The organism is Chryseobacterium sp. UF-81, from assembly GCF_058245105.1.
Genome location: NZ_JBSIBX010000003.1, coordinates 346,030 through 403,128, shown reverse-complemented (window position 1 = coordinate 403,128; position 57,099 = coordinate 346,030). Strand labels below are relative to the sequence as shown.

Below are 57,099 nucleotides of genomic sequence, written 5' to 3'. Positions count from 1 at the left end.
AAACTCTCGTTTTTCAGTGGGGCAAAGATAACAACTTAATAACACGCAAAACAAATCTATTTAACATAAAATTCATAGTTATGTAATGAAAAACTATAAACAGCTGGTAAACAGATAGAAAAATTTTAAACTTACGTTTAATTTTTTACCTGCTTTGGTTATCAGTATTACTTTATTGCTTATTTTGAGTGTATATAAGACTTAAAAACTCTGCATATGATCTTTCTAATCCGATAATATCGCCAGATTTCAAATTTAAGCCGCCTGTTCCGGAAGTATCTGATTTTACTTTGAGCGAAGAAGCCTGAAAGTATAAGTTTTCATTATTTGTTTTAGGCTGAATTTTAATAGTGGATCCTAAAAGTTTCTTAGTTGATATGGTATATACTTCTCCGGGAATGATATCCAAAGTAATATAAGATCTGGGAGGCAGTAAATAGTCCTTTTTATTAATATTAATTTTCTGGTCTTTATCTGAGGACGCAAAAACATATAACTTCCCATTCTGATTCATCAACTTTTCTTTGGGAGTATAATATAAAGCGATCCTGTAGTTGGCAGTATTGAGAGCCTGAGGAGTTCCGTCTATATTTTCAAAGGGCTTGAATGAATAAGTGTTGGCTCCTATTTCCTTTGCCTTCTTATATATTAAGGAAAAAACAGCTGCATCATCTCTTGAGAATCCCTGGACTTCAATTTCTCCTAAATATTCAGCGTCATCCGTAGTGTCTGCTTTTTTATACAGGAATTTATCTGTATTGTCGCTGGTTTTCTCAACTTTTGAAAGGTATACATTCTGCGCATGACCTAGATGGATACAGAATATGGAAATGGCAACTGCCAGGTTCTTGATCATATTATTGTTGTATTAATGTTTTGACAGATTCTTCAAGGCTGTTTTCCCAATGCTTTAGTTCTATTTTATATACTTCTTCTATTTTATCCAGCGACATGGTACTTCTGGCCGGTCTTTTGGCTGGAGTAGGATACTGTTCTGTCGTGAGAGGGTTCAGCTTTACTGAAGAGTTTGAAAATTCAGCAATTTTTTTAGCGAAATCAAACCAAGTGGTTTCAGGATAGTTTGAAAAATGAAAAATACCAAAGGTTTTATTTGGAGTTTCGATAATGCTCATAATTGCTCCCGCAAGATCATTTGCATTGGTAGGCTGTCCAAACTGATCAGCTACAATCCCAAGTTCTTCTTTCTGAGAAAAGAGATTCAACATTGTTTTAACGAAATTCTTATTGAACTCTGAATACAACCAAGAGGTTCTCAAAATAATAGTCTTTGGATTGATTTCCAGAGCCAGCTCCTCGCCTTTTCTTTTTGACTCACCATATATTCCGGTTGGATTGGTAAAATCATCTTCTGAGTATGAAAGATTTGTCTCTCCATCAAATACATAGTCTGTAGAAACATGGATCAGGATACACTTATGATCTGCACAGGCCTGGGCAAGATAGGCTACTCCATCAGCATTTACAGCAAATGCCTTATCTTTTTCCTTTTCGGCCAAATCCACTGCAGTATATGCCGAAGCGTTAATACAGTAGTCTGGTTTGTTATCATAGAAGAAATCGTTAACCTGATCTTCGTTTGTGATATCCAGAGTCTGGGAATCTGTAAATAGGAATTCGTAAGTATTTTCAAAATCAGGGGCAATTTTTCTGATACAGTTACCTAACTGTCCATTGCTTCCTATTACTGCTATTTTTTTCATCTGTAATTTATTATTTTTTAAGGCGTGTTGTAATATCCGATTTACAAAAACAGGCTATTTCCCAGCACAAGTTGATTACGAATTTTTTGCGTTCTGAGATCTTAAGAACTTCACTCTAGGCTGGAAATCTTTCTGCTCCAGATCTACATAGAACTTTCCAAAGGTTTCTTTTATGTCTTGGGGATGAATTTCAGACTTTCTTGTCTTAAGATTGAAATAGATCACGGTAACCCACAGTACAGCATGAACTGTTTTTTCATCCAGGCTTTTCATGAGTATTTCCACTTTAGCCGTTCTGTCCTGCACTTCTATGGTCTTACTGCTGATCACGACCTGGGTATTGTATCTCACTTCTTTTAAATAGGCGATCTCATTTTGAATGGCAATCCATGTGCATCCAGTCTTTTTGGTATATTCTTCGTATGTGAATCCATAAAATGTTTCTACGTGATCTTCTCTGGCATTGAACATGTAGTCTAAATACTTCACATTGTTTAAATGTCCTATCGGATCACAATCGCTGAACCTTACTTTTACGGTCGTTGACACTTCTTTTTCCATAGCGCAAAAATAAAAAAACCGCCTTTAAAAGAGGCGGTTAATTTATAAAACTTTGTTAATTTATTAGTTGATCCCTAATTCTTTCTTAACAGCAGCTGTAGCATCTGCACCAGATTTGTAAACTAATGCTGAAGAGTTTGCATCCATGATAAATTCATATCCACCAGCTTTAGCCACTTTCTCGATTGCATCGTTCAGCTTCTTCTCGATTGGTCCGAAAGCAACATCCTGCTTAGCCTGAAGATCTTTCTGAGCTTTTTCTTGCATTTGAGCAATTTCTTCCTGAATCTTCTGTAATTCTGTTTCTCTAGCTTTGTTTTCTTCAGCAGTTTTTTTAGGAGCTTCCTCACTGTACTGCTTCAGTTTAGCCTGTCCGGCATCAGCTTTTTTCTTAATTTCAGCTTGTTTTGCGTCTAAGAAAGCTTTTATGTCGGTATCTGCTTTTTTCTTTTCAGGCATTGCGTTAAGAACTCCCATTAAATCTACAGTAGCTAATTTCTGAGCTTTTGCCATACTTACCGATACAACCATTATTACCGCGGCAAATAATACACTTAATTTTTTCATAATTGGTAAAATAAATAATTTAATTTGTTTTTAGATTTTAATTTTAAGTAAAAGTTAATTTAAAAATTTACTTTTTACTTTTTGCTGCTTGTTTTTTCTTTCTTATCAGATGCAGCAGATCCTTTTAATAAGATCGTTAATACTTTTTCTGTGTAATCGTATCTTGGCAGAAGGAAAAGGACATTGTTATCCGATTTATCAAGAACCGTGCCCAATCCATTTTTCTCAGCCATTGTTTTGACGGCTGTCCAGATCTGATCCTGAAACGGCACAACCAGATTGGTTCTCAGTTTTGTAATTTCACCGTTGGCTCCAAAACGTAAGCTGGTAGTGGTTTTAATATTCTTCTCAAGATCCATTACTTCTTTTTCTCTTAGCTTCAGCTGGTCTCCTATCAACAATACTTTTTCACTTTCAAATGCTGATTTTTTTCTCTCATACTCCGACTGCAGATTTTGAAGTTCAGACTGCCATGTATCGATCTGTGCATTCAATCTTGCTTCTGCTTCTTTGTATTGAGGTAGTTTATCTAAAATATAGCCTGTATCTACTATTCCAACTTTCTGGGCATTCGAAAGTCCGAAAAGCAGGAACAATACAGATGTGAAAATGATTTTAAAGTTTTTCATATATGTGAATTATAATGATTGGTTCATCAGGAAGTGTGTTTTCCATCCAGATGGCTCTGTTCCGGAAACAGTTTTGTCAAATCCGTAAGCAAAGTCAAATCCGATCAAACCAAAAGCTCCCATATAAACTCTTACACCAACTCCCACAGATCTTTTCAGCTGGAATGGGTTGTATGTACTCCAGGAGTTCCATACGTTACCACCTTCTGCAAAGGTAAGTGCATAGATTTTAGCCGTCTGGTTCATTGAAATCGGGTATCTTAATTCTAATGTAAATCTGTTATAGATTGTACCTCCCCCTCTTTGGGTAATATCATCTATTTCTCCTCCGTATGTTGAAGCATTTTCATATCCTCTCAATGGAATCAATTCACGTCCGTCATATCTACCTCCAAATAAACCTGTACCTCCTACATAGAATCTTTCGAATGGCGGAGCACCCAGTTTTTTGTTATAGCCATCCATGAATCCCATTTCAGCGGAAGATCTCAGTACAAGTTTTCCTGCAACCTCATTATATACATCAGCCTTGAATTTAATTTTGTAAAATTCCATCCACTTATACTTATCAACCGGCGACATGGTAGAGTAATCTTTATTACTGAACAATGAATAAGGTGCGGTTAATTTCGCGGAAACTTCAATATTTGAACCCATTGTCGGGAAGATAGGGTCGATACCGGCTGAGTTTCTGCTTAAACCTAAGTTAAGACTTAAGTTGTTTGCATCTCCATAGTATTCTGTAGTATCTCCGAACTGGAATGGATAGTTACTGAATTTATAATTCTGGAACTGGATTCCTGTGTATAATGAGAAATAGTCATCCGGCCAGTTCAGCAATCTGTTCAGACCTACTGAAGCGGAGAAGATGTTAAGCTTTTGATCAAGCCCGTTACTGTCATTATATTTTACTCTGGAAGTATTCAAACTTACTGACAGTGCAGTTGGTCTTGTTCCGAATAACCATGGCTCTGTAAATGAAATACCATAGTTTTGGAAATACTGTCCTGCCTGAGCCTGAATAGACAACGTCTGTCCGTCTCCCTGAGGTACCGGCTTAAAGTCTTTGAATTTAAGGAAGTTCTTTAAAGAGAAGTTATTGAACGTAAGTCCTAATGTCCCGATAAAGCTGTTCCCTCCATAACCAGCCTGTAACTGCACCTGAGAAGAACCCTTCTCTACCAGTTTCCAGTTGATATCTACCGTGTTATCCTGCTGGTTTGGCTGGATATCCTGTCCTACCTGCTGTGGATCGAAGAAGGACATTCCGGCTAAATCAAAATAGGTTCTTTTAATTTCTGTCTTTTTGAAAAGCTCTCCCGGTTTTGTTCTTAAGGCTCTAAGTATAACATGGTCATGGGTAGTTGTATTTCCCTGCCATGTCACTTTATTCCATGTAGCCTGCTCCCCTTCATTAATTCTGATCTCCAGGTTTACATTGTCTCCGGATACGGATTTTTCAACCGGTGTTACGTTAGAGAAAAGGTAACCGTTATTCATGTACACGGATTTGATATCCGAGTCGTCTTCCTTACCTCCGTCTTCTCCAACTTTTTTATTGAAACCTACAGCATCGTAGATATCTCCTTTTTTGTATCCTAATAATCTCTGTAAATATTCTGTGGAATAAACGGTATTTCCGGTGAATGTAACATCTCCGATATAATACTTTTTACCTTCATTAAGCTTTACATTGATTTCGTAGTTGTTTCTATTGTTTCTCCATACGGAATCTGAAACAATCTTAGCATCTCTATATCCTAAAGAATTATAGTAGCTGATAAGGCTTTGTTTGTCTTCCTGATATTTTTCTTCAATGAATTTTGAAGATTTCAGAATTCCTCCGATACCAAATCTTCTCTGTTTGGTTTCTTTGAAGGCTTTTTTTCTAAGTTTTGCATCTGTAACGCTTGGGTTGCCTTCAAATTCGATATGGTCAATTTTTATTCTTTTGCCCTTTTCTACATTGATGGTCCAGTCTACCATAGACGGATCATTTGCATTCACTTTATCCTGGATGGTAATTTTAGCATCAGCAAAGCCTTTTTTCACGTAATCCTTAGGAACTTTAGTCTTAAGGCTGGAAATCAGGTTTTGGGTGATTTTTGTTCCGGGCTTTAGATTGTTGTCTTTTATTAGTTTTTCGTTTTTAGATTTACCAATCCCTTTACCTGTGAATTTTACTTCTCCAAGTTCTTTAAGATCTTCAAGGTAGAATCTCAAAATTACGGTTTGCCCTTCAATACTCTGAACATAAACTTCAACTTCTGAAAAAGACTGGGTATCCCAAAGCTTTTTCACAGCGTTGCTGATTTTCTGCCCCGGAATATCTACAGCTTCCCCTTTGGTTAAGCCCGTAAATCGTAAGATCTGTGCCGGCGTATATTTTTTTACCCCATCTACAACGATGTCTTTAAGAGTGTAAGTTCCTGCTTCATTTTCTGCGTGTACAGCATTATTAACTTTAGTGCTGTCCTGAGGAGTTACTTGTCCATAAAAATGCGCCGAAGCAGCAAACATTATGATGGGTAATAGTCTAAACTTCATTTTATCGAGTCTTTCTTTTCTTTAATTTATTGGGCATTTATCTGATCGCCGGTTAAGCCGTATCTTCTTTCTTTATTCTGGTAATCAACAATACACTGGAAGAAGATATCTTTTGTAAAATCCGGCCATAGAACATCTAAAAACTGTAGTTCCGCATAAGCAATCTGCCAAAGAAGGAAGTTGCTTATTCTTATTTCCCCGCTGGTTCTGATCAGCAGGTCTACAGGAGGAAAGTCTTTTGTATAAAGGTAATTTTCGAATAGTTTTTCATCAATATTCTCAATATCAACTTTTCCTTCTTTCACATCGGAACTGATGTTTTTTACGGCATCTAATATTTCGTTCTGAGAGCCGTAGCTTATTGCCAGTACTAAATTGCCTTTTGTGTTTTCTTTTGTAAGCTCTACTACACGTTCAAGCTGTTCTCTCACGAGAGTCGGAAGCTTTTGCAGGTTTCCTATAACATGCATTCTGAGTCCTTTGCTAAAGATCTCTTCTGCCTCCAGTAATAAGGTTTCTACCAGCAGATTCATCAGTGTACTTACTTCATCTGCAGGACGGCTCCAGTTTTCAGAAGAAAATGTATACAGTGTTAAATAAGGTATATCAATCTCATTACAGGCATTAATGGCATTCCTTACTGCATTAATGGCATTCTTGTGGCCGAAAGTTCTTTCTTCGCCACGTGTTTTTGCCCATCTTCCATTGCCATCCATAATGATGGCGACGTGTTTCGGTAAATTCTGAGAATTTATTTTATCTTTAATCAACGACATATTAATTAATCACAATAGCATGGAGGTCTTCCAAATGAATAGGTAAGTCCTAAACTAAAAGTATTCATCCAGTCCTTAGACCTTTCATCCCCTATATTTCTTTTGTTAAGAAGTTCTTGTTCTCTTTCTTTAGAGACCGCATAATAGTTTCCTGACTGTAGCAGCGAACCGCCTGTAGCAGGATCCAGAATATCTGCATTAAAGCTGGACGTCAGATCTTTTGAAAGCAATCGGCTATGATCAAGCTGATCCGTCAGTGTATATCTAAATGTGGCTTCTGCAAATATAGCCCAATTATGGTTAAATTTATATTTTAAACCTACCCCAAAAGGGATATGCATTGTTACTTTTTTTCCTAATGTATATTCCGGAGTACTTTTAAAGTCCTGCTCATTAAGAGGAGCCTGCGCCACTCCATCTGCATCTCTTCTAAAATCGTTTACAAGATTGGCTTTAGGGGCATCAAACATCAAAGCACCTATACCTCCGAAGATATAAGGGCTCACCATGCTTACCTGTTCATTATTAACAGGGAAAAGGTTGTATTCAAACATTAAGCTTGCTTCGTATACGTTATTTTTTCCATATGAGTTTCTGTTCACTCTATACTCTTCTTTCGCAGCTTTATCACTAAACTGGATCTGGTTGTACCCTAAATCCAATCTAACAGTTTGATGCGGGTTAAAATTAAATCTATATAATAAACCACCATAAAAAGGGAAACCCCAATCTGACATTCTGTCTAAATCCAACGGCTTTTGTAAAATATAATTGGTCCTTCCTATGTCCCCAACTAGGTTACTCATACCCAGACGAACTCCCAATTCGTTTCTTTGTGCTTTAACACTTACCACTCCAAGGAAGGCAAGAAAGCTAAACAATAATTTTTTATTCATAAAAGAATATGGATTTATGGTTATTTTAAAATTTAATTTTTGCAAATATAAAACATTTTTATATTAATGATATTCTTAATGTATAGTTAAAAATAAACAAAAAAACATAATTTGTTATAAAGTAAACGGCAAAGTGCCAAAAATATTCTTTTTTCCTTAGATTACCAATACTGAACGTATAAAAAAACCCCCATTTGCTGAGGGTTTAAAACGCTATTTTTTATTAAATATTGTTTGGACCTTATTTCGTATTTTTATTAATAACGGTTCTTTATAATTTTTATCTTCATCAAAATAGCCGTAGCCATATCCGTAGCCATAACCGTAACCATATCCGTAGCCCTGTTTCTTATTGTAGTCATTATATATAAGTCCTAAATGATCAACTTCTCCGTTATGATACTTTTCAGTGATCATTTTCAGCATATATTTCTCAGTATATTCGTGACGGACTATATAAATATTAGCATCGGAATATTTCATCAGCTCATAAGAATCTGCCACTAAACCTACCGGAGGCGAATCGATGATGATGAAATCATATTTCTCTTTCAGCTCTTCCAAAAAGCTGATATTTCTATCGCTCATTAAAAGCTCTGAAGGATTGGGAGGAATTGGTCCGGAAGTTACCACATCCAGGTTCGGAATCTTGGTTTTATTGATGATCTGCTCTATTTCTACTTCTCCTGTCAGGTAATTGGAGACACCATACTTATTATCAATTTTAAAATCTCCAAAGATCTTAGGTTTTCTAAGGTCCATCCCAAGCAGGATTGTTTTTTTATCACTTAGCCCTATTACTGAAGCCAGGTTGATGGAAATATAGGTTTTTCCTTCTCCACCGATAGAAGAAGTAACTAAAATGATTTTTCCTTTACCATCTTCTTTGTTGTTTTTCATCAGGAATCTCATGCTTGCCCTGATTCCTCTGAATGCTTCTGATACCGATGATTTAGGCTGCTCCAAAACGGTAAGCATATTTTCGTTGCTGTTGTTGCCGATAACGCCAAGGAGCGGGATCTTTGTTGCACTCAACAGCTCTTTGATATTTCGGATTTTGTTGTCCAGCACTGCTCCTATCAGAATAAATAATAATGGAAGCAACAGTAAACCAAACATAATTGCTGATTTTATTGCTTTTACATTGGGACCAATTGGAAATTGTCCCAAATTCTTCGCAGGGTCAATTACTGTAATATCAGACTGGTTGGTGGCTACTTTCATTTGCGCATCGTTCTGTCTGCTCAGAAGACTGTTATAAGTCGCTTCAATCATATTGTATCCTCTTTCCGCATCCAGATATTTTCTTTCTTTTTCAGGATATGAAGTAAGATCTGAATTGGCTTCTGCTACCTGACGGTCTATCTTATTGATTTCCTCATAATATTTCGTATAATAATTTCTTAAAGATCCTGATGAGCCCATTCTTGCTTCATTAATAAGCCTGTCTATTTCTCTCATTGGCTCAGAGTCCGGCTTATAGATGGTGGCCATTTCTCTTTTCTTCATATATAAAGCTTTGAGCTCTGTTACAGAAGCCGAAAAGAAGCCATCTTCAAAACCGGCAGCATTGGTGCTGATCATTTTATCAAAATCCCGTGCCTGAAGTGTATTTTTAATATTATTCAGTGAGCTGATTTTACTTACAATATCTGCTTTCCTTGCTTCAAGATCTTTTATTTTCTCTAAAGACTTTTCGTCTCTGTCTTTGATATTATAAAGCTTTTCAGTAGTTTTCAGATAATTCAGCACGGCAGCACTTGAATCCAGTTTTTTGCGGATATCATTTATATTACTCTGAAGGTAAATGTCTGTATTCTTGTTAACAATATTTTTGTCTGCCAGTCTTTTCTTCTGAAGTTCAGCTACAGATTTGTTCAGGAAATTCACAGTACTGTTAAGATTAAAACCTTTTTTGGTAATAATCATGATGGTCCCGATTTCTTTGTCAAATTCAACTCCTATTGTAGACACAATATCATTAACACTCTGATTTACAGAGCTAAGTTTTACGATAATGTTTTTAACATTTATTTTAGGAGTTTCTGTATTCTTAAGCAGTCTGAATCTAAGATTCGGGGAATTATACCATTCGTTAACCCTTAGAATCTTGTTGGCAGGTCTGCTATATCCATTTACGGATTGAAATCCTTCTAATTCGTAATTATATAAATTGGTAGATTGACCTTCTTCCGGAAGAACCACTTCATAAGAATCTCCCCCTTTCGGAATAAGAGTAATAGGATAATCAATCTGCTGAAGATGCTTTTTGTCAATCTGCAGAAACACCGGAGAATCTGTTTTGTCAATATAAGTTGACTTAATCAAACCTTTGGTGGAATAGTTCACAAAAAGATCTAATTCTTTCACCAGAAACTCGTTATGAGATCTGGATAGCAACATTTTTTTCAGGTAAACTCCGTCCTGATTCCCGTTCTGTCCCCAGATAAAGTTGATGGACTGGCTTGGGGTAAAATAACTGGAGGTATTATTGGATATGCTCAGAGAAAGGTCTGATGCAAAAATGTTCTGTGCATAATATTTACTGTATACCCATGAAATTAAGTACCCGATAAACAGCATAAATACAAACCAGTACCAGTTTTTGATAATTCTTCTCAGAAAGTGCTCGATATCAAATAATGCAAACGATCCGTACTTTTCCTTCTGGGGTTCGTTCTTCCCTATTTTGGTGTCTTTGTCTGGAATCATGGTTAAAGGTTTTTAAGAAGCAGATAAATTGATAATGCTGTAGTAATCACCGATACCCCAGTTGTTAGAGTCTGTATAGGATCTTTTCCAAATCCGTTCAAGCTTTTTCCTCTTGTATTCAGATAGATCTCGTCACCGTTCTGTACGTAATAGTACGGAGAATTCATAATATCTTCGCGGGTAAGGTCTATTTTTGCCACTTTTATTCCTTCCGGCAATTTTCTGTGAATAACAATATTTGTACGGTCAATAGTTCTGTTCAAACCTCCGTTAATAGCCAAAGCTTCTGTAATAGTCAGCGTATTTTTGTGCACTACTTTTTCTCCGGAAAGACCTGTAGTTTCTACGTCTCCCAGAATATAATAGGTTATCCCGTTTGTATTCAGTCTTACTTCGGCTTTTCCTTCCTGAAAGTTTTCATTTACTTTTTCCTGAAGCTCCTGAGTAACATCTTCCAGTGTTCTTCCTTCTGCTTTCACATATCCTATTCCGAAAACATTGATATCACCTTTAGGATCTACTTTCAGACCGTTAAAATAAAAATTCACATTTCCTCCACTGGTAGAGCCTCCAACACCTGCTATTGCAGAGTTAGTTGCCCCTCCGGCTCCTCCGGAAGAATTCAAGGATGAATAAAATTGCGCAGCATCTCCCTTGGGAGTAGTTACAATATTGAGATTAAGGATGTCATTCTTTGTAATTCTGTAAGTAGGAATATTGTAAGGAATAAGTCCTTCTTCATTGATCACAAGACTCTCACTGGGCTGCATATACCTTACATCTTTCTTGGTGATGCAGGATGTAATCAGAAAGGGTAATAATAAAAATAAATATTTCAAGTTCTTCATCATATTGGGATGTTATTTGCAAAAGTAAAAATTAAATTCTTATTTTCTTATTATTTCGTAAATGATAGATAAGATCCGGAAGATAAGCTCCAAAAAAGCCTAATAAAATAATGATCAGTAAAAGGATGTTTATATTGATGTGTCTTAAATAATAGGCTACAGCTACGATCATCAGATAGTAAACAATTATATAAAATGAGGAGCGTCTATGGGTAAGGTCTAGTTTCAGCAGTTTGTGATGAATGTGGTTTTTATCTGCATCAAAGGGGGATTTTTTATTGCACAATCTTACAATAATTACATTCAGGGTATCCACAATCGGCAGAATAAGAATAGCAACGGCCACCGCCGGTGCAGACTGTAAGTGGTACCTTGGCACATTGGGAAGCTCTCTGTCTATGAAAATATCAATAAAACAGATCGATGTAAATGCCAAAAGGAAACCGAGAAGCATAGATCCCGTATCTCCCATAAATATTTTATTGGTCCTGTAATTAGATAAATTATAGTATAAAAATGCCAGTACTGTACCTATAATTACGACCGATAAGACCACCAACGGAAAATTATATTCTCCCAACCGGTAGTAGCTTATTCCGAAAAGGGCACTGCAGATCACAGAATATCCTCCGGCAAGTCCGTCTATTCCGTCAATAAGATTGAAAGCATTGATGAGAATAATAAAAGTAATGATACTGAACAATACACTTATGAAATAGCTCATTTCATAGATTCCAAATATTCCGAACAAGCTTCTGATTCTAATATCGGATCCTATTACAGCCAATGCAGACACCATAATCTGGGCTACAAGCTTTTTATAAGCTCTCATTACAACAATATCGTCCATCACTCCTATGTACAGAAGGATAATTAACGAAGCAAATAAAAATTTGTAAAGATCAAAAAGCTCGTACGCAAAAATGGATGCGCAGATGCCGATTGAATAAAAGATGGCAATCCCGCCAAGGTTGGGGATTTTTCTGAGATGGGAACTTCTTATGCCCGGCTCATCCATAAGATTCTTTCTTCTGGAGATCTTAATGATGGTAGGAATAGAGAAAAAGGTAATTAAAAAAGAGAATAGAAAACCTAACCCTATTTTCACGTAAAAAATAGAAATTCCTGATTCGCTTAAGAACAATTCAAAATTCTTCATTTTTTTTTATCAAGCACATCATCAACATCTTAATAAAACTCACTAAAACACCCTATAAAGAGTTACCTTTCAACGTTTTATATAATGATCAAAATAATTGTACTTATCATTTGTGTTATAACAATTTTCTTATCAGCTTCTTTTGCCCCGCAAAAAACAACAGATAAAATATCTTTTTTTTCAACGGCAAAGATAAAAGATAATTCTTACCAAAACGATTATAGTTTAATATATCTCGAATTTTTATTTTCCTTTCCTTCATAAAAACCGCCAATTCACCGTCCATTTTATAAAATGTTCCTTTGTCTTTTACAAAAGCAAGATAGGCCAAAAAAGAATATACTCCTTCAAAAATCTGAAAATTCTTAAGCTCTTTTCTTTTGTGGGAATATCCGGATTTTTCAAATGCCCGCTCCACATCCTGTACGGCTTTCAGGATATCCAGTCCTTTTTCTGTGTGGGTTTTTGTAATAGAATCTGTACGCTCAAGATACTGATAGTGAAAATTCTGGGTCTGGGCTAAAGTTTTGCATTCCAGAAGCAGCTGCGGGATCAGCTGAATATCTTCGAAATGGACTCCTTTTTTAAATCTTTTATAGTCAAAGAGTTCTTTTTTAAACAGCTTGTTGCAGGCAAAGTAACTTAGATCTGAAAAAACAGAAAAATGGTCTTCAAGTTCTATTTTTTCGGACATATTGGGAATCTGAGTCAGTTTTTGGGTTATTTTTCCATCCTGATCTACTTTTTGAATGTTGCAGATAACCATTTTAGACTGATGTTTTTCTGCCAGCTGCAGCATTTCTTCAAACATTGTTTCCATGACATAATCGTCACTGTCTACAAAACCTATGTATTCTCCTGAAGCCCTTTCAATGCCAAAGTTTCTGGCATCACTCAGACCTCCGTTCTGTTTGGTGAAAGCTTTTATTTTATCCGGAAATTTCTTTGTATATTCTTTAATAACAAGTTCTGAGCGATCTTTGCTACCATCATTGATGACCAAAATCTCAATATCCTGAAGAGTCTGGTTAACGAGGGAATCCAGACATTTTGCGAGATAATTCTCTACATTATATACGGGAACTATAATTGAGACCTTCATTTTGTGTTTGCTAAATTAATAATTCCTTTTGCTAAAAACTCACTGAATTTCTGGTACCCCTGCTTATTTAAATGAAGCGGATCTGCATACAGACTTCTATCTTTGTCATAATCAGAACTTACTTCATCGAAATTCAAAATGATCACTTTTTTATCCAGTCCGTCATGCTTTAATTCTTTCAGCAGAGCATTTCTGTAATCCTGGATTTTAAATTGGTCGCCCCCATTCAAAACCAATTCAGCACCTCTGTTACTGAGGCTGCTTACGATATTTTTATTTGTAAAATTTTCTTCGATTCCAAATTCCGGGAGGGAAACAATAACCGGCCGAATTTTATAATGCAGAAGCGTTTTAATGATCATCACCATATGATGGGTGTAAAACTCAGGCCCTATATAGGTTGCCGCATCATTGACCCCGGCAATTACGATGCAGTAATCCGGCTTTTTTTCAATTACTTTTTTGGACGAAAATTCTTCGTTATTGTCCTTAAAAAGGTTTTCGTAGATCTTTTTAGTCTTAGCACCAGGACTTCCCGATGAATAGATTTCTGAATGCTGCCCTTTATCCAACAGTTTTTTCTGTAAAAGTGAGTCAAGGTTTTGCCTTACCACCCAACTATCACCAATAATACCGATCTGCAGACCGTTTTCCGGTTTTGTGCTGGAAGAAAAATAATTTTCCTCACCTGCATAAGCGTACTTATTCCAGAAATAAATAAAACTGGCCAGCCCGGTTAACAAAATAATACTTAAAACTATTTTTTTTTTCATCTTTATGCGTCATTAAAAAGTCAGCCTGGGATTAAGCGTTCCTCTTTTTGCTTCTTCAAAGTCTTTTTTGGAACATGGAATACAGTTTTCTATATTTTCGTCTTCCCCAAAATACCATAGATTGCTGAAAGTATCCCGTTTGAAAGCGTATTGGTTATCATCAATCAAAACATAGAACAGCTCATAGTGTCTTTCTTTGGGATGGGACCTCTGAATATTGATTCCTTCGATCAGGTACCAGATCATCTGTGCCAGCAGCTGGTGATTCAGCTGACTTTCAGAATAAATATTGTAATTGAAAATTCCTACAGATTTTAAGTTTTCACTCAGTCCTATTTCTTTCATGTACGCGCAAATCTCTCTCCGGTTCAGCCCGTTGACCTGAGGATTCATGGAAAACGGCTCACTGAAGCTTTCAACAGCATCGCAGTTTAAGGTGACCAAATCTGTTTTTCTGAAGAAAGGCTCTGTTTTTTCAGTGGAATTCATCATTTCGGCAAGACGGATGATATCAAATTCAACATCTTTGATCAGTCTTACTGAATCTGCTTCGTTCAGGTGCTTCTGATAACCGAGATGATGGTAATTTTTGATGGAGAAATTCTTGGAACCTAAAATTTTGCCCAAAAAAGTATGCTCATTGATAGTCTCTCCCTGCTGCAGGGAAATAATATTGCTGATCTGGGTATAGTTTATGTTTTTCTTATGAAAATTCAATGTCGAAAAGAGTGAAAAAGCAAAATCATTGGACCCGCCGATAATCACCGGAAGGGCTCTTTTGTAATGGCATGCCGATAAAACCTCCTGCAGAATATAATGAGAATCCTGGACAGATTTTCCGGAAACCAGATCTCCAAGATCCACAACAGGAACTTCAAAATCCAGCTGCGAAAGTTTATAAAATTCTTTTCTTACCGATGTAAAATCCTGTACTTCAGCATCACCGCCCGCACCTCTGTAATCTGAAACAAAGAGCAGAACAATGCTGTCTTCTTTTATATCTTTTGTAATCCTGCTGCCGATCTGCCAGCTTTCTGCTTTGAAATTTCTTGGTGAAATAATAAAATCTTCAAAATCCATATTTTTATCTGAAAACTTGGGAGTAGGTTAATAGACTAATTCTTTCCTGAACAAACATACAAAAAAACCAGAGCAAGTTCATATCCTGGGGCGTTTTTGTTGATAAAAAAAAAGCCGTCAACACATATTGTTAACGGCTTTGTATAATTATTTTGATATTACTTCTTTTTAGCGGCTGCCTTTTTCACTGCAGTTGTTTTCTTGGCTGCAGGTTTCTTTGCGGCCGGTTTCTTTTTCTCTGCAAAAGCATTTTTATCCTGATCTGTGATCCATTTTTTCACCTCATCCAGGGATACATCCTTCAGCTCTTCTGCTTCATATTTTGTATCGTCTTTTTTCTTCGGAATCTTGAACATGGCTTTTCCGAATTTAACGAATGGTCCCCATCTTCCGTTTTCAATAGAAATTTTTTCTTTTTCCCACTGCTGGATGTAACGGTTGGCTTCTTTTTCCAGCTTGGCATCAATTAATTCATTGATATCACTTTGCGAAAGATTGTCGAAGTTATACTTCTTAGGAACATTCACAAAAATATCTTTGTATTTGATGAACGGTCCGAATCTTCCTGTTCCTTTGGTTACCGGATCTCCTTTATACGTGGCAATGGGCGCATCAGCTTTTTTCTTTTCGTTGATGATTTCTTCTGCACGCGCCTGGCTTACAGAAAGAGGATCTTCACCTTTCGGAATGCTGATAAATGTCTCGCCCCACTTCACATAAGGTCCAAATCGTCCTACACCCACAGAAACTGCCTGACCTTCAAATTCATTCAGTTCAAATGGCAGTTTGAAAAGTTCCAGTGCTTCAGCTAAAGAGATGGTTGCAATATTCTGCCCTGCCATTAATGAAGCAAAAATCGGCTTTTCTTCATCTTCCGTTTCACCGATCTGGATCATCGCACCGAATCTTCCGATTCTTGCATGAACATTTTTGCCGGTCTTAGGATCTACTCCAAGAAGCCTGTCGCCATTGGCTCTGTCTGCATTTTCTTCTACATCTTCAATTCTCGGGTGGAATTTTGAATAGAAGTTGGTCATCATTTCTTTCCACTTCTGATCTCCGTTGGCAATTTCGTCAAAACTTTCTTCTACTCTAGCTGTGAAGCCATAATCCAGTATTTCTTTGAAATTATCCGTCAGGAAATCATTAACAACCTCACCAATATCTGTAGGTACAAATTTATTCTTGTCGCCCCCGAATTTTTCTTCAAGAACTTCTTTTTTGATCTTATCTTTTGTAAGAGACATCTTAACCACTTCCCGGGTTTGAGGATCTATTTCTCTTTTATCTACATATTCCCTGTTCTGAATGGTCTGGATCGTCGGCGCATAAGTAGACGGACGTCCAATTCCCAATTCTTCCAGCTTTTTCACCAGTCCGGCTTCCGTATATCTTGCGCTCGGTCTTGTGAATTTTTCTGAGGCAGTGATCTTTTTATAACTTAAGATTTCGCCTACACTTACCTTTGGCAGAAGCTTTTCATTGTTTTCCTCATCATCGTCTTCTGTCTTTACAATACCATAAGCTTTTAAGAAACCGTCAAAAATAATCACTTCTCCCTGTGCTTCAAAATGCTGAGGCAGTGATGCATTTCCTATTTCGATCACGGTCTTCTCGATTTTAGCATTTGCCATCTGGGAAGCCAGTGTTCTTCTGTATATTAATTGGTATAATCTGTTCAGTTGCGCATCGCTAATACTTTTCACCGCAAAATCAGTCGGGCGGATCGCTTCGTGAGCTTCCTGTGCAGAAGCCGATTTTGTAGTATAATTTCTTGGTGAAGAATATTCAGCTCCGTATTCTGAAGTGATTTGTTTTTTCGCTCCTTCAATCGCTTCCTGGGAAAGATTCACGGAGTCGGTTCTCATATAGGTAATATATCCTTCTTCATATAGTCTCTGTGCAAGACGCATGGTATTGGTTACATTATACCCTAATCTTGAGGAGGCTTCCTGCTGAAGGGTGGAAGTCGTAAATGGAGCAGATGCAGAACGTGTTCCCGGTTTTGTTTCAACATTCAGAACTTTAAATTCTGTAGTTTTTGCTTTTTCAAGGAATTTTTCTGCGTCTTCTTCTTTTTCAAAGTCTTTTTTAAGCTTGGCAGCAATTTCCTGCTCAGCCTTGTTTAAAAAGATCCCGTCCAGTTTGAAGCTTGCTTTCGGGACAAATTCACGGATTTCTTTTTCTCTTTCTACAATTAATCTCACAGCCACAGACTGTACTCTTCCTGCAGAAAGACCCGGTTTTACTTTTTTCCAAAGAACCGGAGACATTTCAAAACCCACAATCCTGTCCAGAACTCTTCTTGCCTGTTGGGCATTCACAAGATTCTGGTCAATATCTCTTGGATTTTCAATAGCTTTTAGAATGGCATTTTTAGTAATCTCGTGGAAAACAATTCTTTTCCTGTTTTCAGGCTTCAGTTTCAATTCGTCCGCCAGGTGCCATGCAATAGCTTCTCCCTCGCGGTCCTCATCGGAAGCCAGCCATACCATTTCGGCTTTCTTTACAGCAGCCTTTAATTCTGTTACCAACTTCTTTTTGTCAGCCGAAACTTCATAATCTGGACTGAAGGTGGCAAGATCTATTCCCATTCCTTTTTTTGGAAGGTCACGGATGTGTCCGAAACTTGATTTTACTTCAAAATCCTTCCCCAAATATTTCTGAATAGTTTTTGCTTTTGCCGGTGACTCTACGATTACTAAATTTTTCGACATTCTAAAAAATTTTTTTGCAAAAGTAAAGCTTTTTTATTATATACTTTTTGTTAAAACAGTTTAATTTAATATTTAGATGTGTTTAACATGCGTTCCTGAGGGGATTTTTAAGGATATCAAGTCCCTTAGGGCGTACGGTTTAGCTCAAAATTCCGTACTTATAAAACAGATATATAGAATTTTTCATCAATGGTGATAGATGCAAAGCATATGGAGAATAAAAAAGCAGAACAGGAATTTCCTGTTCTGCCCTGTAGTCCTTTTTGTAAGTTCTACTGTTTAATAATTTTCACAATTTCTTCAGAATTGTTAATTCTTACCAGATACACTCCTGCATTGAGAGCTGACAAATCTGCTTTCCCGTTTTCAAACTTTCCGGTTTTTACCAGCTGGCCGGAAACGTTATAGATCTGATAGTAATAACCCTTCTCTCCCGGAGCATTAATATAAAGAATATCCTTTACCGGATTTGGAAATACCGATATTCTGTTCTCATTGATCTTTTCCTTCATCTCAGCCGTGTTCAAAACGGAGGCTTCTTTTGCTAAGGGCAAAGCTGTAACCTGCACCCCAGGAATAGGGCCGGCTTCATTTCCCTTAGCATCGTACTTCACTCTTACACATCGGCAGCTTATCCCTAAATAAGGGTCATTATTATCATTAAACGCAATAAACCGGTTGGCTGTAGAAGCTGCATCAAACAAGACATTGACCGATCTTCCAAGGTAGTTTGCGGCCAAAGCTGCTGTCCAGGCACCCGGATACTGAAAATTGACTGTATTGAATGTTCCCAGCGGAGACTGATTGGCTATAACATTTCTGAATCCCCGTGAACCTGAATTCGGGAAATTACCAAGTATATAAGATGAACCTATCAACATATAACCTATGGTAGAGGTTGTGGAAGGGTTTCTGACTCTATATCCTGCATAATCTGTACTGACACTATAAAAGGTTGCTATATTTTTGTCTTTTTTATACCAGGGCGACTGTCCGAAATCCTGATTAGAAATCAATGCCACATTGGTAACGTCCGGGATCCTCCAACCCTCCGGACAAGGATCAAAAGGTGATTTTTTTCCTCCTCTGCCCCATCTGTCAGCAGCAAGATTCGGCTCATTGGCAAGCCAGTCTGTTCCATTGGTATAATTAGGCATTGCACTGTTATAAGGAGCAAAAGAGCTTGGAATCATGTATACCAAAGGGTTCCTCACAGAGTAAGACAGTACTTTTGCGATTTTCTCTGCAGGTTTATCCGTACTCTGAACAGTTGAAGCTGCATAGGTATTATAAGGAACAATATAGTTTCCTGACATATTATTATATGCAGCGAGAGTCAGTGTAGTATAAGCCACTGTTCCGCTACTTGATGCTGTTCCTAAAAACACATTAAAGGAAGCTCTGTTGTCTGCATACTGAAAGGTAGGAATCGGGTCTTTTCTTCCCCACTGATAATGCAGTCCTGTAGAAGCTCTTATTTTTGCAAGTTCCGCCGCTGTTGGCGTCATGATGTTAGCAACTATCGGAAATGCATCTGTTGCTCCCAGGTTCCTGTCCATAAATTCTGTCTGAAGCACAACGTCCGCTTTACTCACATAATTAACATAGTTGACTGCTTCAGCCACAGGAAGCTCTGTATTGTAATTGTAAGATCCCAAAGCAGAATCGGTTATCCAGATATGCCAGCTCCAGTACACCGGAGAGGAAATACTTCCGTTATGCAGTGTCACAACAGCATTTCCACTCTGGTTCGGATTAATCTCTACCGAAATTTTTGAGTCGCTGAGACTCTGAAGTGAAGCCGGGAAAGGATTAATAACTGACACTTTATTAATCAGAGCTGTATTAGTTGTCCAGAGCACGTTTACTTTTAAATTATTGAAATTGGGAGCATCTAATATTTCCTGATTATTCAAAAGCTGGCTTTGTACTGAAAAGGCTTTGCTTACCGGAATCTCTACCGTAAATGATTGTGAGTTTTTAACAGCCTGGTAGGTATTAGGGTTATTGATTCCTTCTCTGTATTCCGTTTTCGGAGCAAGATATTCAGAAGGAAAATTATAATCATTTACGATATAGAGGGGATCCTTGATGCAACGGCATCCATTGGCATCAGAAGTATACATTCCTGACATAGGCATATAAAAATACCTTCCTTTAATATTGGGATAATTAGGATCCGGAATATCCGGCTGTCCTTTATCTGGGACCATAAAAAGCCCTCTGGTAATGACCGCCGGGGAAGTATCAAAATGTCTGGCCATTGTTGCCGTCCATAAGGCCACGTGATGCTGGTCGGTATACTGCCCCTGGTGGGCATTCCTGATCAACTGCCCCGTGCCCGGGAAAATCCCCATATTATTCCCACCGGCATTGGAAAGATCAAAACCAAAGTTAGGATAAACCTTAAATCCTGTCATGAATGACGGAGTTCCCGTATCTGTAGGCTTAATGATATGGTATTTATTTGCTTCAAAAACATTTTTAGCCATATTGGTCCTGACTCCGAAAGGGGAAAAATCCAGCCTGATATCATCTATATAAGACTGTGAAGCTAAATTCGCCACGAGCATGGACGGTATCCTCCATCCATTGGGACAGGGGTCGTAAGGAGATTTATCCCAGTAAGGCTTTGCACTTGCATTATTGTTGTATCCTGTACTGATCATTCCCCGGGAATTATCAGACCAAAGGTTAAGTTCTGAAAGCCTGCTATCCGGAATTCCGGCAGCATTTCCAAACCAGTTAACCGGAAGATTGGGATTGTTATTGTAATAGGCCTGACCGCTGTTGTCATCTTTGTTCACATAGATCAGACTTAATGGATTTTTCACAGAAAGCCTGATGTTATTGGTTACCTCTGCACTTGCAAGCGGGACATATTTTGTGAGGTTATCAATATTTAAAGCACCGGTAAAGTTTTTCGCGCCTCTATGCCTTATCCTACCTATGGATCCTGACACTTCGTAGAAGTCATTTCCTCTAGTTACCAAAGGTGGAATCGGGTCTTTTCTGCCCCATTGGTAGAGCAGCCCCATACTTCTGTTCCAGTCTGAAGAAGTAATAGAGCTGCTTAAAGCACCGAGATTACGGTCCATCCATCCCCAATCTGAATCAGGAATCCGCTCAACGGTTCCATCTCCTCTAACTCTTGTGATACTATCAAAACTTTTGTAAGTTGATCCGTTAGTAGGATCATCAGTCACCCAAACATGCCAGCTCCAATAGATTTCGCCGTTTACTCTTAAGGCAATAACAGCATTCCCTTTTCTTGCTTTATTGATGGGAACTTTTATTTTGGCATTTTCATCGGACCCTAAAATTTCCAGCGAATACCGCTCCCCTGATTTTATCAGGCCATGGGTATCTTCCCATAATACTTCTGCTGTCTGACTACCTGAAGGGATTCCGCCACCTTTAATGTATCCGTCCCCCTGCCACATGGCATAAGCTTTTCTTACCGGAATCAACAAACCTTCGCTGTTTTGGCCGGGATCAAAAATATAACTGTTGGGAGCTTTTGTCCAGTCCGGAATTACTGCCCTACTGTCAGCAGGTTTCGTCAAAGTATCTTTTTCAGATACTATTTTTTCTGTATATCCATACGGAAGATGTTCTTTTAATCCTCTACTATTCTTGGAATAGGTACAAATCGACACTAAGCAAAAAATTGCCACAAAATTTTTAACTGAATTTTTCATATCCTTAGACTTGTGTGCCGTTATACGAAATACAACTTTTAAGCCTTATCAATAATAAACAATTAACAATACGAATAGCAAAATAATACATTGGTTATATTAACAATAAATTATCATTAAAAGATTATAATTACGAAAACGGCACTTTATAGAATACAAAAGTATATTTTTCAAATGAGATATTTTTATGATGGTAATCACCGTTTTTTTTAGAAGAAGATGGCAAAACAAAAAAGACAGCTTCAAAGCTGTCTTTTATAAATATATTCATAAAAATAAATTCTATGGGAGAATGTGATTCTTATAAAGCTCAATCGTAAATCTGCCCACTTTAATATTTAAGAAGGAAGAGAAAACAACAAAGTTAAAAATAACAAGCGCAATGATAAAAGCGTAAATCATTTTTTTCATACCACTTGAGACTACATACATTGTATTGGGGATCATCACATAAGAAAATCCGATAAATGCACCTACAAGCCTGGATGAGAATACCGGGTTGTTCCTGAAAATAAAATAAAAGCATATTCCCACAACGGCATAGCTTCTATGGTATTCATAATATGGATAGAGCTCTTTCATCTTGGTATCAAACGCAAAAAGAAAGAACGTTAAAATCATCATCATGGCTTCGGGAATTCCAAAGCCTCCATTCAGCCTTTCCGAATATTCATTCATATATCCATTTAATCCATTCACTAAAATATTATCCGAGGTCATACCGTCTAAAAAGCTTCCAAAAGCCCTATATACCTCGAATGGCGAAAGAAATATGGAGATAATGATCAGGACCAGCATTATAGTTTTACTTAATGGAATACGGGCCAGCCAGTACATTGGGATAAACAGGTAGCAGACGGTATGTATACCTGATCCCAGAAATATAAAAAAGAGATAATGCCATAATTTCCGCTCTTTAATGTACCGTACGGCAAAATAAACAATAAATGTCCCAAGATTCTGTCTGATCTGTCCGCTTTCCCCAACAAAAAAGTAAGGAATAAACATGAACAGGGTAAATGTAAAGGGGTAAAAGGTATTATCCTCTGTATATTCTATCTTGAAGAAAACAGCACAGATCGCAATAACCAGGGTAAGCATATAAAAGGGAGCATTAAAGACATTCAGTAATATCTTATTAATGAGAGTATACAGCCATTCCACTTCCAGATAATCAGGACCCTCCATGTGGAGCATCTTCATAAAAATACTGTAATAGCTCTTTGTATCAGAATAGATATAAATTGCCTTGTAACTTCCATAGTCCGGGCCTACATTATCCCGGAAGCCAGCCAGTAAAATAAGATAGATCCCCAAGAACCACAACCACTTTTTTTCTACTCTTTTACCAAAAACCTCCTGTACACTAAAGAAAAGCATGTATACAATCGCAACGATGTAATATGGATGTAATAAACTCATGCCCGTTTAATGTTTTTTAATTGGTGCAGTAAGCACAGAGAAGATGCAAACCTATCATAAGATAATGCAGAAGGGAGAAAAGGGAATGCTGCAATCAATGGCAATCCGTTTGTTTTTTCATCATTTTTTTTCAACATATCTAAAACAGATTCTTATTGAGTAATAATATTGGTTTAAAATATATTTAAGAGGGAACTTTTGCAAAAGTAGAATATTTTTTTATTCTGCCTAGAATATTTTGTTGATTTTCAGACAAACTTATAGCCTAAATGTTTTGAACTAATATTGAAAAAATTAAATTTGCAGACTTGATTTCATAATGTAATGCATCGTTTCTTTATATTTTTATATTATCTGATTTCTAAAAACAGGCTTCTTTCAGCAATTCTTGCTTTAGGAATAGCTGTATTATGTGGATTTTTCGCTTCAAAAATTAACTTTGAAGAGGACATCAACCAGATAATTCCTAAAAATGAAAAATCCGATCTTACGGCAAAGGTCCTTAAACAGCTGAATTTTTCAGACAAGATCATTGTGATCATAGAGAACAAGTCCAATGAAGACGACTTCCAGCTTTCTGAAACGGCCGATAATTTTCTTCAAAAGATTGAACCTCTGAAAAAATATATAGGTTCTGTTCAGGGAAAAGTGAACGACAGTGAAATTTCGGAAACATTTGATTTTGTCAACCAGAACCTGCCTCTTTTCCTTACTGAAAATGATTACAGGGAAATTGAACGGAAACTTCAAAAAGACAGCATATCAAAACAGGTAGAGAATAATTATGTTTCTTTGGTTTCACCGACGAGTCTTGTCACAAAGGATTTCATAAAAAAAGATCCGCTGGGAATTACTTATTTGGGAATTAAAAAACTGAATGCTTTAAACATCAGCAAAGATTTTAAGCTCGAAGATAATTACGTCGTCACAAAAGACGGAAAAAACCTTTTGCTTTTTATAGACCCTAAAAATGAAAGCAATGACACTAAAAGCAACGAAGCTTTCATCAATCAGCTCAACCAGATAAAAGACAGCGTTAATAAACAGTTTAAGGGAAAAACAGAACTCAGCTATTTTGGCTCCCCGGTAATTGCCGTGGCAAATGCCCAGCAGATCAAAAAAGATATTCAAAATACGGTCATGATCTCGATGGCGGTGCTCCTGGTTCTGCTGATTTACTATTTCAGGAATTTTTTTACTCCTGTAATTGTATTTCTTCCGACGGTATTTTCAGTATTGCTGGCCCTGCTGATTCTTTATTTTATAAAAGACAGGATCTCAGCTATTTCTTTGAGTGTGGGTGCCATCCTTATCGGAATAACCATAGATTATGCGCTCCATATTCTTACCCATTACAAACACAACAATAATATAGAAGAGCTGTACAAAGAGATCACACAGCCAATTATACTGAGCAGCGCCACAACTGCTGTCTCTTTTTTATGCCTGATATTTGTACGTTCTGAAGCCCTGAAAGATCTCGGTCTCTTTGCAGCTATTACAGTTATCTTCTCTTCCATTACTGCGCTGATCATTGTACCTCAGCTTTATAAGCCTAAACAGGAAGAAGGTAAGCACAGCGCTAATTTTATCGACAGGATCGGCTCTTATCCTTATGAGAAAAACAAACCCCTTATCATAGGCTGCTCCATCATTATTATTGCCTGTCTGTTCGGTTTCCGGCATGTAGGATTCAATGAGGATATTGGTGATCTGAATTATATCCCGAAGGAATTAAAAATAAGTGAGGCGAAGCTTCAGAAACTTTCTGATATCACTTCAAAATCCATTTACACCATTTCTTATGGAGATTCGGAGGAAGAGGCACTGGCAAGAAACTCGCGGCTGAGCAACTTTCTTGAGAAAGAAAAACAACAGGGAAAGATCCTGAGCTATAATTCACTTGGAAACGTTGTGCTTTCTGAAAAAGATCAAAAGAAAAGAATTGAAATCTGGAATAAATTCTGGGATAGGGATAAAAAAAACCGTACTGTTTCTGAACTGGTGAACAGCGGAAATCAATTTGGGTTCAACAGCAATGCTTTTGACAATTTCAATGAAATTTTAAATAAGAACTATACAGCATTAAGCCTCCGGGATTATGAGAAAGTAAAGGCCTTGCAGATTCCGGAATTCCTGAGCAATGAAAACGGATTTTATACGGTCTCCAATGTTGTAAAAGTAGATGAGAAGAAAAGAGACGCTTTCATAAAAGATGTAGAAAAAAACCACAATGCTCTAGCCATTGACCGCCAGCAAATGAACGAAAACTTTTTGGGACTCCTTAAAAGAGATTTCAGTACGCTGATCAACTATTCTCTTCTGGCCATTGTCCTGACCATTATTGTTTTCTTCAGAAATTTTGAGCTTACTGTCCTCACAATGTTTCCTATTATACTGACAGGAATCGTAACCGCGGGGATTCTGTATTTCTTAGGATTAGAATTAAATATTTTCAGTACGGTAGTCTGCACACTGGTTTTTGGAGTTGGAGATGATTTCAGCATTTTCCTGACCCAAGCCATGCAAAAGGAGCATACTACAGGAAAAAATGAGCTTCCAACGTATAGAACTTCTATTATTCTTGCCGTTTTCACGACCATTCTATCAATCGGTTCTTTGATCTTTGCTAAACATCCGGCATTACATTCACTGGCATTGGTCGCCCTTATCGGGATGTTCTCCGTGATCATTATTACTTCCACGCTATATCCTTTCTGGTTCAGGTTATTGATTACAAACAGGGCAAAAAAAGGACTTTCTCCTATTACGTTCAGATTGTTTTTAAGATTCGTTGTATCATTTTTTTATTATGGTTTGGGCGGATTTGTTTTTTCGCTGATCGGAAGTCTATTTATCAAAAGATCAAAGGGAAAAGCTTTAGATACTATTAAATTAATTTTAGCTAAATTTTTAACATCTGTATTGTACACCACTCCATTTGTAAAGAAAAGAGTTATCAAAAACCCGAGAGAAGATTTTAGCAAACCGGCAGTGATTATCGCCAATCATACTTCGTTCCTGGACACCCTTGCTATTGCCATGACAACCTATAAAATCATCTATCTGGTCAATGACTGGGTATATGACTCTCCCGTTTTCGGAAGATTGGTAAGAGCCCTTGGCTTTTATCCGGTTTCTCAGGGAATAGAGAACGGGATGGAAAAGCTGAAAGAAAAAATTGAACAGGGATATTCGCTGGTTGTCTTTCCCGAAGCAGAACGGTCTTATACGAACGATGTGAAAAGGTTCCACAAAGGAGCGTTCTATCTTGCCGAACAGTTCGGACTGGATATTCTCCCGCTGTACATCCACGGAAATTCTGAAGTACTGCCAAAAGGAGATTTCATTATCTACGATGGAAGCATCACGGTAAAAGTAGGTGAAAGAATCAGCAAAGACGATCTGAGTTTCGGAAAAAACTATTCTGAAAGAACGAAAAAAATCAATGCGTACTTCAGACAGGAATTTGCAAAGCTGCGAAACGAGCTGGAGGATGAAAATTATTTCAGGAAAAAATTATTCTTAAGCTATCTCTACAAAGACAATGAAGTGATAAAAGAGGTAAAAGATGATTTTAATGCCCATAAATCTGTTTATTTCGAACTGAACAAACACATTTCGAAAGATGCATCTATTCTGCATATTGCAGATGATTTCGGGCAGAAGGATATCCTGCTTACCCTTTATCAGGCAGAAAGAAAAATTTTCTCATTCATCGAAAATGATGAAAGAAGACAAACGGCAACGCAGACCTATCTGGTTAAAAGAAGAAAACTGAATTATATTAATGACTTTTCGGAAATCAATAAAAATATTGATGTACTGCTGGTTTCAGATCATAATTTTGACATCGGTACACTGAAGGAACTTCCTGAGACCATTATATTCCTGAACACAGCTTCTAAAGAGCTAAGTAATCCAGATTATTCACAGGAATTTAATTCCCAGGCAATAAAAATATTCAAAAAACAGTAAATAAATATGAAAAGCATATTTTTGTAACCGCTAAAGAATATTAATGAAAAAAAACATACTCATCATTTATTATTCGCAAACCGGCCAGCTGGAGGATATTGTGAAGAACATGGCCCAACCTTTTGAAGCCAAAAAGGAAGAATATGACATTACCTATTATAATATACAGCTGAAGGAAGACTTCCCTTTCCCTTGGCCGGGTGACGTTTTTTTCAATACATTTCCCGAATCTTATCTTCAGATTCCCAAAGAGATTTTCCCGCCTTCTGATGAGGTCCTGAATAAGAAATACGACCTTATTTTATTCGGATATCAGGTGTGGTATCTTACACCATCTATTCCCATCATTTCATTCCTAAAAAGTGGTTTTGCAGAAAAGATCATGAAAGATACAGATGTGGTTACAATTTCGGGAACCAGAAATATGTGGATGCTTTCTCAGGAAAAACTTAAAGGATATTTAAAGGATCTTGGCGCAAAGCTGGTAGGAAATATCGCTTTGGTAGACAGGCATGACAATTACACGAGTGTACTGACGATCTTACGATGGCTCACGACAGGACAGAAAGAAAAATCCGGATTGCTTCCCGCGGCCGGAATTTCGGATGAAGAAATTTCAGGTTCTGTAAAGTACGGAAATATTATAGAAAAGCATTTCAGCAGCGGAAACTTATCCGGTCTTCAGCCTGACCTCGTAAAGAACGGCGCTGTAGAAATCCGCCCTTTTTTAGTAAGAGTAGAAAAAGTGGGCAACAAGATCTTCACCGTATGGTCTAATCTCATTATGAAGAAAAAAGAGAAACGTCCATTGTTGATAAAATTCTTTAAGGTATATTTGATGGCTGCGATATGGATTATTTCACCTGTCGTCTTAGTTTTACACCTACTGACAACCCCTATATTTTGGTCTAAAAGACAAAAACAAAAAACATATTTACAAGGAATTAATTTAAAATAGAATGTACGACGTATTTATAACAAAAGCATCAACATATTTACCTAACAATCCGGTATCGAATGATGAAATGGAGACTTATCTTGGTCTGATAAACGGCGCTCCCTCTAAAGCAAAATCATTGATTTTAAGAAATAACAAGATCACAACAAGATACTATGCTTTGGATAAAGAAGGAAATCCTACCCATACCAATGCACAGATTACAGCCAAAGCTGTTGAAGGATTGTTCGATGAAAACTTCAAAAAGGAAGATATGAAGCTTCTGTCCGTTGGAACCACCTCTCCGGACCAGATGCAGCCTTCGCATGCCTCTATGGTTCATGGCGAACTGAATATCGGAAAATCTATTGAAATTAATACCGCTACAGGACTCTGCAACTCGGGGATGAATGCCCTGAACTATGGATTCCTCTCTGTAAAGGCAGGGGTACAAGACAGCGCTGTTTGTGCCGGTTCAGAAAGAATGTCCGCCTGGATGACTGCAGACAAATTCAATCATGAAGCGGAAAACTTAAAACTTCTGGAAGAAAGACCTATCATTGCCTTCAAGAGAGAATTCCTGAGATGGATGCTTTCTGACGGTGCGGGTGCATTCCTTCTGGAGAATAAGCCCAGGGAAAACGGAATCAATTTAAAAATAGAATTCATTGATTTTTATTCTTACGCTCACGAAATCGAAGCCTGTATGTATGCAGGATGTGATAAGCAGGAAGACGGAAGCCTTAAATCATGGGCAGACTACCCGTCTGATGAATGGCTTAAAGAATCAATCTTTGCGATTAAGCAGGACACGAAAATCCTGGATAAATATATTCTTGTAAAGGGTGCAGAAAGCTTAAGATCTTCTTTTGATAAGCATAACCTGGATCCGGAAAAGATAGACCATGTTCTGGCGCATATTTCTTCAGGCTATTTTAAAGATGGCCTAAAAGACGAATTTGCTAAAAAAGGCATGGATTTTCCTGCAGAAAAATGGTTCTATAACCTTTCTGAAGTAGGAAACATCGGAGCCGGCTCTATTTTTATCGCACTGGAAGAATTAATGAATTCCGGAACGCTGAAAAAAGGTGAGAAAGTATTGCTTTGTGTTCCTGAAAGCGGAAGATTTGCCTACTCTTGTGCCTTATTAACAGTTTGCTAATGAAACACCAACTGCCGACATCTGATCAGAATTTTGTGGAAAGCCTTATTCCACAGCGTTTTCCGTTCGTCATGGTTCATGCGCTTACGGAATACTCTGATGATCGACTTATTTCAGGATTTGAAATAAAAGAAGACAATATTTTTATCGAGGACGGAATATTCCAGGCTTCAGGTCTTATGGAGCATCAGGCACAGAGTGTTGCTTTACATACAGGCTACAAATATTATCTTTTAGGGAAAGAGGCTCCTACAGGATATATCGGAGCTATTAAATCTTTTGAAGCAGAAGTTCTGCCCAAAACGGGAGACCGGCTGATATCGGAAGTAACAATCCTTAATGAAGTGATGGGAGTAACGCTGGTAGATATTGTCACAAAACTGAATGGCTCGATCATTGCAAAATCACAAATGAAAACTGCTGTAAAATAAATGTAATGGAAATCAAGGAAGAGCACCTCATCAATATACATAACTTTCTGCCGCACCGCGAACCGATGCTGATGGCAGATTATATTCTGGAATTGACCAAAGAAAAGGTTGTGACTTCCTTTGAAATAAAAGAAGATAATATCTTTGTTCACAACAATGAACTGGCAGAAGCCGGCCTGATTGAAAATCTTGCCCAGACCTGCTCATCCATTCTGGGGCAGAGCTTCTTTGAAAATCCTTCTGCAGACACCAAGGTGATCGGCTTTATTACCAATATCAAAAAAATTGAGCTGTTTGCGCTTCCCAAAACGGGAGATAAGATTATTTCGAAAGCTTCGCTGATCTCGCAGTATGAAAATATCTGTAATATTTTCTGTGAGACCTTCCATAATGATGAGCTGCTGATCAGAGCAGAGATCAATCTGTTTATTCAGGAAATAAAATCTTAAGAATACGTGTTCAGTGAAAATATATAACCGTACGATTATCGTACGGTTTTTCTGTTCTACATAAGTGCTAAATTTAATCTAAGTTTAGAATAAGAATAAAGGACGGAAATTACTAATTTTTATCCTTGTCAAGGTTCAGAACCTTGACAAGGATACTGGACTGCTCAGATCTAAGTAGTTTTTCACCCCATATCATTAAAATAAAATATCTTATCCTAAACTCAGGGTAATGTAGATTTTGGCTAAAGCCGGATTGGATGTTGAATATTGGACATTAAATATTAAACGCTAAACGGACTAAAGTCCATTCCTATTGATGCTCCTATTCGCAAAAAGATTGTGAGGAATAACTTTAAGCCGATTTTATTATTCTTTTAAAGCTACCTCATCGAATTGTAAGATAAACTATCAGATATGGAAAACATGTCGGTAACTTCCAGCTTCCAACTTCCTCCCCCAAATATTTAATAACCCTTTATTTTCGATATATTTGATGAAAATAAATATTTCATGAGCGTAAAAGTAAGATTCTATTCGTATGACATTGAATTCGATTTTGAAAATTCTGTTGAATTTCCGGTGGCTCCACAGATTGGTGACGAAGTGAATCTCATTTCATTTTTTAAGTACCGGACTTCCGAAAGACTGGAATATGTCAATAATATGGAAGATCTTTATCTCTACGAAAACGCTGTAGTATCAGAGCGGACATGGTGTAATGATCTTGAGAAAACCGAAATATATTTGCTGGTGAAGCTGAATTACACCAAGAGGAAATAAAGCTGCCTTTCAGATGAATTTAAACAAAAAAGCGGAGCATCACTGCCCCGCTTTAAAAATTGGTATCACCAAATATTAGTATCCAAAGATCTCTTCAAGAGATACCTCCTGGAATGTTCCCATTTTATTGATAGATTCCATATTCAGGTTTTCTTTCTTACCGATGATCGCTGTATTGTATTTTACAGGCTTGATCTCAGTGTCGTAGAAGCCTGTAAGCTGTGGTAACGTCAGGCCTTGGATTTCAGAATAAATATCTTTTCTGATATCATAATCAACACCAAGCTTTTTCAGTGCCATCTGATTGAAGAAAATATTCGTTCTGTTGATTCTGTTGGATGCAATCTGCTTCAGGGCAGAACCTTTTGAATTCTCAAACTGTGCAGGAATCTGCGGCAGAGATGCCATCAGATCATTCATAGCATTTACCGCCAATGGCAGCTTATTGGCCTGAGTTCCGATATAGTTCGTGATATAGTTCGCATGTCCTTTTTCAGTTGCATTCGCATAAGAAACATAAGCAGAATAAGCCAGTGACTTACTTTCTCTGATCTCCTGGAAAACAATGGAAGACAATCCTCTTCCGAAATACTCGTTGAAAACATTCGCTTTTCCGAAGTTACTTAAGTTCACATCATTTCCTTTGGCTACTTTGGACATTTCCATCTGTACCATGTCGTAGTTTGTGAAATATACTTTTCCTTCTGCAGCAGGCTCCGGATATTCTTTAGCTTTTGCCGGCTGAACACTGGTTTCAGTAACATATGGCTTAACTGCCTTTTCTAAACCTGACTGTTCCTGTCCGTAAAGGAATATCTCATATGGAGACTGGTTCAGTACTTTAATCTTCTTGGTCAGTTCCGTTGCATCAATGCTTTCAAGACGTTCTTTGGAAACAATGTCCGTCATTCTGGAATTCTTACCGTATTTAGCATAGTTCGTAAGGGCAGCCATGATTCTTGTTTTATCCTTTTTACCGGCTTCTCTTGCCTCCAGTATCGTTTTCACGGTTTTCCCGTAAATCTCTTTATCTGCTTTTACATTCGTCAGCCAGTGATTCATCAATTCTGTACCTTTCTTCATATTGGCTTCAAGACCGCTCAGTGTAATGATCACCTGATCGTTGGACGTTCTGAAACTGTAAGAGATTCCCAGTTTATAGAATTCACCTTTCAGTTGCTCAGGAGTATATTTATCCGTTCCAAGATATTCAAAAAGAGTTACCGCGATTGGAAGCTCCTTATCATTATCTGTTCCGAAAGGAAAAATATAGCTGATCTGTGCCACGTCATTATACTTATTCTTTACAAAGCTTACCTTCTTATCTTTAATCTGAGAAGTCTGGATCGCTGCTTTATAATCGATAAATTCCGGCTTAATCTCAGATACTTTGCTGCTTAAAATATCCTTAAGGAAAGGGGACTGCGCTTCTCTGTTCAGCTTGATCGGAGTAATGCCCGGATTCTGTACACGAACCAGCTTATCATTCACTCCTTTTTCTTTGTAAACAACCACATAGTTATCTTTGAAAAATTCATTGGCAAACTTTACAACATCTGCCTTTGAGATCTTTTCATACTGATTAATATCGTCTAATTCCTCCTGCCATGTCTTCTCATTGATATAAGTGTCATACAGTGTCGTTGCCAGTCCGTCCGCGGTTTCCCAGGACTTCATACGCTGCACCTTCTTGTCATTAACGATTGCTTTCAGCATCCAATCCGGGAACTGTCCTTTTTTCACCAAATCCAACTGATCTAACAATAGTTTTTTAGCATCATCAAAGCTCTGTCCGTCTTTCGGGGTTACAGACATCGTAAAAGCACCATAGGTTTTAAAAGCCGATTCATAGGCGCCTGCACCTAATACTTTTTGCGTTTGATTCATGTTAAGGTCAATAAGACCGGCATCCCCTCTGTTACTTAAAATTTCCGCAACTACATCTGCCAGTCTCGCATTCTGGGTTCCATTGGAATCCGATCTCCATGCCAGAGTCATTCTCGGTGTGCTCGGACTTTTTACAGTTCTCGTTACAATGTTTGCCATGGGCTGTTCCGATACCATTTTTTTCATCGGCAGCTCTTTGTACTTGAAAGCCCCAAAATACTGATCTACCAGTTTAATGGTTTTATCAAAATCCAGGTCTCCTACCAAAACTACAGCCATATTATTAGGCACGTAATAGGTATCAAAATATTTATGAATAGCAACCATTGAAGGGCTTTTCAGATGCTCTGAAGTCCCGATCGTGGTTTGCTGTCCGTTCGGATGCTTTGGAAAAAGAGCCTCCATCATGGCATAGTTTACAAGACGGCCGTCGTTATCCTGAGCTCTGTTATATTCTTCATACACAGCTTCCAGTTCGGTATGGAAAAGACGCAATACCAGTTCTGAGAAACGTTCTTTTTCCACTTTCAGCCATTTTTCAAGCTCGTTGGATGGAATGTTATTTTTATAAACCGTTTCATCTAACCAGGTGTGGGCATTCGTTCCTGTTGCTCCCAATGAAGAGATCGCTTTGTCATATTCATTGGCAATTGCATACTTGGAAGCTTCCTGAGAAACCTCATCTATTTTCTTGTAAAGCAGTTTTTTCTTTTCAGGATCCTTTTCCGCTTTATGCTGCTCATAAAGGTCAGAGATCTGTTGCAGCAATACTTTTTCCTTTGCCCAATCCTGAGTTCCGAGATGAGAAGTTCCTTTGAAAACCATATGTTCAAGATAATGTGCCAGACCTGTATTGTCGCTCGGGTCATTATTAGATCCCGTTCTTACAGGAATATAGGTCTGAATTCTCGGGGCATCATCATTCTTTGCCAGATAAACCTTCAATCCGTTTTTCAAAGTATATACCCTGACACCGGACTGGTCATTCTTAACGGTTTCGTAAGTATATCCCTGGCTGTCGGTTACCTTTTGAGTATCAAATTTCTGCGCCATGGCATGCAGCATGCAGAAAAGTGAAACAGAAATAAAAAATTTCTTCATAAGTCTTATGTATTTAAATCAAATTTCATAGAATCCTATAAGTCTACTTTCAGCATGCACTTGTTACAGCAGACGGGAGATTATGATTTTTTTATGTTAAATTTTGAATTTATCTTTAAATAAAGCCTGTTCCGGCATTATAATTTAATATGATTTACATATAATGTATTTTCACTATTTTAGCCAACTGATTAAAAAGAATAATACGGTTTACATGAAAAAACAAGACCTGCCTCAGGATGAAAGCAATCTGAAGTCAGCAAACATGACCGAAGTCTTGTATGTGACGGACGAAAATGATAATTATACAACGGCAAACAGCATTGGCTGGGAAGCTAAAAAAGCAGCCCTGGAAGAATCCATGGAGCTTATTCATGAAAGAATTGAAGAGGCCAGGCAAAATGTTGCCAATAATGTAGTTAGCCCCATTATTTATTTCATGGAACTGAATAAAATGGATTTAAGTGTTCTCGCTTCCTATGTCGGAATGTGGCAGTGGAGAGTGAAAAGACATGCAAAACCAAAAGTATTTAAAACACTAAACCAATCCGTACTGAAAAAATATGCAGATGCATTCGGAATTTCAGTGGATGAATTAAAGAACTTTGACGGCAAATAATAATGAAACGAAGCATACAGTGATATGCTGAATTTCATTTCGCCAATGAAAAAGAATAAAAGCAGCAAATGAAACTTAACTTCGAACACCATCAGACTGCACATTGCGAAAACGGTGTTGCCTCCAATCTGTTACTCAATAAAGGCTTAAAGCTGAGTGAACCAATGATCTTCGGAATCGGTTCCGGACTGTTTTTTGTCTATCTGCCGTTTTTGAAAGTGAATTTCGCTCCGGGCTTCAGCTACAGACCGATGCCGGGTGCCATTTTCAGCAAAGCCGCAAAACGATTGGGCATTAAAATCAAAAGGGAAAAATTTTCCAATCCTAAAGAGGCACAGTCCGCTTTAGAAAGAAACTTAAATCAGAATATCCCTACAGGACTTCAGGTTGGTGTTTTCAATCTTACCTATTTTCCTGAAGAATATAAATTCCACTTCAATGCCCACAATCTTGTAGTATATGGAAAGGAAGACGGAAAATTCCTGATCAGCGATCCGGTAATGGATTACACCACTACCCTTTCAGAAGCTGAACTGGAAAAGGTAAGATATGCCAAAGGCGCATTACCTCCCAAAGGACATATGTATTACCCTACCTATATTCCGGAAAATGTAAATATTGAAGAAGCCATTAAAAAAGGAATCAAAGATACCTGCAAAAACATGCTCGCTCCTGTTCCTCTTATCGGCGTAAAAGCCATGAGATGGGTAGCCAGAAGCATCCCGAAATGGGCTGAAAAGAAAGGTACTAAAGTCACCAACCACTATCTCGGACAGCTGATCAGAATGCAGGAAGAGATTGGCACCGGAGGAGGCGGTTTCCGATTTATTTATGGTGCATTTCTTCAGGAAGCTTCAGTAATTCTTAAAAATGATGAATTAAAAGAGCTTTCAAAAGAAATTACGGCCATCGGGGATTTATGGAGAGATTTTGCCGTAGATATTGCCCGCGTTTACAAAAACAGAAACTCAAAAAGCGATATCTACAACAATCTTTCAAAATCCATGCTTCATATTGCTGATCTGGAAGAGGCTTTCTATAAAAAACTGAGAAAAGCAATCTGATATGGCAGAGAATATGATTGAGATTAAAAATCTCTATAAAAAATATAAAAATTCCGAAGACTTTTCTGTCAACGACATCTCGCTGAATATAGAAAAAAATGAGATCTACGGAATTCTCGGACCGAACGGTGCCGGAAAAACCACTCTTATTTCTATGCTTTCGGGATTGATTAAACCGACTTCAGGACAGTTTACGATCAACAACCTGTCTCCCCATAAGGACAGTTTTAAAATCAAACAGATCATTGGCATCGTTCCTCAGGAATATGCACTCTACCCTACTCTTACCGCTAAAGAAAACCTGATGTTTTACGGAAGCCTGTACGGTATAAAGCATAAAGAACTTAAGAGAATAATTGATGAGTCCCTGGAGATTATGGGACTTTCAAAATTTGCCGATAAACAGATAGAACAGTTTTCCGGAGGTATGAAACGCCGCTGTAATCTTATAGCGGGAACACTCCACAATCCGAAAGTATTGTTTCTCGATGAGCCGACCGTAGGTGTTGATGTTCAGTCTAAAAAGGTGATCATTGATTTCCTGCAGGAGTTGAATAAAAAGGGAACATGCATCATTTATACCTCTCACCACCTTTCCGAAGCCGAAGAGTTCTGCACCAAGATCGCCATTATCGACCGGGGAAGGATTCACGCTGTAGGAACGCCGGAAGAACTTGTTGCACAGATCGCAAACGCTGAAAACCTGGAGGACGTTTTCATATCATTAACAGGAAAAGAACTAAGAGATGTTGTTGTATAAACTTTGGAGAAGCTTCGTGAAGGAAATCCTTCTTTTGAAGAGAGATATCGGGGGAATTGTCATTATTTTCGTCATGCCGTTGCTGTTAATTGTGACGATCACTTTAATTCAGGATTCTACTTTCAAAAATCTGGAAGGCTCGAAAATCCCGATCATTTTCATTGACAATGACAAGTCCGAGGTATCCAAAAATATAAAGCAGGAACTGGAAACCAGCAAAACATTCCAACTGCTGACGAATTATAATGAAAAGTCTGCACAGGAGGCCGTATTTTCCGGAGATTACCAGATGGCTATCGTCATTCCTGAAAATTTAACGAAAGATTTAAATTCAAATATAGATTCCAAAGTGCAGACGATCGTAAGCTCGTTTGGGTTGGAAGGCGATTCTGCAGCCGTAAAAAAAACAGCTCCGAAAGCAAAAGAAATTCATCTGTATTTTGATCCGGCTACCAATGCAGGATTCAAAAACTCCGTGATGAACTCCGTGAATAAAATGGTCTTTGAGATCGAGAACAAAAAGATCTACAAAGCATTCCAGGATCAGCTGGGAACAGAAGAAAAACTTGAAGAAAACAAGAACCTGATCAGCTTCAAAGAGATCACCCCCAAAAAAGGAGCCATGGATGTAATGCCGAACTCTGTTCAGCACAATGTTCCGGCATGGACGCTCTTTGCCATTTTTTTCATTGTAGTTCCACTTTCTATTAATTTAGTCAAAGAAAAAAGCCAGGGTACAAGCGTAAGAGCGAGGATCAGCCCGACCCCTTATTTCGTTCATATTTTAGGAAAAACATTCACTTACCTTATCATCTGTATCATCCAGTTTTTACTGATGGTAGCCGTAGGAATTTATCTTTTCCCTTATATGGATCTTCCTGCATTTGATGTCTCCGGGAAAATGTTCCATCTTCTTGTTGTAACTTTATTTTCGGGACTGGCAGCCATCGGATTTGGAGTTTTATTGGGAACCATTGCAGATACTCAGGAACAGTCCGCTCCTTTTGGAGCCACTTCAGTCGTAGTTCTGGCCGCGATCGGAGGAATATGGGTTCCTGTATTTTTAATGCCTGAATTTATGCAGACCGTGGCAAAATTTTCTCCAATGAACTGGGGACTGAATGCCTATTATGATATTATTTTAAGAAACAGCGGTATCGCAGGAATTGCCAAAGAACTTGCATTACTGTTTGCCTTCTACATTGCCATGGTAGCTATTTCTATTTTTTACGAAAGAAAACAAAATGCAGTCTAAAGAAAACATATTAACCTGTACGGAAGAAGTAAGAGTAAGGTTCAACGAGACAGATCCGCTGGGAATTGTCTGGCACGGACATTATATCGTATATTTTGAAGACGGAAGAGAAGCTTTCGGAAGACAGCACGGGCTTACCTATCTTGACATTCAGAATGCAGGATATGTAACTCCTATCGTAAAGAGCACATGCGAACATTTTCTTCCTCTAAAATATGGGGAAACATTTAAGATCGTAACCACTTTTGTAAATTCAGCATCTGCAAAACTGATCTATACTTACGAAATTTTCAACCAGCATGATCAATTGGTGTGCAGTGGGGAAACCATTCAGGTTTTCTTAGACAACAACGGAAGCCTGTGCCTCTATAATCCTGAATTTTTTCAGGCCTGGAAAGATAAAATGGGATTGTAATGAAGAAAGAAATTTATATTACAGATTATAACTGCGTCACTCCTTTAGGATTTGATGTTTCTTCCAACTGGAACCATCTGGTGGAAGGAAAATCAGGCGTAGGGCTACATCAGGTTATTGACAATCAGGAAGCTTTTTATGTTTCTGTTATTGATACTGAAAAGCTGGAAGAAGAATTTAAAAACAATTTTAACAGACTGGATTTTACAAGACTGGAGAAAATGTTTCTTCTAAGCCTTAAACCTCTGGTTGAAAAACATGAAATTACAGAAGAAACTGCTTTTATTTTATCAACAACCAAAGGCAATATCAGCTTATTAAAAAATCAGACGGACTTGCCGGAAGGCGTTTATCTCTCAAAATTAGCACAAAAAATTGCTGACTATTTCGGATTTAAAACAAAACCCATCGTCATATCCAATGCCTGCGTTTCAGGAGTAATGGTCATTGCTGTTGCCAAAAATATGATTCAGGCCGGAAAATATAAAGATGCTTTCGTAATTGCCGGTGATGAGGTCTCCGAGTTTGTCATTTCAGGATTTAATTCTTTCCAGGCCATCGGAACAGAGCCGTGCAAACCTTATGATAAAAACAGAAACGGGATCAATATCGGTGAAGCTACCGCAGCTGTATATATTACTGCTGCCTTGAATGAAAACGAAAAATTTAGATTTAAAATACTGGGTGATTCCGCAGTGAATGATGCCAACCACATTTCCGGGCCTTCCAGAACGGGAGACGGACTGTATGCAAGCATCAGGAATGCAATGACAGAAGCGAACATCACTTCTGATCAGATTGATTTTATTTCTGCCCATGGAACCGCCACCATCTACAATGACGAAATGGAAGCCATCGCTTTCAACAGGATGGAACTTCAAAATACCCCATTGAACAGCATGAAGGGATATTACGGACACTGTCTTGGCGCTTCCGGACTTCTGGAAAGTATGATCTCCATGGAAAGTGCCCGTCACGGACTACTCATTCCCTCTAAAAATTTTAAAGAAATGGGAGTTTCCCAGCCTTTAAATATTATTGAAGAAAACAGGCCGGCATCGGTTCAGTATATTTTAAAAACAGCTTCAGGATTCGGAGGATGTAATGCAGCTATTGTTTTAGAAAAATGTTAAAATGAAATGATGAAGAAAACCGAAAGCTGTATTATAGAACATTCAAAAATAACCGTCAACGGAAATCCTGTTTTTGAAAGCCAGGCAGAGACATTTCATGAATTTGCCAAAGACGCCTATAAAAGTTTGGAACTCAATTATCCCAAGTTCCACAAAATGGACCATCTGAGTAAGCTTGCCTTTCTTGCTGCAGAAATGGTTTTAAAAGATGAAGACCACAGCACAACAGCATTAGTCCTTGCCAACCGGTCATCCAGTCTGGACACGGATTTTAAATATCAGGAAAGCATCAACTCAGAGGAAAATTTTTTCCCGAGCCCTGCCGTATTTGTCTACACCTTGCCCAACATCTGTGTAGGCGAGATCAGCATTAAACATAAAATGCAGACAGAGAATGCCTTTTTCATTTTGGATGAATTTGACGAGACATTTTTAAATGATTATGCAGAACAGATTCTGCTGTCCGGAAAAGCGGAAAAAGTTCTCTGTGGCTGGACAGAACTTTATCAGGATAATTATAAAGCTTTTGTATATTTGCTAACCTTATAAAAATGTAATAACATAAATGTAACAATATTACAGTCTTACAATGTAACAATCCTTTCATTCTAATCATTGTTATACTGGTAAATTGATAAATTGCTACATTAATTAATAAAATTATGGAAAACTTAAAAAGAGAATTGAAGCACAAAATTATTGAAGTCCTTAACCTTGAAGATATTTCTGTAGAAGAGATCAAAGATACAGATCCTCTATTCGGTGGAGGCCTGGGTCTTGATTCTATTGATGCTTTGGAGCTTATTGTTCTGCTTGATAAAGACTACGGAATAAAACTGGCCGATCCTAAAAAAGGAAAGGAAATTTTCCAGTCTATCGATACAATGGCCGCATTCATTGAAGAAAACAGAACAAAATAAAATTAATGTACGAATTTAACAGTGTATCAATGCAACAATCATTGATAAATTGATACACTGTTACATTATTAAAAACCATGAGCCGAAAAATTGCCATAACAGGAATGGGCATCATTTCCTCCATCGGAAACAATGTGGAGGAAAATTTTGTTTCGTTGAAATCCGGAAAACACGGAATTTCAGACATTGAAATGTTTGAAACCCGCCATGCCGGATCTATAAAAACGGGCGAAATAAAATGGTCTAATGAAGAACTTGTCCGACAACTTCAGCTGCCTGAAGACAATAATATAACAAGAACTTCTTTATTAGGAATGATTGCCGCAAAAGAAGCTGTAGAATCTGCCGGAATTTCAGATATTAATGAATATAAAACCGGGCTGATCTCTTCCACCAGTGTAGCCGGAATGGATATCACTGAAAGGTACTTCTATTCTTATGAAGATTATCCTGAAAAGCAAAAATATATCGATGCTCATGATGCGGGTAATTCCTCATTGGCCATCGCAGACTATCTGGGTTTAAAAGGTATGGTTTCTACCATCAGTACAGCATGCTCTTCGGCTGCCAATGCTATTATGATGGGAGCAAAACTGATCAAAAGCGGAGTTTTAGACCGTGTGATTGTGGGGGGAACGGATTCCCTTTCAAAATTTACGTTGAATGGGTTCAATACCCTGATGATCCTTACAGATTCTTACAATACTCCTTTTGATAATGACCGCAAGGGCCTGAATCTGGGAGAGGCTGCAGCTTTTATTGTTCTCGAATCCGATGAGGTTGTAAAAAAGGAAAATAAAAAAGTACTGGCTTATCTTTCCGGCTACGGAAATGCAAATGATGCTCACCATCAGACCGCATCATCTGAAAACGGGCAGGGCGCTTTTCTGGCTATGCAGCAGGCATTTAAAGTATCAGGATTAGCAAAGGAAGATATCGGTTATATTAATGTTCACGGAACAGCTACTCCCAATAATGATCTTTCAGAAGGAATTGCCATGATCAGGATTTTCGGAGAAAATAATGTTCCTGAATTCAGTTCTACCAAAGCTTTTACCGGGCATACTCTGGCAGCGGCAGCGGGAATTGAATCGGTATTTTCAATTTTGGCCATGCAGCACAGCGTCATTTTCCCGAACCTGAATTTCAAAACGAAAATGGCAGAATTTGATTTAACTCCGGTTACAGAACTGAAAGAGAAGAATATCAACCATGTTCTTTCCAATTCATTCGGATTCGGAGGCAACTGTTCTACCTTAATTTTCTCAAAATCATGAGTGCAGTATACATCAACAGTGCATCCTGCATCTCCGTTCAGGACACTTTAAAAGAAAATTTCTTCCAGGACCTTAAGGCTGATCAGTCTGTTCAGGTCTTAAAAGCGGTAGATCCCAACTATAAAGAATTCATTCCTCCTGCGATGATCAGAAGAATGTCTAAAGCCGTAAAAATGAGCTCCGTAGCTTCACATTACGCTTTACAGGAAGCTGGAATTGAACAGCCGGATGCCATTATTGTAGGAACGGGAATGGGATGTTCCCAGGACTCTGAAAAGTTTCTGAAAAACGTAATCGATAATAACGAAGAGTTTCTGACTCCGACATTTTTCATTCAGTCTACTCACAATACGGTTGCAGGACAGATTGCTCTGGGACTTCAGTGTCACGCGTATAATTTCACGTATGTTAATACCTCTTCATCCCTGGAATTTTCATTCCTGGATGCCAAACTTCAGATCAATGACGGCGAAGCTGAAAACGTTCTCGTAGGAGCTGCAGATGAGCAGACGGGCAGAACAATGGAACTTTACCGACTTAACAATACCATAAAAAAAGAAGAAGATCTTCCTGCTGATTATTTGCATTCTGAAACGGATGGAGTGATCTGGGGTGAAGGTGCTGCTTTCTTTGTTTTAGGAAAAGATAAAACTGAAAATTCTTACGCTAAACTCAGAGACATTCATATTATTAACAGATTAGATGCAGAAGAGACACTAACCTTTATAACGGGTTTTTTAGCTAAAAACGATTTGAAACATGAAAACATCGATGCTGTGATCTTAGGGTTCAGTGGAGATAAAGCATCTGATGCTTACTATACAAAAGCAATGGATGTATTTCAAAATTCAGCTTTGCTGTATTACAAACATCTGAGCGGAGAATTCAATACGGCAAGCGGCTTTTCAGCATTTATGGCCTGTCATATTCTGAAAGAACAACAGATCCCGGAAATTATGATGATCAATTCAGAGAAAAAGACAGAGGTTAAAAATATTCTTCTTTACAATCATCTGGCAGGAAGCGATCACAGCCTTATGCTGCTGGAAAGAGCTTAAAGATATAAGGGCAAATAATGAATTTGTAAATTTGTTATTATCAAAATTCAAAATAACAGAAGATGAAGCATTATCCGTTCATTTTATTTTATCTTTTCTGCAATGCATTTATTTATGCGTTTCATGGAAGTTTTTGGGTGTATTTAGCTTGTTTTCTGGGATTTTCCGCTGTTGTGGTCTGGGGATCTTTTGATATACAGCTGAGATATTTTGTCAACAGCATTACTCATAAAAGAACGAAAATCAATGAAGTTGCCCTGACTTTTGATGATGGCCCTACTGAGTTTACTCCTCAATTTTTGGATCTGCTAAAAGAACACCAGGTGAAAGCTACTTTTTTCTGCATCGGAAAACAGATTGAAAAATACCCTGAGACGTTCCAACGAATTATTGCTGAAGGTCATACTATCGGAAACCACACGCTTTCCCATTCCAACAATACAGGATTTTTATCTGCCTCAAAAATGAGGGCGGAAATTGAGAAATGTGATGAAATAATCGAAAAAGCCGGTCATATAAAAACAGATTTATACCGGCCTCCTTTCGGCGTTACCAATCCGAACATCGCCAAAGCCATTAAAAGAACCCATAAAAAAAGCATCGGCTGGAATGTCCGTTCCCTGGATACCGTTATAGACGACGAAAAGAAAATCTATAAAAGGATAACCAAAGGTCTGAAAAAAGGAAGTATCATCCTGCTTCACGACACTTCCGAAAAGACTTATAGGGTGTTGGCCAATTTATTGTTATTTTTGAAGGATAATAAATATTCGACATTTACGATCGATTCACTTACAAAATCAAAGAAAAATGATTAAAAATATTGCTTTTGGAGCATTTTTATTAATTTCCGGCTTCATTTCCGCACAGATGACAGCAATGTCAGGAGCAGAAGCAAAAGCATTCGTCGCCAAAGTTTCTTCTGAAACCCAGGAGATCAAAACCCTGCAAAGTGATTTTACCCAGACCAAAAAAATGGATTTTCTGGATAAAAATATTGTTACTTATGGCAAAATGTCATTGAAGACTCCGAATATGCTGAGCTGGAAATACACAAAACCCTACCAGTACAGCATTGTTTTTAAGGACAATAAAATTTTCATCAACGATCAGGGCAAGAAATCATCTGTTGATGCCAAAAGCAAAACATTTGAAAAGATCAACAAACTGATAGTAGGGAGCTCGAACGGTAAAATGTTCAGCGATCCTGAATTTTCTGTTTCCTATTACAAAAGCGGCAACTTCAATGTGGCAAAATTTACCCCGAAATCGGTCCAGCTGTTAAAATACATCAAACAGATTGAACTGCATTTTCCTAAAAACCAGTCCACGGTTTCGCAGGTTAATATGACAGAAGCTTCGGGAGATACCACCAATATTGTTTTCAAAAATACCAAGATCAATGCAGCGATCGCAGCTTCAGAGTTTAGTTTATAGTCTGATTGTTTTGCTTTTTGTTTCCTGCAAAAGCTACAAACTTGCAGAGGCAAAACCAATTCAGAGTTCTGAAAAAACCGTTGAAAATCTATATTTTTCTTCCGGTGAAGACTATGTGTATAAATGCCAGATGGATATTTACAAAAACCACGTAAGCGGAATTCTGATTATTAAAAAGCTTAATGAAACGACACATCGGGTCGCCATGACCTCAGATTTTGGAAATAAATTAATTGATTTTGAGATCTCCGAAAATGATTTTAAACTGAATTACGTCCTTCCGGATCTGGACAAAAAGATGGTCATCAGCTTTTTAAGAAACGACTTCCGGGAGCTACTGAAAAGACAATATCCTGTGAATGAATCTTTTGAAAATGACAATTATAAAATTTACCTGTCAAAGGCTGATCATAAAGCCTATTATCTGTTTTTCAATAAAGAAAACGGACTGTTAAAAGAAATCGTCTACACAAAAAACAATAAAGAAAAAATCGATTTTACTTTTGAGGCAAAAAAACATATCTTCGCGGATAGCTTAAACCTCCAACATAAGGACTTTAAGATCAATATAAAACTATTTCAAATAACCGAAACCGAATAAAATTAACATGAAAAAACTTCTGTTTTTAGTCGCAGCCTTAATTTCAGGTCTGTCTTTTGCACAAGTAACTTTTAACCCGGGAATCAGAGCGGGAGCCAATTTTTCTCATTTTTCGAACAGTGAAGAATTTAATTATTATTATCTGGAAGAATTCCCCAACGCTGCAGAGCCTTATCTGGATTATAAAACCAAAACAGATTTTTATATCGGTTTTATAGGAAATATCCGCTTTGCAAAATTCTATGCTTTGCAGCCGGAGATCAATTATTCCAGACAGGGAGCAAAAATAAGCACGAATGTGAACAACTGGGACGGAAAAACGCTTTCGGTATCTTATCTGGGATTGCAGCTTATCAATAAATTCTATTTCAACCAGTTCAATGTACATGTGGGCCCAACTTTGGAATTTGTGGTGGACAAAAAGAATTTTGACCCTGAAAATGAGATCGACCTGGGGATTACAGCAGGCTTAGGCTACGACATTACTAAAAACTTTGGCATTGAAGCCAGGGTAAAAAAAGGCTTTATTCCTGTAGACAGCTATAATAGAAATCATTCTAATGTTGTTTTCCAGACAGGGCTTTATTATACATTTAATCTGAAAAAATAAGATCATGCAGACCATTCTTACAGACTTTTATACTTTGGAAACTTATGAAAAGGCAGAAAACGGAAGTTTTACGGCTTATATTCACCTGAATAAGGATCATGATATTTTTAAAGGCCATTTTCCCGGCAATCCGGTAACGCCAGGTGTCTGTATGATGCAGATCGTAAAAGAACTGACAGAAGAATTCACCGGCTCCAGGCTATTTCTGAAAACAGCTTCGAATGTAAAGTTCATGGCTATTATCAACCCTTTTGAAACACCGGATCTTAAACTTCAGCTGGATATTACTGAAAATGAAGAAGATGTTAAAGTAAAAAATACAACCTCTTTTGGCGAGACTATTGCATTAAAAATGTCTGTAAGCTATAAAAAAATACTTTCATGAAACTTTTCTTATCCCTCATAACCGCTTTTATTTTTTTCTTTCAAAGTGATTTGGAAGCCTTAAGAAGCAGCTACGCAAAAGCTAACCAGTCTAATGCCAATACAGAAGCATTCATCAATCTTGCAGAAAAACAATCCGGTTCGGATGCAGTAACCAGCGGCTATAAAGCTGCGGCAAAGATTATGGAAGCAAAGGTTACCAAGAACAACAGGAAAGCTCTTGTAAAAAGTGGCGCTACCAGCCTTGAAAGCCTTATCAAAAGTAACCCCAACAATATAGAACTCCGACTGATCAGGCTGAGCGTTCAGGAAAATATTCCGAAAATTGTAGGATACAGAAGCAGCATGAAAGAAGATAAAGCATTCCTTATCAATAATTACAGTAAGCAGAACGCAGCTATGAAAAGTTATGTAAAAAAGTTTGCGATGCAGTCTAAATCCTTTACAGATACTGAAAGAGCTACTATAAAATAAAACAATGACCCTTCCTGAAGTACAAAATGTAATTTCTGAAAAGAAGATCTGCATTTTAATACCTACCTACAATAATGAAAAAACTCTGAAAAGAGTGATAGACGGTGTCCTGCACTATACCGGAAGCATTATTGCAGTTAATGACGGTTCTACAGATTCTACTTCACAAATATTGGCCCGATACTCCCAGATAACCGTTATTTCTCTACCTGTAAACAAAGGGAAGGGAAACGGGCTTAAAACAGGTTTCAGAAAAGCAAAAGAGCTGGGTTATCATTATGCCATCACTATTGATTCTGACGGGCAGCATTATCCGGATGATATTCCTGTATTTGTAGAAGCACTGCTTGAAGAAGATCAGGATGTACTTCTGATTGGCAACCGGAATATGGAACAGGACGGGATTCCTAAAAAAAGCAGTTTCGGGAACAGGTTTTCTAATTTCTGGTTCTGGTTTGAGACCGGAATAAAACTTGAGGACACCCAATCCGGCTATAGATTATATCCGTTACTGAGAATTCCGAAGAAATATTATACCCCGAAGTTTGAATTTGAGATCGAGATTATCGTTAGGACAGCCTGGAGACATGTTCCTGTAAAAAACGTTCCGATAAAAGTTTTATATGATCCGGCAGAACGGGTTTCCCATTTCAGACCGTTCAAAGATTTTACACGGATCAGCATCCTGAATACTATTTTGGTAATCATAACCCTGCTTTACATTATTCCGAGAAATTTCGTGAATAATTTCAAAAAAAAAAGCTTTAAAAGGTTCTTAAAGGAAGATGTCCTGGAAAGTGATGGCAGCAACCGTACAAAAGCATTTTCCATTGCTCTCGGTGTTTTTATAGGCCTTTCTCCTTTCTGGGGATTTCATACCCTGCTTGTCATCTCACTGTCTGTTCTCTTTAAGCTGAATAAGGTCCTGGCTTTTATAGCCTCCAATATCAGTCTTCCGCCATTTATTCCTTTTGTGATCGCCGCTTCTTTATTTTTAGGATCTCCTTTTGTGCATGGGGACAGCAATATTTTGAGCAGTGAACTCAATTTTGAGCTGATCAGAAATAACCTTCTTCAGTATGTGATAGGGAGTGCTATTCTGGCTACTTCCATGTCTGCTCTCTGCGGGATTGTAACCTTTATTTTCCTGAATAAACTGAATCCGGAGAACAATTAATTAGCCGCTAGTCTTTTCATATAAAATTATTTAAAGACAACATCCGAAAATGATAATGGACTCATAATCATGGTGACAAATATGGACAGAATGATCAGAACCAGCTGGTACTGATAATAAGTTTTCTCTTTATCTTCTTCTTCCACTTCAAAAGTAAATCTGATTTTGTCCGGTTTGCTGATTGTCAACCCTATAAATACCAAAATAATAAGGTTTAACACAATGGGTGCAAAAAGAAACAATTTGCTTCCGAACCCGTCATTCTTGCCTCCATATCCATGAATAGGTATAATGTCCGGAATAGAGCTGTATTTTGTAAGCAGATAAACGGTGTACCCAATAATGATGATAAAAGGAATACAGAACAGCAATTTTATGTGTTTGGGGATCATTTCAGCTTTTTTAAAGTTTTCTTCAGATATTTTTCCACATTTTGTCTGTCCGGAACTGTGGTAATTTCTTTTGTCAGGGCTTTTTCAAATTCAACCTTCGCTTTTGAAAATTCGTTGATACCAAAGTAATATCTCCCGGCCTGATAATAGACCAACCAATAATCCGGGTTCATGGATTGATAATAAGGAATAAAATCATCACTTAACGCCATATCCTCTTTGTTGTCTATCGCGGCACTAACTTCCGTCCCTAACATCTTTGATATTTCATAATTATTGAATTCTTCCGAATCTGCAAAAGGATCTCTGGCGATATTCAGTGCTGTTTTCGCTCGCAGACTTTCTTCCAAATCTTTTCCGGAAAAAATTTCATTCAGATCATAACAGACAAATTCTCCCAGCTGGTAAGGGTTTGAAGAAACCCACACCAGTCTTTTTTCGGGTGAGAAGATTACCGCATGGTGAGCCAGCAGCTGGTTGAGCGCTTTTTCATTTCCGTAGCCTATCTTTTGGTTCTTTAAACCTGATTTATCCCTTAAAATGGAGGCCATTTTTTCAGGGTTGAGCTTTTTATTTTCCTGAAGAAGCTCCTGAAGCTTTTCATACCGGTATTCGGAATGACTTTCTATAATATGCTTCTGATTTCTTTTGTCATCTTTATAGGCTTCGGACTGGAAGTGGTTGGTACAAAATACTCTGCTTGTATTTTCCACCCTGTAAATCCCGAAATTATCAGGAGAGACTTCAATAATTACAGCATTTTTATCATGGGCGCTTCCAACCAGGATGGATTCGGAAACAAAAACTTTTCTTTTTTTGGCAATAGCGATGGCCTCGTCAATATTTTTCGCATACTGCAGAATTTCCCGTGTAACAAGAGAGATTGGGGTCTTAGCGGTGAGTGGAATTTTAGATTTTCCGGCATTGATTGTCACTGTTATTCCTTCTTTATTCATCCCGGAAACTACGCCTATCATTCCCGGCCAGCTTACGGACATGTATGGAATTCCGGCTTCCGGTTCTACAAATTCGACCAGCTTATTTTTAGCAAACTCATCTCCTACATAAAAATCAAAATTTCTTCCGATCAACAATTCCCCGTCTTCGGTATTTTCATTCCAGACAGCCAGTGAAGTACAGCCTACCATGGCCAAATCCTGCATGGCATGCCCGATATCGTGAGCTCCGTGAAGATAAAGGTTCCGGAGATACTTCGGTGCAATGAAATTGTATTTATCTGAAGAATACTGTGACAGTCCGTACAATTCTGCCTGATAGTCTTCCCTTACATTCAGGTACATTTTCCTGTTGTACCATTTTAAAAATCCTCTGAGGAGTTTCTGTTTAAATTTAGAAGGAACAAAGCCTTCCACTTTGGAAAAGAAAATCTCTTCCTGCTGCTGCATCAGGCTTTGGGTTAAAGCTCCGTTATTATAACCGAGCTGCAATGGATTTCCTTTGATATAGAGTTCCCAAAGCTGCTGTTTATTTTTGGTTAAATAATTCCGCTTAAAGCTGAATGTAGAATCATTGATCGTATTGACCTTTGGCACCTCCAGCATATACGCGCTGACCTCCGGAATATGATGAACCGATTTTGAGATTCCACAGGAAATAAGGGAAAGGATAAGGATCAGTTGAATTCCCCGGAATGCCGTAACGAATCTGTTATTTTTTTTCATGGGTATTCATCATTTGTTTCAGGCGTTTATCTACAATCTCTTTTCCGAGAATTTCTGCACAGGTATTGAAAGCCCCGATCGTTACCCCCAGAATTCCGTGCATGTTTACAGACTGCCCTGTCAGGAACAGGTTGTCGGTCTTGGTACGGGGCGAGACCATCGTTTTAAGCGGGTTATCCGAACTTTTCATGTATCCGTACATATTTCCTTCAAAGCTTCCGATATAGTCCCTGTAAGACAGCGGTGATGAAGTATAGATACTTTTGATGGAATGCCTTAGGTTTGGAATTTTCTTTTCTAATGCAGAAATCATTTTTTCTGCTTTTTCCAGCTTAAAGTGCTCGTACTTTAATCCTCTTTCGTGCTCTTCAGCAACTGTATTTATTGTTTTTTCCCAGGCTTTTACCTCATCAAAATCCATATAGGAGATCGCCGTAAGACTTTCTGCATAATCAGGATGATGCTTTGAGGGTGTGGAGGAAAGCATATAGGTTTCCGGCCAGTTTTCTTTGCTGTATCGGAATGCATTCCAGACCATTTCTTCGGATGAATAATGGTATATGTTATAATTAAAATTTGGCAGTGACTGTGGCTTTAGAACCAGATAAACACTGAAACATGATGAAACGGGTTCCCAGCTCATCACTCTGTTCAGAAAAGATTTCCTCAGTTTTTCTTCTCCGATCAGTTTGATGAAGGAACGGATATCTATATTTGAAATAAATTTCTTCGCTGCATATTCTTTTCCAGATTTTGTTGTAACCGAAGACAGAACTCCGGCTTCATCAAAAATAAATCCGGAAACCTCGGAATGCTTGTGCACATCTGCACCGTAGTGACGGAGTTTTTTAATCAATGATTTTGTAATCTGGCTTCCTCCTTTTACGCATTTGTAAGCACTCTGAATATAGGAATTTACAGTCAGTGCATGAACGTAAAAGGGTATATTTTCTGAATCTCCACCGTATAAAAAATTGGAACCGAGCAATACGGCCTGCAGTTTTTTATTCTGCGTCACAGACTCTATGAATCTTTTGGTATTGAGGTGAAGGATCTCTTCGTTATAGCTGTCCTTCCCGATTACCTGATACCTCGGAAACTGTGCACAGACATACTGGATCTCTTCACAGTAGCTTTCAAGGTTTTCTTTTTCGTTGGGAAAATAGGCTGTGAGCTGTTCAATAAAATTTTCATAGCCCTGTGCATGAGGATATTCGATATTTTCATCGCCAAAAGAGATCTTATCGTAGCCATCTTCATTCATTTGATGAAGCTCCAGATCATCCATAATCTCAAGATAAGAAAAGAACTGATGGAGATTCTGCCCTTTTGAAAGACCGCCCAGATAATGAACTCCGGTATCGAAGATGAGCTTTTCCCTTGAAAAAGTCTGCAGATTTCCGCCATACTGATTATTTTTTTCCAGGACACAGACTTTCAGACCTTCTTTCGCCAAAATTAGAGCCGAAACAAGACCTCCCAATCCGCTGCCGATTACAAGTATGTCGTATTCTTTTTTCAAAAGGAGAAAAGCTGTGTTTTTATTTCAAAAATTAAGAAACACAGGGATTAGAAAATAATGCCTGAACCTGAATGAAAGGTTCATCTGTCCAATTCCTGAATTTATTTAACGATTTGAGTTTATTAATTAGTTTTAGGGATAAAATTAGAAAAATTAATCAATATCATCCCAAAAATCGAAATAATTGAACCATTGAAGGGGATATTTTCTGATCATAGTTTCAAGATTCTGAACATAGGAATTCAGAAGTCCCTGAGAATCACGGTTTTTAATATTCTTCGCAACCCTGGCGTATAAGTGATAATGAAGATTTTTTTCTTTCATTACATACACATAGACCACGGGAACACCTAAACGTGAAGCAATAAGGAACGGACCGGCCGGAAATTTTGCACTTTTCCCCAGCAGATCGGCTTCGAGGTATTTTGAACCTTCGAAATACCGGTCTCCTGTAAAGCAGATCAGTTCGTTATTTGACAAAGCCTGATTGATCTCAAAAATATGCGACATATCATCTTTGACATAGATAAACTTGATATTACTCTGTTTTACGGCAACACTTTCCAAATATTCTTTAATAACCGTTACCTCCTGGTCTGTGGTTACAAGATTGATCTGGCAGTCGAAATCAATATCAGCAAAGAAATGCTCTGCTATTTCAAAATTCCCGATGTGGGCACTGATAAGAACACCTCCTTTTTTTTCAGCCAGAAGGCTGGTAAGATTTTCAACACCATCAAATTCGTAGGTATATTTTTCCCTTAAACCAGCAGAAATCGCAGTTTTATCAATCAGTACTTTTCCGAAGGTGAAATAACTTTTAAATACGGAAGCTTTTGATTTCCAGTATCCGTACTCCAGTCTTTTCTGAAAATAGTAAAAGATGTAACGGTTGCTTTTTTTCAGGAATAAAAAGTAATAGGAAGCCACGAAATAAAGCACAACATATGAACTCCGGATCCCGATATTTCTAATACACCACACGAATATTTTATATCCTAATATGGTTCCTTTAGATTTACCTTTCCACTTGTTCATATATACAATTTACCCATTTATCAATGTACCAGTGTAACAATTACTTCAACTGAATATTGTTACACTGGTACACTGTTTTATTGTTACATTATTAAAAAGAATAAAGTTCAATCGATAGTTATGCGTTTTTTTCAGCGATTTTTTGTTCAATAGTCGTATAGAAATCATCAAATGTGACCATTTTTTTGAAATCTGCCTCTCCTAATTTCACTCCAAAATTAGATTCTATAACCACGACCATATCGATATAGTCCAGACTGTCGAGCCCAAGTGTCTTTTTCAGGTTAGCATCATTGCTGATCTCATCACCATCCACTTCGAATTCGTTTACTAAGAAATCATTAACGATGTCAACAATTTTTTCCCTTTCCATGTTTTTAATCAAATTTTTTAACTATTAATGCGGAGTTGGTTCCCCCAAATCCGAAAGAATTTGACAAAAATACGTCAATTTTTTGATTTTTCGTTTTTGAGACCAAATTTATCTTTTTCGCCTCATCGTCAGGGTTTTCCAGGTTAATGTTCGGTGCAACGAAATCGTTCTGCATCATCAGAATTGAGTAAACCACCTCACTTGCTCCCGCCATCCAGCATTCATGACCTGTCATAGACTTGGTAGAGCTTACGGGCACTTCGCTTCCGAAGATCTCGTGTATTGCTTTGGCTTCATTGGCATCGCCAATCGGGGTAGAAGTCGCATGAGCATTGATATAGTCAATATCTTCTGCTTTTAATCCTGATTGTTTTAGAGCCCTGTCCATCGCTAAGGCCGGACCGTCCACATTAGGTGTTGAGATATGTCCCCCATTGGATGAGAAACCGTAACCCACGATCTCTGCAAGGATATTGGCCCCTCTTTTCTGTGCAGATTCCAAACTTTCCACAATAAGACTGGCCGCCCCTCCACTTGGGATAAGTCCGTCTCTTCCTGCATCAAAAGGTCTTGATGCTTTTGTAGGCTCATCTTCCCTCACAGAGAAAACACCGAGCCCGTCAAAGCTTGCCATTGAATATTTGTTAGTTTCCTGGGCACCTCCACAGATGATCATATCCTGAAACCCATTCCTGATCATCATATAGGCTAATCCCAGAGAATGTGAACCGCTGGCACACGCCGCACTGATCGTAAGATTGATTCCTTTCAGCTTAAAGATGGTTGAAAGGTTCATCGTTACGGTAGAGTTCATTGATTTGAAGATCGCCCCCGATCCCATCAATGTTGTATCTTTTTTTTCTCTGGCAATGTCGATAGATTCTACTACTGCCTGAGAAACACTGTCGTTTCCGTATAAAATACCTACTTCATGGCTGTCCAGGAAATCCTGGTCGATACCTGCCTGTTTAAGCGCGTCACTGGTTGCAAGGTAGGCATATTCGCTTTCCTCACCCATGCTTACACGCTGGCGTCTGTTGAGTAGATTTTTAAGATCAGGCTTTGGTACTACGCCCGTAAGGCCTGACCTGAACCCGAATTCTTTCCTTTCCTGTACTAAAGCAATACCGGATTTTCCTTGATATAGGGATTCTCTGACTTCTTCCAAAGAGGTCCCGATGCAAGAATAAATTCCCATTCCGGTAATTACAACCCTATTTTCCATGAGTTAATATTTAAATGTAACAATGTATCAGTTTAACAATGTAACAATCTAATTGAGATCACAGCACTATTGTTACATCGGTACATTGTTGTATTGCTACATTATTTTTTTATTATTTAAGAGTAAATTCCTCCGTTGATGTTCACAATTTCCCCTGTAATGTATGAGGCTTTCCTTGAAGCTAAAAATGCGACCAGATCTGCCACCTCTTCTGCTTCCCCGAATCTGTTGGCCGGGATCATCGCTTTAAGCTCATCTTCATTGAAATCCTGGGTCATATCCGTTCTGATAAATCCGGGAGCTACTGCATTTACCGTGATATTTCTTTTAGCCACTTCCTGAGCCAAAGCTTTTGTGGCCCCTACCAAAGCTCCTTTTGCTGCAGAATAATTGGTTTGCCCTGCAGTCCCTTTTACTCCGGAAACAGAAACCATATTGATGATCCTTCCGTATTTATTGCGCAGAAGCTTCTGAATAAAAAAGTTGGTTACATTAAAGAAGCCGTTCAGGCTTGTGTTGATTACACTGTTCCAGTCTTCACTCTGCATCCACATGAATAGTCCGTCTCTTGTAATACCGGCGTTGTTTACGATCACCTCAACAATGGCATCAGGGTTTCTGTCCTGCCATTCCGTTAAGACATTTTGACTTTCTTCAGCATTACCTACATCAAATTTAAGGATCTCTCCGGTAGCTCCCAATTCTTCTACTTTAGCCAAAGTTTCTTTTGCTGCATCTTCATTTGAAGTGTAGTTGATGAGTATATGATAATTTTTTTCTTCCGCCAGTTTTATACAGACCGCTCTTCCAATTCCCCTGGAGCCGCCTGTGACAATTGCACATTTCATGTGTTAGTGTTTATTTAGTTTTAGTTTTTAAGTTAGCCTTAGTCCACAAATGTATGACAATCCATTATCACGGATAATTACATCGCCTTTAAATACTTTTTCACTTCCTCCAGGTACGGATACATCACCATATCATCAGAGAATGCAGGAATGATTTTTCTTATCTCATCATACAGCTCTTTGGTAGAAGACGAAACCTTATCCTGAAAACCAAGATATTCAACAGCCTGGATGATAGTAATTGCTTCAATGGCCAACACTTCAAATGCATTTTCAATGACTTTTCTGCAGATCACGGCTGCATTGGTTCCCATGCTTACAATATCCTGATTATCATTATTATTAGGTATGCTGTGTACATACATGGAATTCGAAAGCATCTGACTTTCCGCCGTTGTAGATGTTGCCGTAAACTGAACGCCCTGCATCCCGAAATTGAAGCCTAATTTACCTAAATTTACAAAAGGAGGCAAAATTTCGTTGATCTTTGCATTCAAAAGGTAGTTCAACTGTCTTTCTGCAAGCATTGTTAACTTGGTAACAACAATTTTCAGCTTGTCCATTTCCAATGAAATATAGTCTCCGTGGAAATTTCCGCCGTGATATACATGCTTGTCTTTTACATTGATGATCGGGTTATCATTGGCTGAATTGATCTCGTTTTCAAGGACATTCTCAGTATATTCCAAAGTATCCAAAACCGGTCCCAGGATCTGTGGAACACATCTTAATGAATAGTATTCCTGAACTTTTTCCTTAAATACTTTTTCCTGCTCTTCAAAGTGGGTATAAAGATGGTCCTCTCTTTTTCTGATCAGCTTACTGTCAGCCAGATGAGCACGCATTCTTTCGGCTACCTTCTGCTGACCTTGATGTTTTTTTGTACCGTTCAAAGCTTCTGATAAATGATCATCATAAGCCTGAACAATCTCATTGATCGCACAGGAAAGCCTGATTGAAATATCAGTTAACTGGTTCGCTTTGTAAGCATTAACGATCCCTATACCGGACATTACGGAAGTTCCGTTCATCAGCGCAAGTCCTTCACGGATCTCTACTTTGATCGGTTCTAATCCTTCTGCTTCAAAAACTTCTTTTGTCGCTTTTCTTTCGCCATTATAAAAAACTTCCCCTTCTCCTATCAGGACCAAAGCAAGGTGGGCAAGCTGTACCAAATCACCACTTGCGCCTACTCCTCCGTGTTCGAATATCAACGGTGTAATACCTCTGTTGATCAACTCTTTAAGTAAATAAACAACTGACTGATGCACCCCTGAATTTCCCAATGAAAGAGTATTGAGTCTTGCCAGCATACAGGCTTTTACTTCCTCTGCGGGCAATGGGTTTCCGATTCCTGAAGAGTGGCTTCTGATCAGGTTATACTGAAGCTGATGGGTATCTTCATCACTGATTTTGAACTGAGCCATTGGACCGAAACCAGTATTGACACCATATATTACTTTATTTTTCGAAAATTCCTTTAAAAACTGAAAACTTTCTTCCACTCTGTTCAAAAGTGATTCATTCAGTTCGATTTTTTCGTTTTCAATGATAATTTTTTGAAAATCCTTCAGTTCTAAAAAGTTATTTATTTTCATCAATTAAAAGTAATAGTTGCTAATTTTGTAAAATATTAATTAATTGTCACTAATTTTGCGGCAAAGATAGAAGTTATTATTAAAATAAAAAATCAAGATGAGCAAAGAATTTGTTGATGTTCTTGTAATCGGTGCTGGGCCTTCCGGATGTGTATCTTCTTCATATTTAAAGAAGAACAATGTCAACGTAAAGGTTGTGGAGAAGACAAAATTCCCCAGACTGGTCGTGGGCGAAAGCTTAATTCCCAGGGTAATGGATCATTTTGATGAGGCAGGACTTTTCCCCGCTTTGGATAAAATGGGCTTTGAAAAAAAGCTGGGAGCGCGCTTTTTACGGGGCGACGAAGTCTGCATTTTTGATTTTAGTGACAAGTTCGGAGAGGGCTGGAACTGGACATGGCAGGTTCCGAGAGCTGATTTTGATAATACTCTTGCCCAGGAAGTAATCAACAAAGGCATTGATCTGGAGTTTGAAACGGAAGTCATTGATATTCAGTTCAACGGCACAGATTCTATAACCACCGTAAGAAACAAAGACGGTGAAACGAAAGAGATCCATTCTAAATTCGTAATTGACTCAAGCGGATACGGGAGAGTGCTGCCAAGACTTCTTGATCTTGAAAAACCTTCAAAACTTTCCCCACATTCTGCTATCTTCTCTCATGTAGAAGATATTAACAGAGAAGAGGGGGAGGAAGGCACTTTAATTTCTTTTGATATCATTGAAACTGAAGTCTGGCTTTGGGTAATTCCTTTTTCTAACGGAAACACGAGTGTGGGCATTGTAGGCCCTACCGAATATATTGAAAAACTGTCTGAAAATGGTGATACAACAGAGGCATTAAGAAAAGCTATTTCCCTTTCTGATTATTATGTAAAACGATTTGGCCATGTAGATTTTATTTTTGAACCTAAGCACCTGAAAGATTATTCCTGCTCGGTAAAGCAGCTGTTCGGTGACGGATATGCCCTGACCGGAAACGCTTCTGAGTTCCTGGATCCTGTTTTTTCATCGGGAATGGCATTTGCTACGGAATCGGGAATGCTTGCTGCGAAACTGGCTTTGCGACAGCTTAACGGCGAGAAAATCGACTGGCAGAAAGAATACAGTGATTATATTCTTTACGGTGTAGATGTTTTCACAACTTACGTAAAGGAATGGTATACGGGAAATCTTCAGGAATTATTTTTCCACAGACCTGAAAATGAAGATGTAAAGCAGAAAATATGTGCCGTTTTAGCCGGGTATGTCTGGAATAAAGAGAATCCTTTTGTAAAAAAGCACGATACGGTTATTAAAA

At 38.0% G+C, this 57,099-nt stretch carries 51 protein-coding genes (1 of these 51 only partly in view); 24 read left to right on the top strand and 27 right to left on the bottom strand.

The window, feature by feature from the left end:
- Positions 1–172: 172 nt before the first annotated feature.
- The 18 genes from AC4IFE_RS07260 to AC4IFE_RS07175 form a co-directional block, all read right to left on the bottom strand.
- Positions 173–856, bottom strand: a complete 684-nt coding sequence (locus AC4IFE_RS07260; protein ID WP_490755944.1) for a hypothetical protein — start codon at positions 854–856, stop codon at positions 173–175.
- A 1-nt stretch (position 857) separates the two neighbouring features.
- Positions 858–1,721, bottom strand: a complete 864-nt coding sequence (gene rfbD, locus AC4IFE_RS07255) for a dTDP-4-dehydrorhamnose reductase (protein WP_490755942.1) — start codon at positions 1,719–1,721, stop codon at positions 858–860.
- A 75-nt stretch (positions 1,722–1,796) separates the two neighbouring features.
- Entirely contained in the window at positions 1,797–2,282 is a 486-nt protein-coding gene (locus AC4IFE_RS07250; RefSeq protein ID WP_490755940.1) for an acyl-CoA thioesterase, read from the bottom strand.
- Positions 2,283–2,345: 63 nt separating this feature from the next.
- Positions 2,346–2,849, bottom strand: a complete 504-nt coding sequence (locus AC4IFE_RS07245; protein ID WP_111958711.1) for an OmpH/Skp family outer membrane protein — start codon at positions 2,847–2,849, stop codon at positions 2,346–2,348.
- 74 nt (positions 2,850–2,923) lie between these two features.
- On the bottom strand, positions 2,924–3,478 hold the full coding sequence (locus AC4IFE_RS07240) for an OmpH/Skp family outer membrane protein (RefSeq protein ID WP_490755938.1): 555 nt from the start codon (positions 3,476–3,478) through the stop codon (positions 2,924–2,926).
- A 9-nt stretch (positions 3,479–3,487) separates the two neighbouring features.
- Positions 3,488–6,025 (bottom strand): outer membrane protein assembly factor BamA, encoded by a 2,538-nt coding sequence (bamA, locus tag AC4IFE_RS07235; protein WP_490755936.1) that lies wholly within the window; start codon positions 6,023–6,025, stop codon positions 3,488–3,490.
- A 26-nt stretch (positions 6,026–6,051) separates the two neighbouring features.
- A complete protein-coding gene (uppS, locus tag AC4IFE_RS07230) occupies positions 6,052–6,801 on the bottom strand; it encodes an undecaprenyl pyrophosphate synthase (protein ID WP_490755935.1) in 750 nt (249 codons plus the stop codon).
- A gap of 5 nt (positions 6,802–6,806) precedes the next feature.
- Positions 6,807–7,697 carry a type IX secretion system protein PorG gene (gene porG / locus AC4IFE_RS07225; RefSeq protein WP_111958705.1) on the bottom strand — a complete coding sequence of 297 codons (891 nt, stop codon included), beginning with the start codon at positions 7,695–7,697 and terminating at the stop codon, positions 6,807–6,809.
- 213 nt (positions 7,698–7,910) lie between these two features.
- Positions 7,911–10,409 carry a polysaccharide biosynthesis tyrosine autokinase gene (locus AC4IFE_RS07220; RefSeq protein ID WP_490755932.1) on the bottom strand — a complete coding sequence of 833 codons (2,499 nt, stop codon included), beginning with the start codon at positions 10,407–10,409 and terminating at the stop codon, positions 7,911–7,913.
- A gap of 2 nt (positions 10,410–10,411) precedes the next feature.
- Entirely contained in the window at positions 10,412–11,260 is an 849-nt protein-coding gene (locus AC4IFE_RS07215; protein ID WP_490755931.1) for a polysaccharide biosynthesis/export family protein, read from the bottom strand.
- Positions 11,261–11,288: 28 nt separating this feature from the next.
- Positions 11,289–12,416, bottom strand: coding sequence for a glycosyltransferase family 4 protein (locus AC4IFE_RS07210; RefSeq protein WP_490755929.1), 1,128 nt, complete (start codon positions 12,414–12,416; stop codon positions 11,289–11,291).
- Between the two features lie 115 nt (positions 12,417–12,531).
- The gene (locus tag AC4IFE_RS07205) at positions 12,532–13,518 is read right to left on the bottom strand and encodes a glycosyltransferase family 2 protein (protein ID WP_490755927.1); all 987 of its coding nucleotides are present in this window, start codon (positions 13,516–13,518) and stop codon (positions 12,532–12,534) included.
- Positions 13,515–14,291 carry an SGNH/GDSL hydrolase family protein gene (locus AC4IFE_RS07200; protein WP_490755925.1) on the bottom strand — a complete coding sequence of 259 codons (777 nt, stop codon included), beginning with the start codon at positions 14,289–14,291 and terminating at the stop codon, positions 13,515–13,517. The genes AC4IFE_RS07205 and AC4IFE_RS07200 overlap by 4 nt, the downstream gene beginning before the upstream one ends.
- 12 nt (positions 14,292–14,303) lie before the next feature.
- Positions 14,304–15,371: a formimidoylglutamase gene (locus AC4IFE_RS07195; RefSeq protein ID WP_490755924.1), complete on the bottom strand. Its 1,068-nt coding sequence runs from the start codon at positions 15,369–15,371 to the stop codon at positions 14,304–14,306.
- A 158-nt stretch (positions 15,372–15,529) separates the two neighbouring features.
- A complete protein-coding gene (gene topA / locus AC4IFE_RS07190) occupies positions 15,530–18,088 on the bottom strand; it encodes a type I DNA topoisomerase (protein WP_490755922.1) in 2,559 nt (852 codons plus the stop codon).
- A gap of 272 nt (positions 18,089–18,360) precedes the next feature.
- Complete coding sequence (locus AC4IFE_RS07185) at positions 18,361–21,789, bottom strand: T9SS type A sorting domain-containing protein (protein ID WP_490755920.1); 3,429 nt, start codon at positions 21,787–21,789, stop codon at positions 18,361–18,363.
- 130 nt (positions 21,790–21,919) lie between these two features.
- The gene (locus AC4IFE_RS07180) at positions 21,920–22,060 is read right to left on the bottom strand and encodes a hypothetical protein (protein ID WP_490755919.1); all 141 of its coding nucleotides are present in this window, start codon (positions 22,058–22,060) and stop codon (positions 21,920–21,922) included.
- 11 nt (positions 22,061–22,071) lie between these two features.
- Entirely contained in the window at positions 22,072–23,211 is a 1,140-nt protein-coding gene (locus AC4IFE_RS07175; protein ID WP_490755917.1) for an EpsG family protein, read from the bottom strand.
- Between the two features lie 324 nt (positions 23,212–23,535).
- On the opposite strand from AC4IFE_RS07175, the gene AC4IFE_RS07170 reads away from it, so the two are divergent.
- From AC4IFE_RS07170 to AC4IFE_RS07145, 6 genes are all read left to right on the top strand, one after another.
- Complete coding sequence (locus tag AC4IFE_RS07170; RefSeq protein WP_490755915.1) at positions 23,536–27,189, top strand: MMPL family transporter; 3,654 nt, start codon at positions 23,536–23,538, stop codon at positions 27,187–27,189.
- A 43-nt stretch (positions 27,190–27,232) separates the two neighbouring features.
- Entirely contained in the window at positions 27,233–28,147 is a 915-nt protein-coding gene (locus AC4IFE_RS07165; protein WP_490755914.1) for a dialkylresorcinol condensing enzyme DarA, read from the top strand.
- 1 nt (position 28,148) lies between these two features.
- Entirely contained in the window at positions 28,149–29,288 is a 1,140-nt protein-coding gene (gene darB / locus AC4IFE_RS07160) for a dialkylresorcinol biosynthesis protein DarB (RefSeq protein ID WP_490755912.1), read from the top strand.
- Entirely contained in the window at positions 29,288–29,719 is a 432-nt protein-coding gene (locus AC4IFE_RS07155) for a hotdog family protein (protein ID WP_490755910.1), read from the top strand. Before darB ends, AC4IFE_RS07155 begins: the two co-directional genes overlap by 1 nt.
- A 5-nt stretch (positions 29,720–29,724) precedes the next feature.
- Positions 29,725–30,168 (top strand): hotdog family protein, encoded by a 444-nt coding sequence (locus AC4IFE_RS07150; protein WP_490755908.1) that lies wholly within the window; start codon positions 29,725–29,727, stop codon positions 30,166–30,168.
- Between the two features lie 510 nt (positions 30,169–30,678).
- Positions 30,679–30,948: a hypothetical protein gene (locus tag AC4IFE_RS07145; protein WP_490755906.1), complete on the top strand. Its 270-nt coding sequence runs from the start codon at positions 30,679–30,681 to the stop codon at positions 30,946–30,948.
- Between the two features lie 75 nt (positions 30,949–31,023).
- Here AC4IFE_RS07145 and AC4IFE_RS07140 read toward each other — a convergent pair whose 3' ends face one another.
- Entirely contained in the window at positions 31,024–33,936 is a 2,913-nt protein-coding gene (locus AC4IFE_RS07140; RefSeq protein ID WP_490755904.1) for a M16 family metallopeptidase, read from the bottom strand.
- A gap of 214 nt (positions 33,937–34,150) precedes the next feature.
- On the opposite strand from AC4IFE_RS07140, the gene DarG reads away from it, so the two are divergent.
- From DarG to AC4IFE_RS07055, 17 genes are all read left to right on the top strand, one after another.
- Positions 34,151–34,555, top strand: a complete 405-nt coding sequence (gene DarG, locus AC4IFE_RS07135) for a flexirubin biosynthesis protein DarG (protein WP_490755902.1) — start codon at positions 34,151–34,153, stop codon at positions 34,553–34,555.
- Positions 34,556–34,623: 68 nt separating this feature from the next.
- Positions 34,624–35,619 (top strand): BtrH-related acyltransferase DarH, encoded by a 996-nt coding sequence (gene darH / locus AC4IFE_RS07130; RefSeq protein ID WP_223557670.1) that lies wholly within the window; start codon positions 34,624–34,626, stop codon positions 35,617–35,619.
- 1 nt (position 35,620) lies between these two features.
- The gene (locus tag AC4IFE_RS07125; RefSeq protein ID WP_490755899.1) at positions 35,621–36,379 is read left to right on the top strand and encodes an ABC transporter ATP-binding protein; all 759 of its coding nucleotides are present in this window, start codon (positions 35,621–35,623) and stop codon (positions 36,377–36,379) included.
- Entirely contained in the window at positions 36,366–37,634 is a 1,269-nt protein-coding gene (locus AC4IFE_RS07120; RefSeq protein ID WP_490755897.1) for an ABC transporter permease, read from the top strand. The genes AC4IFE_RS07125 and AC4IFE_RS07120 overlap by 14 nt, the downstream gene beginning before the upstream one ends.
- The gene (locus AC4IFE_RS07115) at positions 37,624–38,049 is read left to right on the top strand and encodes an acyl-CoA thioesterase (protein WP_490755896.1); all 426 of its coding nucleotides are present in this window, start codon (positions 37,624–37,626) and stop codon (positions 38,047–38,049) included. The genes AC4IFE_RS07120 and AC4IFE_RS07115 overlap by 11 nt, the downstream gene beginning before the upstream one ends.
- Positions 38,049–39,182, top strand: coding sequence for a beta-ketoacyl synthase N-terminal-like domain-containing protein (locus tag AC4IFE_RS07110; protein ID WP_490755895.1), 1,134 nt, complete (start codon positions 38,049–38,051; stop codon positions 39,180–39,182). Before AC4IFE_RS07115 ends, AC4IFE_RS07110 begins: the two co-directional genes overlap by 1 nt.
- A gap of 6 nt (positions 39,183–39,188) precedes the next feature.
- Positions 39,189–39,731, top strand: a complete 543-nt coding sequence (locus AC4IFE_RS07105; protein WP_490755893.1) for a 3-oxoacyl-ACP synthase — start codon at positions 39,189–39,191, stop codon at positions 39,729–39,731.
- A gap of 113 nt (positions 39,732–39,844) precedes the next feature.
- Entirely contained in the window at positions 39,845–40,102 is a 258-nt protein-coding gene (locus tag AC4IFE_RS07100) for a phosphopantetheine-binding protein (protein WP_490755891.1), read from the top strand.
- 77 nt (positions 40,103–40,179) lie between these two features.
- On the top strand, positions 40,180–41,379 hold the full coding sequence (locus AC4IFE_RS07095; RefSeq protein WP_490755889.1) for a beta-ketoacyl-[acyl-carrier-protein] synthase family protein: 1,200 nt from the start codon (positions 40,180–40,182) through the stop codon (positions 41,377–41,379).
- Positions 41,376–42,437 carry a beta-ketoacyl synthase N-terminal-like domain-containing protein gene (locus tag AC4IFE_RS07090; RefSeq protein ID WP_490755887.1) on the top strand — a complete coding sequence of 354 codons (1,062 nt, stop codon included), beginning with the start codon at positions 41,376–41,378 and terminating at the stop codon, positions 42,435–42,437. The genes AC4IFE_RS07095 and AC4IFE_RS07090 overlap by 4 nt, the downstream gene beginning before the upstream one ends.
- 62 nt (positions 42,438–42,499) lie before the next feature.
- Entirely contained in the window at positions 42,500–43,255 is a 756-nt protein-coding gene (locus AC4IFE_RS07085; protein WP_490755885.1) for a polysaccharide deacetylase family protein, read from the top strand.
- A complete protein-coding gene (lolA2, locus tag AC4IFE_RS07080; RefSeq protein WP_490755883.1) occupies positions 43,248–43,874 on the top strand; it encodes a flexirubin biosynthesis/transport protein LolA2 in 627 nt (208 codons plus the stop codon). The genes AC4IFE_RS07085 and lolA2 overlap by 8 nt, the downstream gene beginning before the upstream one ends.
- Positions 43,840–44,475: a flexirubin biosynthesis protein LolB2 gene (gene lolB2 / locus AC4IFE_RS07075; protein ID WP_490755881.1), complete on the top strand. Its 636-nt coding sequence runs from the start codon at positions 43,840–43,842 to the stop codon at positions 44,473–44,475. The genes lolA2 and lolB2 overlap by 35 nt, the downstream gene beginning before the upstream one ends.
- Before the next feature lie 7 nt (positions 44,476–44,482).
- Positions 44,483–45,085 (top strand): porin family protein, encoded by a 603-nt coding sequence (locus tag AC4IFE_RS07070; RefSeq protein ID WP_490755879.1) that lies wholly within the window; start codon positions 44,483–44,485, stop codon positions 45,083–45,085.
- 4 nt (positions 45,086–45,089) lie between these two features.
- A complete protein-coding gene (locus AC4IFE_RS07065; protein WP_490755878.1) occupies positions 45,090–45,470 on the top strand; it encodes an ApeI family dehydratase in 381 nt (126 codons plus the stop codon).
- Positions 45,467–45,943, top strand: coding sequence for a hypothetical protein (locus tag AC4IFE_RS07060; RefSeq protein WP_490755877.1), 477 nt, complete (start codon positions 45,467–45,469; stop codon positions 45,941–45,943). Before AC4IFE_RS07065 ends, AC4IFE_RS07060 begins: the two co-directional genes overlap by 4 nt.
- Before the next feature lie 4 nt (positions 45,944–45,947).
- Positions 45,948–47,120, top strand: a complete 1,173-nt coding sequence (locus tag AC4IFE_RS07055) for a DUF2062 domain-containing protein (RefSeq protein ID WP_490755876.1) — start codon at positions 45,948–45,950, stop codon at positions 47,118–47,120.
- Positions 47,121–47,146: 26 nt separating this feature from the next.
- Here the strand turns inward: AC4IFE_RS07055 and AC4IFE_RS07050 are convergent, their stop codons facing one another.
- The 8 genes from AC4IFE_RS07050 to flxA all read right to left on the bottom strand — a co-directional run bounded on the left by AC4IFE_RS07050 (position 47,147) and on the right by flxA (position 55,798).
- Positions 47,147–47,512 (bottom strand): hypothetical protein, encoded by a 366-nt coding sequence (locus AC4IFE_RS07050; RefSeq protein WP_490755875.1) that lies wholly within the window; start codon positions 47,510–47,512, stop codon positions 47,147–47,149.
- Positions 47,509–49,194 carry a C45 family autoproteolytic acyltransferase/hydrolase gene (locus AC4IFE_RS07045; protein WP_490755874.1) on the bottom strand — a complete coding sequence of 562 codons (1,686 nt, stop codon included), beginning with the start codon at positions 49,192–49,194 and terminating at the stop codon, positions 47,509–47,511. Before AC4IFE_RS07045 ends, AC4IFE_RS07050 begins: the two co-directional genes overlap by 4 nt.
- Complete coding sequence (locus AC4IFE_RS07040) at positions 49,181–50,716, bottom strand: phytoene desaturase family protein (protein WP_490755873.1); 1,536 nt, start codon at positions 50,714–50,716, stop codon at positions 49,181–49,183. Before AC4IFE_RS07040 ends, AC4IFE_RS07045 begins: the two co-directional genes overlap by 14 nt.
- Before the next feature lie 153 nt (positions 50,717–50,869).
- Positions 50,870–51,754 carry a lysophospholipid acyltransferase family protein gene (locus tag AC4IFE_RS07035; protein ID WP_490755872.1) on the bottom strand — a complete coding sequence of 295 codons (885 nt, stop codon included), beginning with the start codon at positions 51,752–51,754 and terminating at the stop codon, positions 50,870–50,872.
- Positions 51,755–51,872: 118 nt separating this feature from the next.
- Positions 51,873–52,127, bottom strand: a complete 255-nt coding sequence (locus tag AC4IFE_RS07030) for an acyl carrier protein (RefSeq protein WP_034727052.1) — start codon at positions 52,125–52,127, stop codon at positions 51,873–51,875.
- 4 nt (positions 52,128–52,131) lie between these two features.
- The gene (locus AC4IFE_RS07025) at positions 52,132–53,352 is read right to left on the bottom strand and encodes a beta-ketoacyl-[acyl-carrier-protein] synthase family protein (protein ID WP_490755871.1); all 1,221 of its coding nucleotides are present in this window, start codon (positions 53,350–53,352) and stop codon (positions 52,132–52,134) included.
- A 116-nt stretch (positions 53,353–53,468) separates the two neighbouring features.
- Complete coding sequence (gene flxB, locus AC4IFE_RS07020; RefSeq protein ID WP_490755870.1) at positions 53,469–54,200, bottom strand: flexirubin biosynthesis SDR family reductase FlxB; 732 nt, start codon at positions 54,198–54,200, stop codon at positions 53,469–53,471.
- Between the two features lie 77 nt (positions 54,201–54,277).
- Positions 54,278–55,798, bottom strand: a complete 1,521-nt coding sequence (flxA, locus tag AC4IFE_RS07015) for a flexirubin biosynthesis tyrosine ammonia-lyase FlxA (RefSeq protein WP_490755869.1) — start codon at positions 55,796–55,798, stop codon at positions 54,278–54,280.
- A gap of 97 nt (positions 55,799–55,895) precedes the next feature.
- Between flxA and AC4IFE_RS07010 the strand changes: the two genes are divergently transcribed.
- Positions 55,896–57,099, top strand: the 5' portion of a protein-coding gene (locus AC4IFE_RS07010) for an NAD(P)/FAD-dependent oxidoreductase (protein WP_490755868.1). 47 nt of this gene lie beyond the right edge of the window; only the first 1,204 of its 1,251 coding nucleotides appear in the window; its start codon is at positions 55,896–55,898; its stop codon lies beyond the right edge, outside the window.

Bases quoted from the DNA above. Each gene is read 5' to 3' on its own strand.
- AC4IFE_RS07260 (WP_490755944.1), bottom strand. From the start codon at position 856: ATGATCAAGAACCTGGCAGTTGCCATTTCCATATTCTGTATCCATCTA.
- rfbD (WP_490755942.1), bottom strand. From the start codon at position 1,721: ATGAAAAAAATAGCAGTAATAGGAAGCAATGGACAGTTAGGTAACTGT.
- AC4IFE_RS07250 (WP_490755940.1), bottom strand. From the start codon at position 2,282: ATGGAAAAAGAAGTGTCAACGACCGTAAAAGTAAGGTTCAGCGATTGT.
- AC4IFE_RS07245 (WP_111958711.1), bottom strand. From the start codon at position 2,849: ATGAAAAAATTAAGTGTATTATTTGCCGCGGTAATAATGGTTGTATCG.
- AC4IFE_RS07240 (WP_490755938.1), bottom strand. From the start codon at position 3,478: ATGAAAAACTTTAAAATCATTTTCACATCTGTATTGTTCCTGCTTTTC.
- bamA (WP_490755936.1), bottom strand. From the start codon at position 6,025: ATGAAGTTTAGACTATTACCCATCATAATGTTTGCTGCTTCGGCGCAT.
- uppS (WP_490755935.1), bottom strand. From the start codon at position 6,801: ATGTCGTTGATTAAAGATAAAATAAATTCTCAGAATTTACCGAAACAC.
- porG (WP_111958705.1), bottom strand. From the start codon at position 7,697: ATGAATAAAAAATTATTGTTTAGCTTTCTTGCCTTCCTTGGAGTGGTA.
- AC4IFE_RS07220 (WP_490755932.1), bottom strand. From the start codon at position 10,409: ATGATTCCAGACAAAGACACCAAAATAGGGAAGAACGAACCCCAGAAG.
- AC4IFE_RS07215 (WP_490755931.1), bottom strand. From the start codon at position 11,260: ATGATGAAGAACTTGAAATATTTATTTTTATTATTACCCTTTCTGATT.
- AC4IFE_RS07210 (WP_490755929.1), bottom strand. From the start codon at position 12,416: ATGAAGAATTTTGAATTGTTCTTAAGCGAATCAGGAATTTCTATTTTT.
- AC4IFE_RS07205 (WP_490755927.1), bottom strand. From the start codon at position 13,518: ATGAAGGTCTCAATTATAGTTCCCGTATATAATGTAGAGAATTATCTC.
- AC4IFE_RS07200 (WP_490755925.1), bottom strand. From the start codon at position 14,291: ATGAAAAAAAAAATAGTTTTAAGTATTATTTTGTTAACCGGGCTGGCC.
- AC4IFE_RS07195 (WP_490755924.1), bottom strand. From the start codon at position 15,371: ATGGATTTTGAAGATTTTATTATTTCACCAAGAAATTTCAAAGCAGAA.
- topA (WP_490755922.1), bottom strand. From the start codon at position 18,088: ATGTCGAAAAATTTAGTAATCGTAGAGTCACCGGCAAAAGCAAAAACT.
- AC4IFE_RS07185 (WP_490755920.1), bottom strand. From the start codon at position 21,789: ATGAAAAATTCAGTTAAAAATTTTGTGGCAATTTTTTGCTTAGTGTCG.
- AC4IFE_RS07180 (WP_490755919.1), bottom strand. From the start codon at position 22,060: ATGAATATATTTATAAAAGACAGCTTTGAAGCTGTCTTTTTTGTTTTG.
- AC4IFE_RS07175 (WP_490755917.1), bottom strand. From the start codon at position 23,211: ATGAGTTTATTACATCCATATTACATCGTTGCGATTGTATACATGCTT.
- AC4IFE_RS07170 (WP_490755915.1), top strand. From the start codon at position 23,536: ATGCATCGTTTCTTTATATTTTTATATTATCTGATTTCTAAAAACAGG.
- AC4IFE_RS07165 (WP_490755914.1), top strand. From the start codon at position 27,233: ATGAAAAAAAACATACTCATCATTTATTATTCGCAAACCGGCCAGCTG.
- darB (WP_490755912.1), top strand. From the start codon at position 28,149: ATGTACGACGTATTTATAACAAAAGCATCAACATATTTACCTAACAAT.
- AC4IFE_RS07155 (WP_490755910.1), top strand. From the start codon at position 29,288: ATGAAACACCAACTGCCGACATCTGATCAGAATTTTGTGGAAAGCCTT.
- AC4IFE_RS07150 (WP_490755908.1), top strand. From the start codon at position 29,725: ATGGAAATCAAGGAAGAGCACCTCATCAATATACATAACTTTCTGCCG.
- AC4IFE_RS07145 (WP_490755906.1), top strand. From the start codon at position 30,679: ATGAGCGTAAAAGTAAGATTCTATTCGTATGACATTGAATTCGATTTT.
- AC4IFE_RS07140 (WP_490755904.1), bottom strand. From the start codon at position 33,936: ATGAAGAAATTTTTTATTTCTGTTTCACTTTTCTGCATGCTGCATGCC.
- DarG (WP_490755902.1), top strand. From the start codon at position 34,151: ATGAAAAAACAAGACCTGCCTCAGGATGAAAGCAATCTGAAGTCAGCA.
- darH (WP_223557670.1), top strand. From the start codon at position 34,624: ATGAAACTTAACTTCGAACACCATCAGACTGCACATTGCGAAAACGGT.
- AC4IFE_RS07125 (WP_490755899.1), top strand. From the start codon at position 35,621: ATGGCAGAGAATATGATTGAGATTAAAAATCTCTATAAAAAATATAAA.
- AC4IFE_RS07120 (WP_490755897.1), top strand. From the start codon at position 36,366: ATGTTGTTGTATAAACTTTGGAGAAGCTTCGTGAAGGAAATCCTTCTT.
- AC4IFE_RS07115 (WP_490755896.1), top strand. From the start codon at position 37,624: ATGCAGTCTAAAGAAAACATATTAACCTGTACGGAAGAAGTAAGAGTA.
- AC4IFE_RS07110 (WP_490755895.1), top strand. From the start codon at position 38,049: ATGAAGAAAGAAATTTATATTACAGATTATAACTGCGTCACTCCTTTA.
- AC4IFE_RS07105 (WP_490755893.1), top strand. From the start codon at position 39,189: ATGATGAAGAAAACCGAAAGCTGTATTATAGAACATTCAAAAATAACC.
- AC4IFE_RS07100 (WP_490755891.1), top strand. From the start codon at position 39,845: ATGGAAAACTTAAAAAGAGAATTGAAGCACAAAATTATTGAAGTCCTT.
- AC4IFE_RS07095 (WP_490755889.1), top strand. From the start codon at position 40,180: ATGAGCCGAAAAATTGCCATAACAGGAATGGGCATCATTTCCTCCATC.
- AC4IFE_RS07090 (WP_490755887.1), top strand. From the start codon at position 41,376: ATGAGTGCAGTATACATCAACAGTGCATCCTGCATCTCCGTTCAGGAC.
- AC4IFE_RS07085 (WP_490755885.1), top strand. From the start codon at position 42,500: ATGAAGCATTATCCGTTCATTTTATTTTATCTTTTCTGCAATGCATTT.
- lolA2 (WP_490755883.1), top strand. From the start codon at position 43,248: ATGATTAAAAATATTGCTTTTGGAGCATTTTTATTAATTTCCGGCTTC.
- lolB2 (WP_490755881.1), top strand. From the start codon at position 43,840: ATGCAGCGATCGCAGCTTCAGAGTTTAGTTTATAGTCTGATTGTTTTG.
- AC4IFE_RS07070 (WP_490755879.1), top strand. From the start codon at position 44,483: ATGAAAAAACTTCTGTTTTTAGTCGCAGCCTTAATTTCAGGTCTGTCT.
- AC4IFE_RS07065 (WP_490755878.1), top strand. From the start codon at position 45,090: ATGCAGACCATTCTTACAGACTTTTATACTTTGGAAACTTATGAAAAG.
- AC4IFE_RS07060 (WP_490755877.1), top strand. From the start codon at position 45,467: ATGAAACTTTTCTTATCCCTCATAACCGCTTTTATTTTTTTCTTTCAA.
- AC4IFE_RS07055 (WP_490755876.1), top strand. From the start codon at position 45,948: ATGACCCTTCCTGAAGTACAAAATGTAATTTCTGAAAAGAAGATCTGC.
- AC4IFE_RS07050 (WP_490755875.1), bottom strand. From the start codon at position 47,512: ATGATCCCCAAACACATAAAATTGCTGTTCTGTATTCCTTTTATCATC.
- AC4IFE_RS07045 (WP_490755874.1), bottom strand. From the start codon at position 49,194: ATGAAAAAAAATAACAGATTCGTTACGGCATTCCGGGGAATTCAACTG.
- AC4IFE_RS07035 (WP_490755872.1), bottom strand. From the start codon at position 51,754: ATGAACAAGTGGAAAGGTAAATCTAAAGGAACCATATTAGGATATAAA.
- AC4IFE_RS07030 (WP_034727052.1), bottom strand. From the start codon at position 52,127: ATGGAAAGGGAAAAAATTGTTGACATCGTTAATGATTTCTTAGTAAAC.
- AC4IFE_RS07025 (WP_490755871.1), bottom strand. From the start codon at position 53,352: ATGGAAAATAGGGTTGTAATTACCGGAATGGGAATTTATTCTTGCATC.
- flxB (WP_490755870.1), bottom strand. From the start codon at position 54,200: ATGAAATGTGCAATTGTCACAGGCGGCTCCAGGGGAATTGGAAGAGCG.
- flxA (WP_490755869.1), bottom strand. From the start codon at position 55,798: ATGAAAATAAATAACTTTTTAGAACTGAAGGATTTTCAAAAAATTATC.